A 44573-nucleotide genomic window follows, 5' to 3' on the forward strand; every position below is an offset into this window, starting at 1 on the left:
GCCCGTTCCGCGACGTCGAAGTACTCGCTGCACTCCACCCGGGTGGTGATCTCCCACCGGGGTCGTTCGCGGTCCTTCAGCCGCTCCATCCACTCCTCGAAGGGGTTCTCCAACCCCCGCTCGGCCAAGAGCGCGGCGAGCGCCTCGAACCGCTCGGGCGGGAAGGAGACGAAGTAGTACAGCTTGAGCGGCTGCCAGGGGTCTCCGGCGTCGGGATAGGCGTCAGGGTCCCCGGCCGTGTCGAAGGCGTGCATCGACACCTTGTGGGTCATGATGTGGTCGGGGTGGGGATAACCGCCGTTCTCGTCGTAGGTGAGGATCACATGGGGCCGGAACCGGCGGATCGACTCCACCAGGGGGGCGGCCGCCTCCTCCACCGGGGTGAGGGCGAAGCAGCCCTCCGGCAGCGGCGGCAGCGGGTCGCCCTCGGGCAGCCCGGAGTCCACGAAACCGGCGAACTCCTGCCGGACCCCGAGGATCTCGCGGGCCCGTTCCATTTCCCGGCGGCGGACCGCGGCGATGTCCTCCCGGACGTCGGGGCGCTCCATCGCGGGGTTGAGGATGTCACCGCGTTCGCCACCGGTCATGGTGACGACCAGCACGTCCGCTCCTTCGGCGACATAACGCGCCATGGTGGCGGCGCCCTTGCTGGACTCGTCATCGGGGTGGGCATGTACGGCCATGAGCCGCAGGCGCTCGGACAACGAAGGGTTCTCCTTGAGTCGGTCGACGGACACAGGGGCGTGTCCATCCGACGCCCCTGATCACGGCACATCCGCGACTTGCGAGCAGGCCGCGTGGGAGGGTTGTCAGGTCGGGGATATCTTAGACAACACCGTTCCCTTGTACGGAGATTCCCGATGCCCAGCACCCCGGAGGAAGACGCCGTGAAGAGCGCCGACGAGCCGGCCGCCGCCGCGGCCGTCCCCGACGAGGAGATCGCGCCCGCCCTGCGGCGACACCACGGCAACGGCCCGGTGTTCTTCGTCATCGGAGCGATCTTCGCCGTCCTGTGCGCGATCGGGTGGGGCTACTCCGTCATGAGCTACACCGGTCTGGGCGGTGGCGTGTACCACCAGGTGATCACCTCGTCGGTGAAGTCGCCCGGCGAGGTCGCCGTCAGCTACGAGGTGAACAGCCGGGACGGGGCGGTGTGCCTGATCCGCGCACTGGACGAACGCTTCGTGGAGGTCGGGCAGCGCAGTGTGACGACCGAGCCGGGGAACCACATGGTCTCCACGACCGTTGAGACGGTTCGTCAGGCTTCGACGGTAGAAGTGGCCTCGTGCAGGGAACAAGGTTCGCAGGACTGACCGACGAACCCCTTACTCTGCCGGTCCGGGCTACGGAGCCGGATCTTCGGGAACCGTGCGCCATGACACACGGTGATATTCTCGTAAGTTCAGCTCTGGCCGCCTGGTGGCCTTTGCTACTAGTACACAAGGAGTTCCCGTGACCCAGACCCGCGATGACAACGTCACCTGGCTCACCCAGGAGGCGTACGACCGGCTCAAGGCCGAGCTGGACCACCTGACCGGGAGCGGGCGCATCGAGATCGCGGAGAAGATCGAGGCGGCCCGCGAGGAGGGTGACCTCAAGGAGAACGGCGGCTACCACGCCGCCAAGGAGGAACAGGGCAAGATGGAGGCCCGCATCCTCCAGCTCACCGAGATCCTGCGCACCGCACGGGTCGGAGAGGCCCCGCGAACGGAGGGCGTGGTCGGTCCCGGAATGACCGTCACCGTCAAGTTCGAGGGCGACGACGAGGAGGTCACCTTCCTCCTCGCCTCCCGCGAAGAGAGCGGCTCCCCGATCGACGTGTACTCCCCGAAGTCGCCACTCGGCTCGGCGATCAACGGCAAGGCCGTCGGCGAGGAGGTCTCCTACCAGCTTCCCAGCGGCAAGAGCCTCGGAGTGGAGATCATCGAGGCGGTTCCCTACAGCGGCATGTAGGTCGATCCCCGCAAGGGGGCGAAAGCGGTGAGGGGCGGCAGCGGCCGCCCCTCACCGCTTGTCGCGGGAGACGACGGATGTGACGCATCCCCGGAGGGGCTGCGCGCGTCGTAGTCTCTGAGGGCGCCGGCCGGCGCCCCCGACCCCACGGACAAGGAAGAGCATCCGTCGATGTCCTCCCCTTACTGGAACCCGAACGATCCCGCGTACGGCGCCCGCCCTCCCCAGAGCGGGTGGGGTCCGGTGGGACCGCCTCCGATGGGGCCTCCCCCGGTGCCCGTCGGCGCCTGGGGGCCGACGCCCCCGGCCCGACCCGTTCCGTCGGGTCCGGAGCGGGCCTCGTTCGGCCGGCGCCTGTCGGCCCGCCTCATCGATTACGTCCTGGTGGTGTTCGCGGCCACGGCGTTCTTCGTCTTCATGGCCCTCGTCATCCTCCTGATCACCGGGGACGACGAGAGCTCCGACGCCCAGGGCGAGGTGTGGGCCTGGCTGTTCCTGTTCGGCTGGGGCGTGCTGCTGTTCTTCTACGACTGGCTGTACCTGGTCACCTGGGGTCGCACCCTCGGCAAGATGATGCTCGGGATCAAGGTCGTCCGGATGGACGGCGGACGGCTCACCCAGGGACAGGCCATGGGGCGCGCGGCCGTGTTCGGCCTGCCCCAGTGCCTGCCCTGCGTCGGCCACGTCTTCAGCGGTATCGAGAGCATGGCGGCCCTGGGCGAGGACCGTCGGGCGCTGCACGACCGCATGTCCGGGACCCTCGTCGTCCGCACCTGACCCGGCCGCCTCAGAAGCCCTCCGGCTCGGCCGGCTCAGCCGGTTCGGTGGGCTCGGCGGGCTCGACCGGTTCGGTGGGCTCGGTGGGCTCGGCACAGACGGGGGCGTCGCCGCCGCCGTCGGCGAACACGGCCGGGACGTAGTGGTCCTCGCCGATCCGGTACCAGGTGTCGTCGGTGCCCTGTGGGCCGGTCGCCGACGCCCCGGTCACCGTGCAGATCACGTCGACGTTGGCCTTGTGCGCGGCCAGACCGACCGTGGAGTGCTCCGGGCCTGGCCCGGAGCGCAGCACGACCGGGTCGCGCCGGGTGGCCGTGCCGATCTCGGTGCGGTGGCGGTACTCGCCCGTCCACAGGTAGTCGACCTGGACCCAGCCGTTGGTGGGCAGTTGGAGCCCCGCGTTGAAGGCGCCGTCGGCCAGGTCGATCCCGGCGGGGTTGCGCACCCGGCGGCCGAAGCCGTCCAGCCCGCCGTTGTGGCCCTGGGCGTAGGCCGCCTGGGCCTGGGGACGCCCCCGGTCGAGGTCGCGCCAGGACTGGCGATCGGCGTTCCAGTGATCGTCGGTGGTGTTCCAGGGGCCCACGTCCCACACCGGAAGGTAGGCGCAGCGGGGTGTGTGCCCCTCGGTGTCGCCCTTGCCCTCCGGCCCGAGCTCGCCGGTGCCGCACACCCGCACGGTGTACTCGCCGCCGCCCCGCGTGGCCAGGCCGCGCCGGGAGGGAAGGGCGACGAAATGGTCGTCGGGGCGGATGACGTGCCCGTTGGCGGTGGTGCCCCCCACCAGGCCGATGCGGGTGGCGAACAGACGGGCCGAGAAGGGCCGTTCGGGGATGTCGTCGCCCTGGCCGGCCCCACCCTCGGGCGGATCGCCGTCGTCGTCCTCGCCGGACCCTTCGCCACCCCCGCCCCCCTCGCCGTCGGGCCGGGGTCCGTTCTGGGGCGCGAGGTCGTCGGGAAGGCCGGCGGACGGCATGTCGCCGGTGCCCTCCGGGAGGCGCACGCCCAGCTCGGTGACGGCGGTGTCGGCCCCGTCGATGCCCACGCGCAGCTGCACCCGGGTCACGTCGTCGGACAGGGTGACGCGGCCTCCGCGTTCCGGGGCGGGATGCCATTCGGTCCACATCCCGTCGACGCGGACACCGCGCACCTCGGCCAGGACGTCCTCGGGGTCACCCGCGGAACCGACCCGCACGTCGATGGTGTCGGTGGCCCGGTCCAGGCGGTGCTCGGGGAAGGTCGCCAGGCCGACCGCCCGCGCGCCCTGTTCCTTGCGCAGCGAAGCGCCGTTGTCGGTGCCGGCCTCGCCCACGCGCAGCGATCCGGCGTCCAGCACCAGGCCGATCCGGTCGGCGGAGGTCAGCTCCTGGGAGATCCACCCGGTTTCCGCCAGGGCCGGTCGGGGGCCGACCGGGAGCAGGAGGATCAGCGCCCCCACCACCGCCCACCGTCCCCCGCGGATCGACGTGTGCGCACACCGTCTTTCGGGCATGACCGACCTTCCCGCTCATCACACTGAGTAAGCAAACAATTCACTCTCAGTAAGCGCCCTGGTATGCGCACACTCAAGACGACTCGCGCCGAGTGTTGGTGATGCGACGGCAAAGGTCCGGTTTCCCGGGGTTTCGTCAGGAGAAGGCCAGCAGGCAGGCCGTGAACGCGTGGAGGTGGTTGACCCCGCCGACCGGACCGATCTCCCCCGCCGCGAAGAAACCCGCGACCGCTTCGGCGCCCAGCACCCGGCGCACCGCCAGCACGTCGTGGTCGGCGTGGGGGAACAGGGCCGCGCCCCGCCCGTTGCAGGAGAACAACAGCCCGCCCCCCACCGGATGCCGGTCCCCGAAGTCGGTGAGCCGCCGGTCCAGGTCCTCGTCGGCGGTGCCCGCGTCCCGGAGCTGGAAGCGGACCGTCTGACCGACCTCGATCGCGTCGTCGGCGCTGAGCGTGCCCGCCTCGGGATCGGCGGAGGTCAACGACCGGATGAGGAAGTCGCCCTGTTCGTGGTGTTCCACGTACTCGTTCATGGCGATGCCGATGTGCAGACCGTGTACCGCCAGTTCCCGGTCGTCGTCGGGAAGTTCCTCCAGCAGCTCTTCCAGGCGGGTGTAGGCGGGGACCCCGGCCAGTTCCTCCACCACGTTGTCCCGCGCCCCGGTGACGGTCATCGCCGGGCCGATCGGCCGGCACCCCTGGCTCACCAGGGTGCCCAGCACGCCCTCGCCGCCGATGAGCACGCCCACGGCGCCGTTCTCGGCCACCGAACCGTCACAGAACAACCGGACCGAACCCTCACCGAGCATCCCGTCGGCCATGCCGCCGACCAGGGGCAGCCCGCCGAACGCCCGGGTGGACTCCCGCACGAACTCGCGTGCGGGGAACTCGTAGGGATTGACCAGCAGGATCGCGGCACGGTCGCGCGGACCGGGTTCGCGCATCCCCACCACGGTGAGCCGCTCTCCCTCGACCACGGTGTCCAGCCGGAACGGGGTGATCTCCACCCCGGTCAGTCGAGCGCACCAGACGCTGACCGACCCCTGGCCCTCGACCGAACGGCCACCGCCGATGACCCCGTTGGCGCTGCACCCCAGGGTGGCCGCACCGCCCGCCAGCTCCATCACCCGGGCCCCGGCCAGGGAGACCTCCTCGGTGTCCGCGCCGCAGATGAAGAAGCACACCAGGTCGGCCGGGCCGTCGAGACGGGACAGAGCCGTGAGGGCGGCCCGCTCGGCCGCGTTCACCAGATCGGCACCGGTCGTCAGTGCATCGCCGAACCGCGCCACCGGCTGGACTCCTCCTCGTCACCGGACCCGCCGGACGCGGGTGCCACCCTCCGTCATTGTCCCACCCCACAGCGGCCGAGGAGCCCGTTCCCGACCGGCTTCGGCCACCATCGGCCCCTTGTCGGGGATAGGTTCTGGAGGGTGACACCACCGCCTCCCACCGCCCTGCCCCGGACCCTGGACGCCCTGCGCGGGTCCGGGCACGCGCACCGCCCCGTCGCGGTCGAGATCCGGGAGAACCTCCTGGCCCGCATGACGGCGGGTCTGCCCCGCTTCCCCGGGATGCACGGATTCGACGACACCGTGCTGCCCACGCTGGAACGGGCGCTGTTGGCCGGGCACGACGTCGTGCTGCTCGGCGAGCGCGGTCAGGGCAAGACCCGGCTGATCCGCGCCGTCGCCACCCTTTTGGACGAGTGGTCCCCGGCCGTCGCCGGATGTTCCGTGAACGATCACCCCTACGCGCCGGTGTGTCCGACCTGCCTGCGCCGGGCCGCCGAGGAGGGCGGGAGCCTGCCGGTGACGTGGCGTCACCGGGACGAACGCTACGGGGAGAAGCTCGCCACCCCCGATACCGGGACGGCCGAGCTCATCGGCGACATCGACCCGGCCCGTCTCGCCGAGGGGCGTTCCCTGGGCGACCCCGAGACCGTCCACTACGGGTTGGTGCCGCGTGCCAACCGGGGCGTGTTCTGCGTCAACGAGCTGCCCGACCTCCCGGCCCGCGCCCAGGTGGCGCTGTTCAACGTGCTGGAGGAGCGCGATCTCCAGATCCGCGGGTACGCGCTGCGGCTGCCGCTGGACCTGGTGCTGTTGGCCAGCGCCAACCCCGACGACTACACCGACCGGGGACGCATCGTGACCCCGCTCAAGGACCGCTTCGGCGCCCAGGTGCGCACCCACTACCCGCCGACGCTCGGCGACGAGCGGGACGTGCTGCGGCAGGAGGCGGCGATCCCGGAGGGGACCGTCGTCCCCGGCCACCTGTGGGAGACCGTCGCCCGTTTCGCCCGACTGGTCCGCGACTCGAAAAAGGTCGATGCCCGTTCGGGCGTGTCGGTGCGCTTCTCTGTGTCGGCGCTGGAGACGGTGGCCGCCTCCGCGCTGCGCCGAGCGGCGTTGACGGGCGAGGAGGCGCCGGTGGCGCGGGTGTGCGACCTGGACGCCGTCGTGGAACCGCTGCTGGGCAAGGTCGAGTTCGCGATGGGGCACGAGGACGACGGTGAGTCGACCCTGCGGGGACTGCTGCGCCGGGCCGTGGCGGAGACGTTCCGGGCCCGGCTGGGCGAGGCCGACCTGGCCCCGCTCGCCGACCGGTTCTCCGCGGGCGGGACCGTCGAGAGCGGCGACCTGGTGGGCGCCGCCGAACTGCTGAACCGGATCGGCGCGGTACCCGGGCTGGCGGCGATGATCGCGGCCGCCGCGCCCGAGGAGGAGGACGGACCGGTCTCCCCCGGGCTGGCCGCCGCCGTGGTGGAGTTCGCTTTGGAGGGCCTCTACCTGGAACGACGTCTGTCGAAGGACATCGTTGCCGACGGAGGGGTCTACCGGTTCTGAAAGCCGGGAACATAACGGTTCGTCGTGCTTCCTGGTGAGAGGTAGTCCCTGTGAGGTTCCGGTACCGGGCGTACATGGGCGGACCCGACCCCCTGGCCGAGCCCGATCCCCCACCGGAGGAGGCCGTGGCGATCGCCCGCGAACTCCTCGAACCGTTGGCCGAGGCCGAGGGTGCCGACGACGCGATCACCGCGGTGGAGAAGGCGGTGGCCCGGTACGCGGAGGGCGACCGGGCCGCGTTGGAGTCCGTGGACTCCGCGACCGGCGGCCTGCTCGGCCGCGCCCTGGGCGCCGGGGCCCGGGAACTGTGGGACCGGTTGGACCGCGCCGATCACGGGCTGAGCCCGCGCGAGCTGCGGCGCCTGGGCGAGGTGGCCCTGCGCGACGCCCGGGACGCGCCACGTCCGGGCCGGCGCCCCGGAGGTCGGGAGGGCGGCCCCGGCGGCGAACCGACCGGGCACGACGTCCCCTACCGGTCGGATCGACCGCTGGACGCCGTCGCCACGTTGCGCCGGGCCATGGTGCGCCGGGCGTCCGACCCGATCGACACGGCGTTGCGCGCCGACGATCTGCGGTCGGCGGAGACCGAGCCCACCGGCGGGCTGGCGGTGTCGTTGCTCGTGGACCTGTCCCACTCCATGACCACGCGGTCGCTGCACGAGGCCGCCACGCGCACCGCGCTGGCCTTGGACGCGCTGGTGCGGCGGCACCCCGAGGACCGGGTGCGGTGGGTGGGGTTCGGCGACGTCGCCCACGAGATCGATCCGGCGGCGCTGGTCGCCCACGACTGGGGCCGGGTACCCGGGACCAACCTGCACCACGCGCTCCGGCTGGCGCGCGGGCACCGGCGCAGGCACCCGGGCCTGGCACACCGGATCCTCGTCGTCACCGACGGGGAACCCACCGCCCATCTGGGGGAGGACGGCGACGCCCGGTTCTCGTGGCCGGCGAGTCCGCGCACGGTGGAGGTCACGGTGGCCGAGCTGGACGCGGCCCTGCGGGAGGGATCGCGCGTGTCGTTCTTCCTGCTGTCCGACGACCCGAGGCTGCGCGCCTTCCGCGACCTGGTGGTGCGGCGGCGTGGGGTGGAGGCGGTGACCGCCGACGCGGCGGCGCTGGCCCCGATGTTGCTGGAGACCTACCTGGGAGGCCGTTCGTGGCCGCGCGCATGAGCCGAACGCCCGTGCGCGCGCACGGGCGGGTTCAGCGTTCGAAGATGTTGACGTCGGAGGCCATCAACAGGAGTTCCTCGGGGGCGTCACCGCCGGAGTACAGGAGCTGGTGGCGGTTGGCGGGCATGATCGTCTCGGTGAAGCGCAAGGGTCGGTCGCCGTCGTAGACCACCCTTTCGTGGACGAGCAGGGGGATGCCCGGGCCCAGGTTGAAGGAGTCCGCCTCGTCCTGGGAGGGCATGCGGGCACCGACGATGTCCCAGTTCCACTCCTCCCGGTGGCCGAGCTCCTGGAGCACCGACGCGACGCCCTGTTCGATGTGCTGGGGGGACATGAGCAAGGTGTTGCTGGCGATCGTGAAGGGGAAATAGGTGACCTGGGACTGCCACAGGCCGCCCTCCACGAAACGGTCGCAGGAGCGGATGACGACCAGCCCTCCGTTGGGCCCCTGCTCCTCGCCGCCCCACCTCAGCCTTTTGGTCACCTTGGGCCGCATGGTGTCGAGGCTGACCTTGATCCGCTGCTCGACCTGGTCGTATCCGGCCTCGCGCAGGTGCGGCTGGTAGCCGTCCTCGAAGCGTTCGGAGTCGGTACCGCCCGACACCGGAGTGGCCAGGTGGATGATGGGCCGGTGGTCGGCGACGTAGGCGCCGCGCCCGGCCTGGATGGCGATGATCCCCTCGTCCTGGAGGATCCGCATACCGAGTCGGGCGGTGGCCCGGGACACGCCGAACTGCTCGGCGAGCTCTTCCTCCCCCGGTAGCCGCTCGCCCGGCCGGTACTCACCGCGCGACAGGGCCTCGCGCAGATGGTCGGCGACCACGGTCTTCTTCGACGTGCTCATGCGTGTACTCGGTCCCGTTCGTCCGGTCGTCGTTGGCCGTCGGGGCACGTGCGCCCGGTCCCGCGCTCCGCGCACGATCCCCGTTCCCTCGCACCCTCAACGGACGGTACCCGCCCGGGGTTCTCCGTTGCGGGGAGTACCGCCCACCGGAGGGACGCCCGCCCCTCGGGGACGCACGGGCCGGAGCGCCGCTCGAAGGCCGCCCGTCGAGGGCGGTGATGGCCGAGGGGCGAGCACCGCTCGTAGGCCGTCCGCACGGGCGAAGGGCCACCCCCGGAGAACGGCCGGGCGAGGGGAGAGTCAGTCGCGGTGGTAGGCACTGATGTCACCGTGCTCGTACTGGTAGCGGATGCTGTGCCCGGCGTACACCGTCTCCACCACGCGGATCGGGCGTTCCTCGGACAGGTCGGTGCGGTGCATCCACAGGATCGGGACCCCCGGGGGCAGCTCCAGCTGGGAGGCCTCGGTGGGGTTGGGCATGCGGGTCTCCAGCTCGTCGACGAACCCGACCTGGCGGTGCCCGTGCTCGGCCAGGACCGACAGGGCGCTCTCCACGTCCTCGGGCAGCATGAGCGGGGTGCCCTGGACGAGGTCCATGGGGTAGTAGGCGGAGCTGATGGAACCGGAGATCTCGCCGGAGAAGCGGTACATCCTCCGGACCACCGTCATCTCCCCTTCGGGGACCCGCAACCGGCTGGCGAGGTCGGCGTTGGCGCTGAGGAGTTGGAGCTCTTCGAGGGTCTGTCCGGCCATGTTGGACTCGTTGAACCGGTCGGCGCCCTTGGGCCGGTTGGCGTGGAAGGTCTCGGGGACGACGTCCTGGACGAAGTGCCCGCGACCGGGACGACTGACGATCAGGCCCTGGTTGCGGAGCATGCCGAGGGCCAGTCTGACGGTGTTGCGAGAAGCGTCGAAGCGCTCCTCCAGCTGCTTCTCCGAGGGCAGCTGCCCACCGAGGGGCAGACTCCCCTCCTGGATCTCCCGCCGCAACGCCCGGGCGATCTGTCGATATCTGCTTTCTGCCCGCATGAATCAGCCCTCAAGGGGGTAGCACTAGACCAACAACCTAACTTGTACCAACAAGGTGATCGGTACACCAGCTAAACAGGTTCGTCCAGTTCGAATGAACCCATCTTATGTGAAGGCCACCCTCAGTACACGGCGGCGATCCCAGATGGCCACGGAGAAAGGGGACGACCTCAGAACCGGAACCGATCACCCCTCGCACGCAGACGGATCCGCACTCGCGGTACCGGGCCCCACCGACCGGTGGCGGCACCCCGAATGGACAAGGAACCCGCGCTCCGGAGAGACCAGGTCATGATCCCCATCCTCATCGCCCTCGTCGGCGTCGTCCTGCTGGCCGTGGCGGCCGGCTTCCTCCTCGCCATCTCGATCGGCATCCGCCGTCAGGACAACCGGGGGAGCTACCGCTCCCTCCGAGAGGAGGACGACAACAGCGCCCTGTCCCGCACCGGCAGCCTCGTGGTCGGCCTGCGCTTCGCCAACACCGCTCCCCGCCGACGCGTCACCGCTCCCCCGCCCGCCACCGGACGAGACCGTACGCCCACCACGGTCTGACCGGAGGCCGCTCCAGGAGCGTCGCCCCCGCGGCACGACGAGGTGTCGCCCCTCAGCAGAGCAGGAGCGCCGCGTCGGGCCCGGCAACGTCGCCGCAGAGCCCGCGCGGCATGACCGCGGCGCGGTCCCCCCTGGATCGACACGCGGGCCCCCAGGACAGGACCCGCGGGACCACGGTCCTCAGTCCTCCAGCGCCTGCGACAGATCGGCCACCAGGTCGTCGGCCGACTCGATGCCCACGGAGATCCGGACCAGGTCCGCCGGAACTTCGAGCGGGGAACCGGCGGTGGACGCGTGCGTCATCCGCCCCGGGTGCTCGATCAGGGATTCCACCCCGCCCAGGGACTCGCCCAGGGTGAAGACCCGCGTCCGTTCGCACACCTTCAGAGCGGCCTTCTCCCCGTCGCGCAGAGCGAAGGAGACCATCCCACCGAAGGACCGCATCTGCCGTTCGGCGATCTTGTGTCCCGGATGGGCGTCCAGCCCCGGGTAGTAGACCCGCCGCACCGCCGGGTGGCCCTCCAACGCGGCCACGACCCGCTCGGCGTTGGCACTGTGCCGGTCCATCCGCACGCCCAGGGTCTTCACCCCGCGCAGGGTCAACCAGGAGTCGAAGGGTCCCGGAATGGCCCCCATGGTGTTCTGGTGGAAGGCCAGCCGCTCGCCCAGCTCGGCGTCGGACACCACGAGCGCGCCGCCGACGACGTCGGAGTGCCCACCCAGGTACTTGGTGGTGGAGTGGACGACCACGTCCGCGCCCAGGGTCAGCGGCCGCTGTAGGTAGGGCGAGGCGAACGTGTTGTCCACGACATGGATCGCGCCCGCGTCGTGCGCGATCCGCGCGACCGTCTCGATGTCGGTGATGTTGAGCAGCGGATTGGTCGGCGTCTCGGTCCAGATCACCTTGGTCTGCGGCCGGACCGCCGCCCGCACCGCCTCGATGTCGCTCTGGTCGACCGCGTCCCAGGTGACGCCCCAGCGCTCCACCACCTTGGAGACCAGGCGGAAGGTGCCCCCGTAGGCGTCGCCGGGGATGACGATGTGGTCGCCCGGGGACAGCACCGTGCGCAGCAGGGTGTCCTCGGCGGCCATGCCGGAGGCGAACGCCAGGCCGCGCGCGCCGTCCTCCAGCGCGGCCAGGCACTCCTCCAGCGCGGTTCGCGTGGGGTTGCCGGTGCGCGAGTACTCGTAGCCCTCGCGCAGCCCGCCCACACCGTCCTGGGCGTAGGTGCTGGTCTGGTAGATCGGCACCACCACGGCCCCGGTACCGGCGTCCGGTTCCTGGCCCGCGTGGATGGCCAGCGTCTCGAATCCATCGAACTTCATGGGATCACGATAGTGCCCACGGGCGTCTTCCGACCCGTTTTCCACAAGGGCCTCCTCCTGCGTCGACGCGCCGATCCGGCCCCCCGGGCCCGGGGTCCGCCGGCTTCCCGTCAGGGCGTCCACCGGGTCGCGGAGTCCGGCGTGGAAAAGGCCTCGGGGCGCGGCCGTGGGCGAGCGGCGGGGCCGACGCGGAGCGGAGGTTCGAAGCGGAGCGGATCAGGCGGGCGGGAACCGGGTCGGCGAACCGGGCCGCGGGGGATCGGCCGGGGCGCTCGGGAGCGGCCCGGCGGCGGGGGTGGGCACCCGGGTGGGCGTGCCCATGTCGCGCAGCGGCGGCTGCCAGCCGAGTTCGGGGTCGTGGGTGCGCACGACCTTGCCCGGGATGCCCGCGAGGACGGCGTGGTCGGGGTAGGTGCCCGGACGGACCACGGTGCCGGCCGCCACGACGGAGTTGCGGCCCAGGTGGACGCCGGGCAGGATCACCGCGTTCGCGCCGATCCAGGTGCCGGCGCCGATGCTGACGGGATCGTCGACGGGCCACTGGAGGCCGACCGGGATCTCCGTGCTGGCGTAGGAGTGGTTCTGGTCGGTGATGTACACGTAGGGGCCGGTGTACACGTGGTCACCGATGTCGATGGACTTGTGGGCGACGATGTGGGAGCCGCGCCCGATGGCGCATCCCGAGCCGATCCGCACGACCGTGCCGGGGCCCAGGTCGTAGTCGGGGCCCATGCCGGCGGCGAGGGTCATGTCCCCGCCCAGGACGGTGAAGGCCCCGATCTCGATCCAGGGCTCGCCGTAGAGGGTGGCCGTGGGGAAGGCGATGGCCGAGCCGTCACCGAACCCCGCGAACCTGCGGGCGGCCCTGGAGCCGGAACGGATCTCCGCGTGACCGCGCGCGTACGACCAGAGGGAACGGATGATCCAGGACAACAGCCGCGACACGCGAGCCCCCATGTATTACCTACCAGTAGCTTCGCCGCGAACATTAACAGTGTTCGAGTATGCGCATCCATGCCCGATACGTTCGCACCGGGGCCCGAACAACGCTCGGTTCCGAGCGCCGTCCGGGCCCCGCGCGGCGATGCCGTGTCAGTTCGACAGGTGGGCCAGCAGGTCCTGACGTGTGAGGATGCCCACGGGCTTGCCGTCGCGCAGCACGACCAGCGCACCCGAGTCGCGCAGCAGGCGCACGCAGTCGCCCACCGGAGTACCGGTGCCGACCGTGGCCAGCGGGCGGCCCATGTGGTCCTCCACCTGGTCGGCCAGCTGGGCCCGGCCGTCGAACAGGGCGTCCAGGAGGTCGCGCTCGGCGATCGAACCGACCACCTCGGCCGCCATCACGGGCGGCTCCTCCTTCATGACCGGGAGCTGGGAGACGCCGTACTCGCGCATGATCGCCACGGCCGTGCCCACGGTCTCGTCCGGGTGGGCGTGCACGAAGTCCGGCAGCTCCCCGCCCTTGGCGGCGAGCACCTCGCCCGCGGTGGCCTCCTCGGTCTCCGCGGACAGGAAGCCGTAGTCGGCCATCCACTCGTCGTTGAAGATCTTGCCCAGGTAACCGCGTCCGCCGTCGGGCAGCAGCACCACGATCACGTCGTCGGGGCCGGCGTTCCGCGCCGCCCGCAGCGCGGCCTGCACGGCCAACCCGCACGAGCCGCCCACCAGCAGGGCCTCCTCACGGGCCAGGCGGCGGGTCATCAGGAACGAGTCCTTGTCGCTGACCGCGATGATCTCGTCGCAGATCCCCGTGTCGTAGGTGCCCGGCCAGATGTCCTCGCCGACGCCCTCCACCAGGTAGGGACGGCCGGAGCCGCCCGAGTAGACCGAACCCTCGGGGTCGGCGCCCACGATCTTCACCGCGCCGCCGGAGATCTCCTTGAGGTAGCGACCGGTGCCGCTGATGGTGCCGCCGGTGCCGATGCCCGCCACGAAGTGGGTGATGCGGCCCTCGGTCTGCTCCCAGATCTCCGGACCCGTGGAGTGGTAGTGCGACTCGGGGTTGTTGGTGTTCTCGTACTGGTTCGGCTTCCAGGCTCCGGGGATCTCCCCGGCCAACCGGTCCGAGACCGAGTAGTAGGACTCGGGGTGCTCGGGGGCGACCGTGGTGGGGCACACCACGACCTCCGCCCCGTAGGCGCGCAGCACGGAGAGCTTGTCCGGGCCGACCTTGTCCGGGCAGACGAAGACGCAGCGGTAGCCCTTCTCCTGGGCGACGATGGCCAGGCCGATGCCGGTGTTGCCGGAGGTCGGCTCGACGATGGTGCCGCCCGGTTTGAGCTCACCGCTCTTCTCCGCGGCCTCGACCATGCGCAGCGCGATGCGGTCCTTCACCGAACCGCCGGGGTTGAAGTACTCGACCTTGGCCAGCACCGTGGGCGCGTTCGGCCCCAGGCCCTCGGTCACCTTCCTCAACCGGACGAGCGGGGTGTTCCCCACCAGATCGATCAGTGAGTCGTATACCCGCACTTCATGCTCCCTTGCATCGTGGCGACCGGGTCGTCGGCCCGCCGTTCTCCTCAACGCCCCGGAAGGCGTGGCCCCGGGGCCGTGGGGCCGGTCCGGCCCGTCTCAACCCGACTCTAACGTCCCCGATCAGCGGGTTCGCCGACCACGGGAGGAGGTGGTCCGGTGGAGTGGAAGGAGGTGTCCCCGAGGTGAGGGCGGGCCTCCCCCGGAGTTCGAACCCCGTTCCGCCGTGGTACGTGACCGCGCCGTTCACCGCCGGTAACCTCAGGGGTCCGACCGGCTCGCCGCACAGGGTCGCGGGGCGGGGGTCAGAGGCCGTGGAGGTCGTCCCATGCTGCGTGCCGCACGCGCACGGCGGATAGCCGCGGCCACCGCGTTCGGCGGTGGCGGACTCACACTGGTGGGCGGTGGCACGCTCGCCCTGCTCTACCTCCAGGCCCGGCTGGCCCGCCGGGCGGTGGGTGTCACCGAGTGGGCGCGGCCCCCCGTCGACGGGATCCACGGCCATGGCTCCGGGCCACCGATCCGCATGCTCATGATGGGCGACTCCACGGCCGCGGGCTTCGCGGTGGAGACCGCCGCCCGAACGCCCGGCGTCATGCTGGCGACGGGGCTGGCCAACGCGGCCGACCGGCCGGTGCGGCTGCGCTGCACGGCGTTCCCCGGGGCGACCTCGGCCACTCTGGCCGGGCAGATCGAACGGTCCGGCGCCCTGGCGGAGGCCACCCGCTACGACGTGGCCGTGATCTTCATCGGCGCCAACGACGTCATCCGCCGGGTGCGGCCCAGCGACGCCGTGTCCCATCTGCGCGAGGCCTGCCGGTCGTTGGTGGACCACGGCACGGCCGTGGTGGTGGCGACCTGCCCCGACCTGGGCACGGTGCGCCCCATCGGGTGGCCGCTGCGCTCGGTGGCACGCCGCGCCTCGCGCCAACTGGCCGCCGCGCAGACGATCGCGGTCACCGAGGTGGGCGGTCGCACGGTGTCCCTGAGCGACCTGCTCGTCGACGTCTTCCGAGACGACCCCTCCCTCATGTTCGGCCCCGACCGGTTCCACCCGTCGGCGCACGGATACGCCCAGGCGGCCTCCGCCCTGCTGCCGTCGGTGTGCGCGGCGCTGGGCCTGCTCCCCGAGTTCGATACGCTCCCGGCCGGCGGCATCCTGCCGGTGGACCGGGCCGCCGTGGTCGCCGCGGAGAACCCGGGCACGGAGGTGTCACGTGCCGGCGACCCGACGCGGGGCCGTCGCGGCCGGTGGGCCGCGCTGGTCCGCCGACCGCTGTGGCCCCCGCGGGAGCCGTCCGGCGACCGGCAGGAGCCGGTGTCGGCGGACACGGGCGGCTCCGACGAGGGGGCGTCCACCGAATTCCGGGATCGGTGAGATCACGGACAACCCCGACCCCGGGTGGCGCGGGAGGGCGACCTCCGGGTTTACTGACTGGTAACAAGACATGCCGTGACCGGCATCACCGCCCGCCCGGGCACCGAGCGGTCACGCCCGTAGCACCACTCCGATAGGGACGCAGCCATGCCCGAAGCCGTCATCGTCGCCACCGCCCGGTCCCCGATCGGGCGCGCCTTCAAGGGTTCGCTCAAGGACATCCGCCCCGACGACCTCGCCGCGCAGGTCATCGGCGCGGCCCTGGCCAAGGTCCCCCAGCTGGACCCGACCACCATCGACGACATCATGCTCGGCTGCGGCCTGCCCGGCGGTGAGCAGGGCTTCAACATGGCCCGCGTGGTCGCCGTGCAGCTCGGTCTGGACACCGTGCCGGGCACCACCATCACCCGTTACTGCTCCTCCTCCCTCCAGACGACCCGGATGGCCCTGCACGCCATCAAGGCGGGCGAGGGTGACGTGTTCGTCTCCGCCGGGGTGGAGACCGTGAGCCGCTTCGCCCACGGCAACAGCGACGACCCGCAGAACGAGAACCCGCTCTTCGCCGACGCCAAGGCGCGCACCGCCAAGCGCGCGGAGGCCGGCGCCCCGGCCTGGACCGACCCGCGCGAGGACGGCGCCCTGCCCGACGCCTACATCTCGATGGGCCAGACCGCCGAGAACGTCGCCCAGATCACCGGCGTCTCCCGCGAGCGCCAGGACGAGTTCGCCGTCCGGTCCCAGAACCTCGCCGAGAAGTCCCTGGACAACGGCTTCTGGGAGCGCGAGATCACCCCGATCACCCTGCCGGACGGCACCGTGGTCACCACCGACGACGGCATCCGCCGCGGCACCACCTACGAGAAGGTCTCCCAGCTCCAGCCGGTCTTCCGTCCCGACGGCACCGTCACCGCCGGCAACGCCTGCCCGCTCAACGACGGCGCCTCCGCGGTGGTCATCATGAGCGACACCAAGGCCGCGCAGCTGGGTCTGACCCCGCTGGCCCGGATCGTGTCCACCGGTGTGACCGGCCTGAACCCGGAGATCATGGGGCTGGGTCCGGTCGAGGCCTCCAAGCAGGCCCTGGCCCGCGCGAACATGGCCATCGGCGACATCGACCTGGTCGAGATCAACGAGGCGTTCGCCGCGCAGGTCCTGCCCTCCGCGGACCGACTGGGCGTGGACATCGACTCCCGGCTCAACGTCAACGGCGGCGCCATCGCGATCGGCCACCCGTTCGGCAGCACCGGTGCGCGCATCACCGGCACCCTGATCAACGGTCTCCGGTTCCACGACAAGACCTTCGGTCTGGAGACCATGTGCGTCGGCGGCGGCCAGGGCATGGCGGCCGTCTTCGAGCGCCTGAGCTGACCGTTCCCCTCACACGGGCCCGGGGCGTACGCCCCGGGCCCTTTTCTCCTTTTCGGACACCATCGCGGTTTCGAGGTGTTCGCCCCTTCCGCTTCGAGGACTCCGGAACACGTGCGCGCGCCCGACAGTCCCACCGGGATCGGTCGCTTAGTGCATCTCGGCAAACGTTCCCGCACACACAAGGTAAAAGCCGGCGTCCAGCACTTGTCCATATCGTGATCCTGATGCAGTGTCGCTGGTAAGCGTCCTACTCCACACGCACTGCCGGAGGTGCCCATGCCGGTGACCCACTCGCCGGAGATCCACGCCAAGCTCATCGAACGCATCCCGGCCGTCACCGGCCGCGAGATCCACGAGTGGTTCGACGCCCTCGACCAGGGTCCGGGTCTGCTCCGCTGCTCCGACCGGGCCAACTGGCTCGCCGACGAGTACGAGCTGCCCCCGTGGTACGCCCAGGCCCTCGTCACCGAATACGACCGCCGTCGCCGGAACCGCTCCATCCCCGCGCCGCGCCGCGAACGCGAGTCGAGCCCGCGAACGGCCTGACCGGAGCGACCGTCACCCCCGTTCGGGGGGCACCGGGGAACGACGAAGGGGCCGTCCCGGCATCGCCGGGACGGCCCCTCGTGGATCGACTCCGGGGAGTGCTACTCGCCGAACATCGTCTTGAGCATCCAGAGCAGGCGCAGGATCTCGATGTAGAGCCAGACCAGCGAGGCGGTCAGGCCGAAGGCGAACAGCCAGGCGGTCTTGTCGGGGACACCGGCGTTGATGCCCTCCTCGATGCCCCGGAAGTCCAGGGCCAGGGTGCAGGCCGCGATGACGATGAACACCAGGCTGACGATCAGACCCAGCGGGCTGGGCTCACGGATGCCGATGCCACCGGAGATGAAGAAGCTCGCGACGAAGTTGACCAGGATCAGGGCGAGGGCGCCCATGGAGGCGTAGGCGACGACCTTGACGAAACCGTCGGTCACCTTGATGATGCGGAACTTGTACAGCGCCAGCATGACGCCGAACACCAGGAAGGTGCCGAGCACGGCCTGGGTGACGAGCACACCGCCCGAGCCGGCGCCCTGCGTGGCGTCGAGGGTGCCGGCCAGGATGGCGGTGAGGCCACCGACGAGCAGGCCTTCGAGGGCCGCGTAGACCAGGGTGGCGACGGGGTTGGCGATGCCCTTGAAGCCGACGACCAGGCCCAGGACCAGTCCGCCGAGGCCGCCCACGATCGCGAGGAGCATGGCCAGGCCCGGAGAGGACTGGAAGAGGAAGTAGTTGATGACGGCCGTGACGACGACGAGACCGAGCGACATCCCGGTGCGCACGACGACGTCATCGATGGTCATCCGTGATTCGCCGAAGCCCTGGGCGGGACCGCCCGGGTACGACTGCTGCGGGTGACCCTGCTGGGGATAGGGCTGGCCGTAGCCCTGCTGGGGGTAACCCTGCTGCGGGTAGCCCTGCTGCGGGTACGGCTGTCCGTAACCCTGCTGACCGTAGCCCTGCTGGCCGTACCCTGCCGGGCCGGCCTGCTGGAGCGCCCGCTTGAGAACGGGGTTGGAGCTGCGCATCCGCATGTCCAGTCAAGACCTTTCGAAATACCGTGGATTACTGCCCACAAGGTAACGTACGGGCTTTCGCCGACGTTCCACGGCTCTGGTCACCGTTGGGAAACGGAGTTCCCCGGACGGAGAGGAAGGGCCGAGGTGGGAACCCCGGCCCGTGCCCCCGTCGACCACGCGGTGCCGTGGTCTAGTCGCGCGTGATGAGCGAGCGCGCCAGGAACAGCACGTTCGCGGGACGCTCCGCCAAACGGCGCATGTAGTAGCCGTACCACTCGGTGCCGTAGGGAACGTAGACGCGCATGCGCTTCCCCTCGGCGGCCAGGCGCTTCTGCTCCTCGTCCCGGATGCCGTAGAGCATCTGGTACTCGTAGTCGTCCGCGGTACGGCCGTTGGCCGCGGCCAGCCCACCGGCGATGGCGATCATCCGCGGGTCGTGCGAGGCCACCATCGGGTAGCCGTCGCCCTCCATGAGGACGCGCAGGGCGCGCACGTACGCCTTGTCGACCTCGTGCTTGTCGCGGAAGGCCACGGACTCGGGCTCGTCGTAGGCGCCCTTGCACAGGCGCACGCGGGAACCGGCGCCGCTCAGGTCGCGGCAGTCCGCCTCGGTGCGGCGCAGGTAGGCCTGGAGCACCGCGCCCACGAACGGGAAGTCCTCGCGCAGCTCGCGCAGGATGCCCAGGGTGGAGTCGGTGGTGGTGTGGTCCTCCATGTCGAGGGTGACCGTGGTGCCGATGGCCTCGGCTGCCTCGGCGATGCGACGCGCGTTCTCCAGCGCGATCTTCTCGCCGTCGCGGTCCAGGAACTGACCGACCGCGGAGAGCTTGACCGAGACCTCGGCGCGGTCGCCCAGTCCCGCCTCGCCCAGCGCGGCCAGCAGGTCCTCGTAGGCCAGGACGGTGGCCTCGGCCTGGGTCCGGTCCTCGGTGTCCTCACCGAGGAAGTCCAGCGTGACCAGGCGGTCGAGGCCGAGGGCCTCGACGACGGGCAGGGCGGTGACCTGGTCCTCACCGGCGACGAACCGGTGGACCATGGCACGGGTGACGGGAGTGCGCTCGACGATCCGGCGGCAGGTGGTGGACCTGGCGGCGAGAAGCAGAGGCTTGCGGAGCATGGTGACCTCGAAGAAGACAAGCGCGGACGGACGCGCCGCGACGGGTGGGGCGCGGCCGGGGATCGGCCCGGCCGCGCCAGTGGTTCCTCGGGGGGCGGGAGGTCCGCACCCCTCAGGACGGGAGGGGTGCGGAACCGGTGATCACCCCTGTAGGGGTGGGCGGATCACCCCTGGTGGGGGTAGGAGGAGGTCGTCGGGGCGACGAACGTCTCCTTGATGGAACGCGGGCTGGACCAGCGCGACAGGTTCTGCGCGGATCCGGCCTTGTCGTTGGTGCCCGAGGCGCGACCGCCGCCGAAGGGCTGCTGGCCCACGACGGAGCCGGTCGGCCGGTCGTTGATGTAGAAGTTGCCGGCGGTGAAGCGCAGCGCCGCCTCGGCCTCGGCGACGGCGGTGCGGTCGTTGGCGAGGACCGCGCCGGTCAGGGCGTAGGCCGAGCCCTCGTCGACGACCTTGAGGATCTCGCTGTAGCGGTCGTCCTCGTAGACGTGGACGGCCACGACCGGACCGAAGTACTCGGTGCGGAACACGTCGTTGGACGGGTCGGTGCCGACGATGATGGTCGGTCGCACGAAGTAGCCCACCGAGTCGTCGGCGGTGCCGCCGGCGACGATCTCCAGGGTCGGGTCGGACTTGGCGTCCTCCAGCACCCCGGCCAGCTTGTCGAAGGAGCGGCGGTCGATGACGGCCCCCATGAAGTTCGACAGGTCGGTGACGTCGCCCATGGTCAGGGCCTCGGTCTCGGCGATGAGGGCGTCGCCCATCTTCTCCCAGACCGAACGGGCCACGAACACGCGCGAGGCCGCGGAGCACTTCTGGCCCTGGTACTCGAAGGCGCCGCGCACGATGGCGGTGCGCAGGATCTCCGGGTCGGCGGTGTGATGGGCGACGATGAAGTCCTTGCCGCCGGTCTCGCCGACGATCCGCGGGTAGCTCCGGTAGGCGGAGATGTTCTCGCCGACCGTCTTCCAGAGGTGCTGGAAGGTGCGGGTGGAACCGGTGAAGTGCACACCGGCCAGGTCCGGGTCGTTGAGGGCGACGTCGGAGACGGCCAGACCGTCACCGGTGACCATGTTGATGACGCCCGGGGGCATCCCGGCCTCCTCCAGGAGGCGCATGGTCAGCTCGGCGGAGAACTGCTGCGTCGGGGACGGCTTCCACACGACCACGTTGCCCATGAGGGCCGGGGCGGTGGGCAGGTTGCCCGCGATGGCGGTGAAGTTGAAGGGGGTGATCGCGTAGACGAACCCCTCCAGCGGACGCTGCTCCATGCGGTTCCACACGCCCTTGACGCTCAGCGGCTGCTGGGCGATCAGGTCACGGGCGTAGGCGACGTTGAAGCGCCAGAAGTCGATCAGCTCGCAGGCCGCGTCGATCTCCGCCTGCTGCACCGTCTTGGACTGGCCGAGCATGGTGGCGGCGTTGATGGTGGCGCGCCAGGGACCGGAGAGCAGTTCGGCGGCGCGCAGCAGGATGGCGGCGCGGTCGTCGAAGGACATCGCGCGCCACGCGGGGGCGGCGGCCTTGGCGGCGGCGATGGCGTCGCGGGCGTCCTGGTGGGTGGCGTTGCGCATGGTGCCCAGCACGGCCGCGTGGTCGTGCGGCTGCACCGTGTCGATGGGCTCGCCACCGCCCATGCGGCTCTCGCCGCCGATGCGCATCGGCAGGTCGATGCGCTCCTTGCCGAGTTCCTCCAGCGTGGCGACGAGCTCCGCGCGCTCGGCACTGCCGGGCGCGTAGGACAGAACGGGCTCGTTCTGCGGCATCGGGACGTTGGTCACGGCGTCCATGGGCACCTCCCTGAAAGTCGTATCCCTGAATCACGCAGGGGCTGTCTCATCCAACGTTCGCAGAGCGAGCCCGTGCGAACCTTGTGGGACGGGCCACTCTTTGCCCGAGCTGTTTGTCCCTTGGGACAAAATGAAACCCGAAGGTCCAGCGACGTCCCAACGACACCGCACGCGCACCAACGTTCGACGACCGCCAACGGAGCCCTCTGTGACATCCTCCATCACCGCTGGTCAAGACAGAGATTCGGACGCCCCGCGCCCGGGGGTGCCCCTGCGCGGTCTCCTGTTGGCCCTGGGCGACCCGATCGTGGACGTGGCCGCCGCCCCGGCAGGCCTGGATGTCCAGGTGGACAACGTCCTCATCATGGACCCCGAGGACCGGACCGAGGTGCGCGCCGGAGACCTGGTGCTGCTCATCGGAGCCCGGGGCGGCTCGGCCCGCCGACTGGTGCGGTCGATCGCCGAGCGGGGCGCCACCGCCGTCGCCGTCAAGGGCGGGCTCCCTCACGATCGGGAGGAGGCGCCCGCCCGGGGACGTCCTCGGATCGGCGGGGACGATCTGGCGCCACTGCGGGCCGAGGCCCAGGAGGCGGGCATCACGTTGCTGGTGGTGCGCCCGGAGGTGCGCTGGGACCGGTTCCAGGCGGTGTGCCAGGGCATCGTGGACGACGCCCGGCTGCTCGACGGCGGTGACGTGGGCGAGGCCGACGGCGACCTGTTCTCGATGGCGCAGACGATCGCACAGCTCACCGGCGGGCTGGTGAGCATCGAGGACTCCGCGAGCCGGGTGCTGGCCTACTCCAGTGGCGCGGAGGTGGACGAGCTGCGACGGCTGTCGGTACTGGGCCGTCGGGGGCCGGAGTCGTACCTGGCGTTGCTGCGCGAGTGGGGGGTGTTCGCCACCCTGCGCGCGGGCGAGGAGGTGGTGCGCATCGACGAACACCCCGACCTCGGCATCCGGCGGCGCCTGGCCGTGGGCATCCACGCCGGTGACCGGCCGCTCGGCGCGATCTGGGTGCAGGAGGGGTCCCGGCCCCTGGCCGAGCACGCCGAGGAGGCCCTGTTGGGCGCGGCGCGCACCACGGCCCTCCAGATGATCCGCCAGCGTACGCGGGCCAGCGCCGGGCTGCGGTTGCGCGAGGACCTGCTCTCCAGCCTGTTGGAGGGGCGGATCGACGCCGCCGCGCTGGCCGACACCGTGGAGGTGCGCAGTGATCGGGCCGCGCTGGTGGTGGCGTTCGCCCTCGACGGGGAGGAGGGGGGCGAGCGGGCCGATCGTCCGGAACGGGAGTTGCGCCGTCGCCGGTTCATCGACCTGGTGTCGGTGCACACGGCCGCCTACCGGCGCAGTTCGCTGGTGACGGAGTTGAACGGGCGGGTGTACGTCCTGCTGCCCGACCTGGTCCACGACCAGGGGGGTCCGGAGCGGTCGGTGGTGACGTTGAGCGGCAAGATCGTGGAGGCGGCCCGGGGTGCGTTGGGGTCGCGGGTACGGGCCGCGATCGGATCACCGGTGGGCCGGTTGGCGGACGTGCCGGAGTCACGGCAGGAGGCCGACCGGGTGTTGGAGGCGATGCGGGGGGACGCCGACCGGGAGGTCGCGACCATCGACGACGTGCGTTCGCGGGTGCTCATCCGGGAGACGCTGGCGCGCCTGCGCGAGGACCCGTCGCTGCGCGATCCCCGGGTCGACCGGCTGGTGGAGTACGACCGGGGAGGCGGGTCGGAGCTGGTGCGGTCGCTGTCGGCGTACCTGGAGGAGTTCGGGGACGCCAGGGCGGCGGCGGATCGGCTGCACATCCATCCGAACACCCTGCGCTACCGGGTGCGGCGCGCCGCGGAGATCAGCGGTATCGACCTGTCCGCCCCGGGGGAACGGCTGTTCACCCAGCTCCAGCTGATGATGGAACGGGATCGTCCCGCGAAGTGAGCGCGGGCACCCGGAAGGGCGTACGAGTACCCCCGGTCGGACTCGAACCGACACTTGTGACCCTTTTAGGGGGCCTGCCTCTACCATTGGGCTACGAGGGCGAGCCCATCATACCGGCCGGACCGGCCGCGCATTCGGCTCTCGTTGGCCGGAACGGGACACGCGAAGCGGCCGTTCCCCCGCGGGGGAACGGCCGCTCTCGTCGTTCGCCGGTCAGCTCACGCGACGCAGGTTGCCGCCTTCGACGGCCTGCGGGTTGCTGGCCTCGGCGAAGGCCTGGCGGGGCTCGACCATCTCCGGCAGCGCGGCGAAGTCGCGGCGCAGGAAGAACCCGAGCGTCCAGTCCGACAGCACCCGCAGCTTGCGGTTGAAGGTCGGGACCGCGAGCAGGTGGTAGGAGCGGTGCGCGTACCAGGCGAGCCGGCCGTTGAGCTTGATCTTGCCGAACAGCTGGGCGGCGCCCTTGTGCATGCCCAGACCGGCGACCGCGCCGAGGTTCTTGTGGCGGTAGGCGGTGAGCTTCGTGCCGCGCAGGGTGGCGATCACGTTGTCGGCCAGCACCGGGGCCTGGCGGACCGCGTTCTGGGCGTTGGGCGGGTAGTAGCCGCCGTTGCCGTCGGGCACCTGGGCGTTGTCGCCACCGGCGAAGGCGTTCTCCACACCGTTGACGGTGAGGTTCTCACCGGTGTCGATGTGGCCCTTGGGGCCGAGCGGCAGGTCGCTGGCGGCGACGACCGGGCTGGGCTTGACGCCGGCGGTCCACACCAGGGTGCCCGCGTCGAACTCGGTGCCGTCGCTGAGCTTGATGCGCTGGTCGGCGGCCGACTCCAGGAACGTCTTGAGGCGGACGTCGATGCCGCGGCGACGGAGCTGGTTGAGGGCCTTGGTGCCGACCTCGGGGCCGACCTCGGGCAGGATCTTGTCGGCGGCCTCGATGAGGAAGAAGCGCACGTCCGACTGGTCGATCGAGGGGTGGATGCGGACCGCGTCGCGGACCATGTCCTCCAGCTCGGCGATGGCCTCGGCACCGGCGAAGCCGCCGCCGACGAACACGAAGGTCAGCGCCTTGCGGCGGACGTCCTCGTCGTCGGTGGAGTCGGCGATCGTCAGCTGGTCGAGGACGTGGTTGCGCAGGTAGGCGGCCTCTTCGACCGTCTTGATGCCGATGCCCCACTCGGCCAGGCCGGGGATGGGCAGGGTGCGCGAGACGGCGCCGGCCGCCATGACCAGGTGGTCGTAGGCGATGGTCTCGGGCTCGCCCACGTTGGGCTCGAAGCGGACCGTGCGGTCGGCGTGGTCGATGCGCACGACGCGGCCGCCGAGGACGCGCGTCCGCTTGAAGACCTTGCGCAGCGGAACGACGACGTGGCGGGGGGAGATGCTCCCGGCCGCCGCCTCGGGCAGGAACGGCTGGTAGGTCATGTAGGAGTTGGGGTCGATGACGGTGATCCGCGCCTCGCCGGCCCCGAGCTTCTTCTCCAGCCGCTTCGCGGTGTACATCCCGAGGTAACCGCCACCGACGATGAGGATGTGCGGGATCTCCGCCTCGTCCCCTCCGCCGTGCACCAGCCGGTAGTTCCTGCTCTCGGTCATCGCATATCCGCCCTAACGGTTTCTTTCTCGCCCCCTGCTCGTGCGGGGGGTGGGGGTCGCCACTCGGTGTTGCGCGTCGTGGCTGTTACGGGACCCCGACCTTTTTGTCGCTGCTTGTGCATTCTTTCACAAGCATCTACCCACAGAGAAGGTTCACACAAGCCCACCTTCCCACCACTTTCCGACCTGACGGAAATGTGTCTTCCCAGGTCAGAGCGGTTGTGAAAGCATTCACAAGGGTCTGTGGGGGTGACACGTCTCACCCGAAGGGCCCTTGTCCGGACCCTGAAAGACCCTGGTGAAAGCCGTACCTAGACCACCAGGCTCCAGGCCACGCCGTCCAGGATGTCGTGCTCACTCGTCGTGAACGCGTCGGCACCCGTCCGGGCGAGCACGCGGGACAGCACCAGCGCGCCGGCCCCGATCACGTCGACCCGACCCGGGTGCATGACGCCGATCTCCGAACGCTCCATGGCCGTGGACCCGAGCAGCCGTTCGGTGATCCGGTCCAGTTCGGCCACGGGCACACGCGAGTGGTGGATCCGCTCCGAGTCGTACTCCGGCAGGTCCAGGAAGATCCCCGCGACCGTGGTCGCGGTCCCCGCGACGCACACCACCGACCCGGCCTCACGCAACGGCACGACCCGCTCGACCTCGTCCAACGCCGCGTCGATGTCGGCGGTCGCCGCCGCGATCTCCTCGGCCGTGGGCGGGTCGCCGCGCAGGTGTCGCTCGGTCATCCGGACACAGCCGATGTTGACCGACAACGCCGCCCGCACCAGCTCCTCGTCCGATCCGGGCTCGGCGCCCAGGACGAACTCGGTGGACCCGCCGCCGATGTCCACCACCAGGAACGGAGGCGCGAAGTCGGTGGGGCCGCCCTCGGCCGCCTCGGCCGCGAACTCCGCGGTGGCGCCCACGAAGGACAGCTCGGCCTCGTCGAGGCCGGTGACCACCTCCGGCTCCACCTTGAGGATCTCGCGCACGCCGTCGATGAACACCTGACGGTTGCTCGCGTCCCGGGTGGCGCTGGTGGCGACCATCCGCACCGCGTCCGGCCCCAGTTCGATACCGTGCGCCTCGATGGCCTCGGCGTAGGTGCGCAGCGCGTCGAAGGTGCGCTCCAGGGCCTGGGGGGCGAACGCCCCGGTCTCGTCGACGCCCTCGCCCAGACGCACGATCTCCATGCGCCGGTCGACATCGACGACCTGGACCTCATCGCCGTCGATGTGCACGACGTCGGCGATCAGCAACCTGATCGAGTTGGTCCCACAGTCGATCGCCGCGACACCGCTCATGAACCGTTCCCTTCAGAGCCCTCACGGGCGTTCTCGTCGACGCACGCACACGGTCCCTTGTCCCACCAGTGCGGCAGTTCCTCCAGCGCCTCGGCGCCGAAGGGGTTGACGCCCGGTTCGGCCAACTCGTGGGCGACCAGCGCGTGCAGGCACTTCACCCGGGCGGGCATGCCCCCGGTGCTCTGCATCCCCTCCGGCAACGGCTCGACGCCGTCGCGGCGCGCCTGCTCGGCCCGCTCGGCGACGTAGGACTCGTGCGCCTTGGTGTAGGAGGCCCGCAGGTCCGGGTCCTCGGCCAGGCGGTCCTGCATCTCGCGCATGCGGCCGGAGTTCTCCATCCGGCCGATGGCGGAGGCGGCGCGCGGGCACGTCAGGTAGTACAACGTCGGGAAGGGCGTGCCGTCTTCCAGCCGCGGAGCCGTGCGGACCACGTCCGGCAGGCCGCAGGGGCAGCGGTGGGCGACACCGCGCACGCCGCGCGGGACACGGCCCAGTTGGAGTTCGATGGCGGCGAGGTCGCGCTCGGCGACGGCGTCCCCGGTACGCCCGGGTGCGGGCTGATCTGCGGAAGTCATGACCGATCCAGGATAGGGCCACCGGCGCGCCGGCGTTCCCGCCCGGGGCCGGGTCAGGGCGCGGCGCCGGCGGAGGGGTCGTCGGCCGCCCGCACCGAACGCCACAGCGCGGTGAACCAGGGCTCGCCCGGGCCGGCCTCGACGCCGTCGTCGGCCTCGTCCTCGGGTCGGATGACGATGTAGGCGATCTCGCCCGGGTACTGGTAGTGCAGGCGCAGCCGGGCCTCGCGTTCGACGTACTCGTCGGAGCCCAGGGCCTCCTCGCGCTCGCGCAGGTCGCGCACGCTCTCCTCCATGCGCGACCGCTCCTCCTGGAGCTGGGCGATCTGGGCGCGCTGGGCCACGTACTCGCGCAGCGGGTAGGCCAGGCTGAGCGCGATCACGCACACGACCAGGGCCAGGATCGCCGCCCGGCTGGTGAGCATGGGACGCACCCGGACACGGGGCGGGGAGGGCGCCGGGCCCGGCGCCCTCCCCTTCCGTTCCGGGGTCCCCGTGTCCCGCCGCGCACGGCCGGCACGACCGCGCGGCCTGTCGGCTTTGCTCGCCTTACGGGCCTTTGCGGGCGGCTGCTGCGATTCGCGGGACACTGGGGCAGACTAGCCGCGTCGGGCGAAGCGCGGGAAGGCCGACACGCCCGCGTACACGGCGGCGTCCTCCAGCAGTTCCTCGATCCGCAACAGCTGGTTGTACTTGGCGACCCGCTCGCTGCGCGCCGGGGCACCGGTCTTGATCTGTCCGGCGTTGGTGGCCACCGCGATGTCGGCGATGGTGGTGTCCTCGGTCTCGCCGGAGCGGTGGCTGATCATCGCCGTGTAACCGCTGCGCTGGGCCAGCGCGACGGCGTCCAGGGTCTCGGTGAGGGTGCCGATCTGGTTGACCTTGACCAGCAGCGAGTTGGCGGTGCCCTCCCCGATGCCGCGGGCCAGCCGCTCGGGGTTGGTCACGAACAGGTCGTCGCCGACCAGCTGGACCTTGTCGCCGATGTCGTCGGTGAGCTTCTTCCAGCCGTCCCAGTCCTCCTCGTCGAGGGGGTCCTCGATGGAGACCAGCGGGTAGTCCGCGACCAGCTCGGCGTAGTAGGCGGACATCTCCGCGGAGGTGCGCGGCTTGCCCTCGAACGTGTAGACACCGTCGGCGTACAGCTCGGAGGCGGCGACGTCCAGGGCCAGCGCGATGTCGGTGCCCGGCGTGTAACCGGCCTTCTCGATCGCCTCGACGATGAGGTCGAGGGCGGCGCGGTTGCTCTCCAGGTTCGGCGCGAAGCCGCCCTCGTCGCCGACGCCGGTGGCCAGGCCGTGCGCCTTGAGGACCGACTTCAGGGAGTGGTAGACCTCGGTGCCCCAGCGCAGCGCCTCCGAGAAGGTGCTCGCCCCGATGGGGGCGACCATGAACTCCTGGATGTCGACGTTGCTGTCGGCGTGCGCGCCACCGTTGAGGATGTTCATCATCGGCACGGGCAGCACGTGCGCGTTCGGACCGCCGATGTAACGGAACAGGGGGAGTTCGGCCTCGTCGGCGGCCGCACGGGCCACGGCCAGGGAGGCGCCCAGGATCGCGTTGGCGCCGAGCCGGGACTTGTCGGGGGTGCCGTCGAGCTCGATGAGCGCGCGGTCGACGAGGCGCTGGTCGTCGGGGGCGAAGCCGTGCAGCTCGTTGGCGATCTCGTCGTTGACGGCCGCGACGGCCTTGGTCACGCCCTTGCCGCCGTAGCGGTCGCCGCCGTCACGGAGCTCGACGGCCTCGAACCGGCCGGTGGAGGCACCGCTGGGCACACCGGCGCGCCCGATGATGCCGTCGTCGAGCATGACCTCGACCTCGACGGTCGGGTTTCCGCGGGAGTCGAGGATCTCTCGCGCCTGTACTGCCTCGATGGACGCCAAGGTCTGTCTCCGTCTCTTCGGTGTTCTTCGGTTTCTCGGAACCGCTGTTCCAGGACCCGACAACGAGACTAGCGACCCGCTTCGGGTGTGAGCGCGCCCACCCTGCGAAATTGGTCTAGTCCATACCGGGCGTTCTCCCGCCCGTCCCCTCCAACAGCGCGGCCGTGGCGATCGCGACGGCCCGTCGACGGTGCTCCGGGGCCTCCGCGGACGGGATCAGGACGGCGACGTCCCGAATGCCGCCCAGGGCCATGACGACGCCCATCCTGGCGGGCATCCCCGCGTTCTCACCCACCAGCACGGCCTCAAGCCGGCGCCGCCAACCGGCGACCTCGTCGACCAGTCCGATCCGGGTCAGGGACGCCAGGTCGTTGATCAGGGCCGTCATGAGGACGCCGTGGCGCACACAGAGGTCGAAGTAGACGCCCAGGACCTCGTCGGGCGCGTTGGGGGCGGTCGCGTCCAGTCCGCCGAGGAAGTCCTCCATGTCCCGCTCCAGGGGGTCGACCAGGGCCCGGAGCAGGTCCTCCTTGGAGCGGAAGTGGTAGTAGAGCGCGGCCTTGGTGATGTTCAGCCGCTCGGCGATCTCGCGCAGGCTCGTCTTCTCGTAGCCCTGCCTGCGGAAGAGGTCCAAGGCCGCTCCTCGGATCTCGGCCTTGGTGTCCCCGTGCGTTCTGGGCACCGATGTCCCTCCTCGTTCTCCCGCCACCCGGTGCGACGGGCCCCTCCCCGACCTTCCGGCCGGTAGGTCGCCTGACGGCCGGTCCTCCACCGTGGAGGGCGCGGCGCCTTCCGCCGCACCCCCGTGGAGGACCTCCACGACCGCCGTGCGCGACGTCCCGATCTCCGGCGCGGACGTCGCCGGACCCGCCCTCGCCCACCGGCCGCACCACCACGGCGACCTGGTCGCACGCCCCCGCACCGGCCGCCTACGGGGCCCGGACGCGGCCCTCGGGTCCCGCGCCCCGGGACACGTGGACGCTCACCCGCCGACGGGCACGGCACCGGGCCCCACGGCCCGACGCCCCCTCATGCGGTGGCCGCCCAGTAGGACCGCCACTCCCCCTCCGACAGACCACGGGGATCGCGACCGTCGGCCCGTGCCGCCGCCTCGGCCGCCCGCACGTGCGCGTCGAAGCGCCTGGCCGCCGCCCGTAGGTCGGTCTCGGCGTCACGGTCGCGATCGCGTTCGGCGGCCACCGCCGCGAACAGCCCCCCGCCCTCACCGCCGTCGTCCCCCACCAGATCCGCGGGGAAACCGTTGCGCACCGCACGTCCCTGCACCTCGGCCGCCAACATCACGGCCGGTTGGGCGAAGGGCACCCCGTCCAGGACGGAGACCTCCTCGGCGCCACCCCTCGCCTCGGCCTTGGCGGCCCGCTCGGCGGCCTTGATGGCCTCCCAGTTGGACCACACCTCATCGGTGCCCGACACCTCCACCCCACCGAACACGTGCGGATGGCGACGGGTCATCTTGTCGATGATGGCGTCGGCGACGTCGTCGACCGTGAACCGCTCCGGGTCCCCCTCGGGGCGTTCGGCCGCGATCGCCGCGTGGAACACGACCTGCAACAGCACGTCGCCGAGCTCCTCGCGCAACAGCGCGACGTCGCCCTCCTCGATGGTCTCCAGGGTCTCGTAGGCCTCCTGGATGAGGTACTTCGCCAGACTCTCGTGGGTCTGGCTCCGGTCCCAGGGGCACGTGCGGCGCAGGGTGTCCATCACCTCGACCAGGCGCAGCAGACGGTGCCCGACGGGCTGGGGTTCGATCATGCGTCGTGTCCTCGTGTCCTCGTGTCCGTGTCTCGGGGGTTACGGGGGGCGCCGAATCCGGGAAGGGGGCTCAGTGGTCCTGCTCGGGCAGCCAGCCGCCCGCGCGCAGCGCCGACAGCACCACCGCCACCGAATCGGCCGGGTCGGTGTCCACGGTGTCCACCACCAGGTCGGCGTCGACGGGCTCCTCATAGGGATCGGAGATCCCGGTGAACTCGGGGATCTCCCCCGCCCGCGCCTTGGCGTACAGGCCCTTGCGGTCGCGAGCCTCGCACACCTCCAGCGGGGTCGCCACGTGCACCAGGAAGAAGTCGCCGCCCGCCTCCTCCGCCAGCGCCCGCACCTCGGCCCGCCCACGGGCGTACGGGGCGATCGGCGCGCACACCGTCACCCCGCCGTGCCGACCGATCTCGGCGGCCACGTACCCGATACGGCGGATGTTCAGCTCCCGGTCCTGACGGGAGAACGTCAACCCGTGCGACAGCATGCGCCGCACCACGTCACCGTCGAGCAGCGTCACCGACCGCCCCGACCGCCGGATCCCCTCGCGCACACCGCGCGCGATCGTCGACTTGCCCGACCCCGACAGACCGGTGAAGAACACGGTCAGACCCCGCCGGGTACGCGCCGGCCGCAACCGGGCCAGCTCCGCGCCCACCCGGGCCGGGGTGAACCACACCGGCAGCTCACGCCCGTGCGCCAGCTCCTCCTCCACCTCGTCGTCGGTCAGGTCGCGGCGGGCACGCGCCGGATCCACCCGGGTCAACGACTCCCACAGCCCCTCGTCGGCGTCGTACCGCCACGGTTCGGGGTCCAACACCGTCACCGGCGGGCGTCGGGCCATGACCCGTTCCACGTCCGGTCCCCGCTCCCCGGCCTCCACCATCAGGTGGGTGGCCCCGTGGGCGGCGGCCACGTGCGCCGCCAGCAGGACCGTCCGGTCGTTCCACGGGCCTCCGAACGGCCCGCTCACGCGGTCCGCCGCGCGCGGCAACGTGCACACCACGAAGGAGGTGCGCGGCGGCAGCAGGGGCCGGGCCGCGAGCACCGCCGCCGTCATCCCCTCCTCCTCCAGGCCGGTGTCGATGAGGACGAGCACCTCGGCCCGGTCCGCCTCCACTCCCGGGGCCCGACCGAGCGCCTCGGCCTCCGCCCGGATCTGGTGCAGGGCCCGGTGATGCAGGGGCCGGTCGGTGACCACGGCCAGCAGCGGGCCGGACGACCCCCGTTCCAGCTCGCGACGGGCGCGCACCTCCGCCGGGGTCGCCCGCAACTCGCGCAGCACACCGTAGGTGGGCGGCCGCAGCAGCGACACGTCGCCCGCCAGGTGAAACCGCCCCCGGTCGTCCTCCCAACGCTCGGCGACCACCAGCTCGGCCAGCGGGGCGCCCTCGGGGTCGGTGAGGACCACAGTGTCGGTGTCGGCGGTGAAGTCGGCCGGGACGGGGAGGGTGACCGGAACCGGCCAGGGCCGCCAGTCGGGCAGCCGACCGCTCCGCTCCACCGACACGGCCTGCTCACGTGTCATGAAACCCGGCAGCGGGTAGGCCCCGCTGAGGATCAGTTCCAGGTGGGCGAGCGCGTCCGGACCTGGGGTGAAGACCGGTGCGTCCGGCCGACCCACGGCCCCGTCCGACGCACTCCCACGCCTCTCGGCACTCACCACGCGCTTCCTCTCCCACGGTCCCATCGGAGTTCACCGAAATCGCCACTAGCGTATGCCCGACCCGTTCCAGGAGACCGCGCCGAACCGCTCCGAACGGAATACCGGCAGGTCATGAGAGGTTCCCATGAAGGCACCGCCCGGTCCGCCCGGAGACGGTCCGCACCCGCCACGGAGCCGGAACCCACCACCGTCCGTCCACACCCCGCCCGCGCGCGAGCCCCGGACTCGATAGTCTGAACATGTCTGAACAGACCTGGGCGGCGCCTCCTGTCCGTGCCGCCGCCCCCTCACCGTGCAGGCCGCGAACATCCGCCTGAACCGGACCTTCTTCTTCCTTTCTTTGGTGCTATGAGCCTCATTGGACTTCTCGCCGACGTCTCCCGGGACCCGGCACTGCACAGCGCGATCGAGACCGCCCGCGGCGGCCACGATCCCCACCTCGACCTCGTCGCCCCGGCGGCCCTGCGCCCCTTCATGGTGGGCGCGCTGGCCGCCGACGGCCCCGTGGGCGCGGGACGACCGGTGCTCGCCATCACCGCCACCGAGCGGGAGGCCATCGACCTCGCCGACGCCCTGGGGTCACTGCTGCCCGAGAACTCCGTGGCGTCGTTCCCGGCGTGGGAGACCCTGCCGCACGAACGACTGTCCCCACGCTCGGACACCGTCGGCCAACGCCTCGCGGTCCTGCGCAGACTGGCCCACCCCGACCCCTCCGACCCGCTGACCATGCCGCTGCGGGTCATCGTCGCGCCCGTGCGCGGCGTGCTCCAGCCGTTGGTGGCCGGGCTGGGCGACCTGGAGCCGGTGCGGGTCCGCCCCGGCGACGAGATCGCCCTGCAAGACGTGGTCCGGGCCTTGGCCGACACCGGTTACTCCCGGGTGGACCTGGTGGAGAAACGCGGCGACATGGCCGTGCGCGGCGGCATCCTCGACGTGTTCCCGCCCACCGAGGAACACCCGCTGCGCCTGGAGTTCTGGGGCGACAACGTCGAGGACATCCGCTACTTCCAGGTCGCCGACCAACGGTCCATCACCGCCGGAGAGGGCGCCGGTGACCACGGCGACGCCGCATCCGGGCTGTTCGCGCCGCCCTGCCGGGAACTGCTGCTCACCGACACGGTGCGCGAGCGCGCCCGGGCCCTGGCCGCGGCACACCCGTCGCTGGCGGAGACCCTCACCAAGATGGCCGACGGCGTGGCGGTGGAGGGCATGGAGGCGTTCGCCCCCGTGCTCGCCGAGCGAATGGAACCGCTGCTGGAACTACTGCCCGAGGGCGCGATGGTGGTCGGCTGCGACCCCGAGCGCATCCGCACCCGTGCCGTGGAACTGGAGGCCACCAGCGCCGAGTTCCTCGACGCCTCCTGGATCAACGCCGCGTCCGGCGGCGAGGCCCCCATCGACCTGGGCGCCTCCGCGTACATGTCCATCGCCGACCTGCGCTCCATCGCCGCCGAACAGGACCTTCCCTGGTGGGGCCTGACCCCGTTCAGCGCGGGCGAGGGCGCGAGCACCGAAGAGGACGACGCGGTGGTGGTGGGCGCGGTGCCCGCCGAGTCCTACCGAGGCGACACCGAGCGCGCTCTGGCCGACATCAAGGGCTGGCTGCACGACAACTGGAGTGTCGTCCTGGTCACCCAGGGACACGGGCCCGCCGAGCGGTTCGTGGCGATGCTGCGCGACGCGGGGCTGGGCGCCCACCTGGTCGAGGACCTGACCGAACCGCCCGCGCCGGCCGTCGCCACCGTGACGACCGGACTGGTGGACCACGGTTTCCTCCTGCGCACCGTGCACACCGTGGTGCTCACCGAGACCGACCTGGCCGGACAGAAGTCCTCCACCCGCGACATGCGGCGCATGCCCAGCCGACGCAAGGGCACGGTCGACCCGCTCCAGCTCAAGCCCGGCGACTACGTGGTGCACGAACAGCACGGTGTGGGCCGCTACCTGGAGATGGTCAGCCGCCAGATCCAGGGCGCCACACGCGAGTACCTGCTCATCGAGTACGCGCCCTCCAAACGCGGCCAACCCGGTGACCGCCTGTTCGTGCCCACCGACCAGCTGAGCGAGGTCACCCGGTACGTCGGCGGCGACGCGCCCACGCTGTCCAAGATGGGCGGCGCCGAGTGGAGCAAGGCCAAGAGCCGCGCCCGCAAGGTGGTCCGCGAGATCGCCGGCGACCTCATCCGGCTGTACTCGGCGCGCCAGGCCTCGCCCGGGCACGCCTTCGGCCCCGACACCCCGTGGCAGCGGGAACTGGAGGACGCCTTCCCCTACGTGGAGACGCCCGACCAGCTCGCCGCCATCGAGGAGGTCAAGAAGGACATGGCCCGGTCGGTCCCCATGGACCGGTTGATCTGCGGCGACGTCGGCTACGGCAAGACGGAGGTCGCGGTGCGCGCCGCCTTCAAGGCGGTGCAGGACGGCAAGCAGGTGGCACTGCTGGTGCCCACGACCCTGCTGGTGCAGCAGCACCTGTCCACGTTCACCGAGCGGTACGCGTCGTTCCCGGTGACGGTCAAGCCGATGTCGCGGTTCCAGACGGACACGGAGGTGGAACTGACGAGGGAGGGGCTGCGCAACGGCGAGGTCGACGTGGTCATCGGAACCCACCGACTGCTGTCGTCCGAGACCCGCTTCAAGGACCTGGGCCTGGTCATCATCGACGAGGAGCAGAGGTTCGGCGTCGAGCACAAGGAGTCGCTGAAGCGGCTGCGCACCCAGGTGGACGTGCTCGCGATGTCGGCGACCCCGATCCCGCGCACCCTGGAGATGGGGTTGACGGGCATCCGGGAGATGACCACCATCCTCACCCCGCCGGAGGAGCGCCACCCGGTGCTGACGTTCGTGGGGCCGTACGAGGACAAGCAGATCACCGCGGCGATCCGCCGGGAGCTGATGCGCGAGGGCCAGGTGTTCTTCGTGCACAACCGGGTGGCGTCCATCGACAAGGTCGCCGCCGACATCCAGCGGCTGGTCCCCGAGGCGCGGGTCGCCTACGCCCACGGCCAGATGAACGAGCAGCAGCTCGAAAAGGTCATGGTGGACTTCTGGGAGAAGAACTTCGACGTACTGGTCTCCACGACCATCGTCGAGTCCGGGCTGGACGTGCCCAACGCCAACACCCTGATCGTGGACCGCGCCGACAATTACGGATTGTCACAGCTGCACCAGCTGCGGGGACGCGTGGGGCGGGGGCGCGAGCGCGCCTACGCGTACTTCCTGTACTCGCAGGACAAGCCGCTCACCGAGATGGCCTACGAGCGGTTGGCGACGGTCGCCCAGCACACGGAGACGGGTGCGGGCATGTACGTGGCGATGAAGGACCTGGAGATCCGGGGCGCGGGCAACATCCTGGGCGCGGAGCAGTCGGGAACGATCGCCGGGGTCGGCTTCGACCTGTACGTGCGCATGGTGGGCGAGGCCGTCGCCGAGCTCAAGGGCGACGGCGGCCAGGGCGCGGTCGAGGAGACCGAGACCCGGGTGGAACTGCCGGTCAACGCGCACATCCCGCACGACTACGTGCCGGGGGAGCGACTGCGGTTGCAGGCCTACAAGCGGATCGCGGGCGTCACGTGCGAGGAGGACGTGCTGGCCGCCTACGAGGAGTTGACGGACCGGTACGGCGCCCCGCCGCAACCGGTGGACAACCTCATGGCGGTGGCCCGCTTCCGGGTGCTGGCACGATCGGCCGGGTTGCAGGACGTGGTGTTGCAGGGCAACCAGATCCGGTTCACGCCGGTGGACCTGAGGGAGTCGCAGGAGCTGCGGCTGCGGCGCATGTACCCGAAGTCGCTGCTCAAGGAGATCACGCGCACGTTGTTGGTGCCGGTGCCCAAGGCGGGCGGCATGGGCGGCAAGCCGCTGCGCGACCTGGAGCTGTTGGCGTGGTGCTCGGAACTGGTCACGGCGATCTTCGAACCGGGTAAGCGCAAGCCGCCGATCCCGAACGACTGAGAGGCCCGTTCGCGGGGCCGTCCCCCACGGGGGGGCGGCCCCGCGTCGCATGTCGGGGGTCGTCGACGATGACGGCGGGCGGCAACGGACGTTCCGCGTCGAGGGGAGGCCCCGCGCGTCGCGGACGGCGATCCGGGCATCGGGCCGGGGCTCAGTTCCGGGGGGTCTCGACCTCCTCGGGGTCGGCCTCGTAGGTGATGCCGTACAGGTCCTCGGAGTCCTCCTCGGCGGGTCCGCGACGCCACCACCGGGGGCGTTCGGCCCGCTCCCGGCGCCGCCGCTCGCGCTCGGCCGCCTTGGCGGCCTTGCGGGCCGCCTTGGCCTCGTCGCGCTCGCGGCGCTCCCGCTCTCGACTCTCGCGCTCCTCCTCCACGGAGGGCGCCGCCTCCTCGGGGACCGGGGTGTCCCGTGCGGCCTCCTCCGGCGGGTCCTCCCGAGGGCGCAGCGGCGTGACGGTGGCCAACCCCTTGCCGACGGGGACGTCGACGGGCAACTCCACCGCCGGGCGGGGTTCCGCGGGTGCCTCGGTCTCGGGCCTCTCCGCCGCGGGCTTCTCGGCCGTCCCGGCCTCCGCCGTGGCGAGCCCGGCCCGGGTGTACCACCAGTTCGCGACCCAGGCCGCGATCGCCGCCGCCAGTCCGACCTCCAGGGCGGCCACCAGACCCACCTGCCAGGCCGACGGTCCGACGTCGGACAACCGCTGCCCGCCCAGGGATCCCCCGGCGAGCGCGCCCAGGGCCGCGCACAGCAGACCCGTGGTCACCCCGCACACGAACCCCCACAGCGGAGCGGCCTCGCTCACCAGGTCCGGGGCACTGCGCTGGGTGAGCGCACCGCCCACCGCGCCGGCGACGAACGGCACCAGCAGCGCCGACAACGACACCACCGGTGCCGCCCCGTTCTCCGGCAGGGCCGCCAGCATCGGCAGCATCGGCAACGGGCCCACCGACACCCCGGTCGGCGCCACCACCGTCATCTCCCCCACCGCGAACCCCGGGCCCAGGGCGTAGCAGACCGCGAACACCACGGCGTTGGGCAGGTAGGCGAGCTGGATGAGGATCAGCAACACCCCGCCCACCCAGCCCGGACCCAACAGGCGGGTGGTCTCCACCGCCTCGGGCAGGCTCACCGCCAACGCGATCGTGAACAGCAGGAGCCCACCGAGCAGAAGGGTCCCGGTCGAGGCCAGCATCCCCACGAGGAGCGAGCGCGAACGGGCCGGCATCAATCCCAACAGGTCCCGGGCCACCACGCCCTTGTCACGCATCAGCTGGCGCAGGACGCCCAGCCCGCCGGCCAGGAACGCGATGACGAACCCCATGAGCAGCGCGCGCGGCATGCTCGGCTCCACCGCGTCGGTGCGGGCCAGCAGCGCGAGCGTTCCGGCGATCGCCGCGTAGGGCCCGGCGATCGCGGTCGCCGCCCGGTGCACGTGCCGCAGCCGGGCGATCTCGCAGTTGCGGGCCACCCACCGGCCCGACCGGTACAGCAGCAGCCCCGGCAGCAGCACGAAGCCGAGGGGGAGCAGGCTGATCTCCCCGTCGGGCACGGAGAACGACACGTGGTGGCCGACGAGCCAGGCCAGCACCGCCCCTTGCAACAGGTCGACGATCTCCTCGCCGAACGTGTCGTGGGGCGCGGCCACCCAACCGATCATCGTGAGGGTGACGATGATCGCCAATCCGATACCGGCGGCGGTCGCGGCGGCCACACCACCGGTGGAGTAGATCGGCCGTGGCGCTTCGGGGGGAGATCCTGGCGTGCTCACCCGACTTATGCTGCCAGGGACGGGAATGCTCCGCGCCATCCCCACCCGGGCGTGTCGTACTTCCCCGTCCCGGTGGAACCGCCTGGCCGGAATGCCCGTCGTACCATGAGAGACCGGATCGTTCCCCCGCTCGAATGGACGCCCATGGCAGGCCCAGAACCCGCTTCCTACCGCCTCTCCGACGGCGAACGCGACGAGGCGCTGGAGTCACTGCGCACCGCGGTCCAAGAAGGCCGGCTCACCCTCGACGAACACGAGGAGCGCTCCGCGACGGCCCTGCGCGCCGTCACCAACCTGGACCTGGTCCCCCTGTTCGAGGATCTGCCCGACCACCTGCGCCCGCGCCCGGCCGCCCTGGCCGTACCCGCCTCCGAGTCCGGGCCCGTCGACCTGGCCGCGACCGCGGCGAAGGTCGCGAGAAAGAAGAAGAAGGACGGCGACAACCTCGCCGGCGTGCTGGGATGGGGCGGTTTCCTGCTGTTCGTGTGGGGCGTCCCCACGTTCGTCTCCGGGAACATCACCGCCATCAGCGTCTTCCTCGGCTTCTTCTGCCTGATGGTGGTCCCCGGTCTCATCACCGCCGTCGCCCGCCGCCACCGTCGGCAGAACCCCGGCCCCGGCGAGGTCACCCGGGGATGATCCCGGGAACGGCGACGGCCCCGCCCACCCGGAGGTGGAACGGGGCCGTGACGACCGTCGGGACTAGAACAGCTCGCGCACCAGCTTGGCGGTCTCGCTGGGGGTCTTGCCGACCTTGACGCCGGCGGCCTCCAGGGCCTCCTGCTTGGCGGCGGCCGTACCGGAGGAACCGGAGACGATGGCACCGGCGTGGCCCATGGTCTTGCCCTCCGGGGCGGTGAAGCCCGCGACGTAGCCGACGACCGGCTTGGTCACGTTCTCCTTGATGAACGCGGCCGCGCGCTCCTCGGCGTCGCCGCCGATCTCACCGATCATCACGATCACGTCGGTGTCCGGGTCGGCCTCGAAGGCCGCCAGGGCGTCGATGTGGGTGGTACCGATGATGGGGTCGCCACCGATGCCGACGGCGGAGGAGAAGCCGATGTCGCTCAGCTCGTACATCATCTGGTAGGTCAGCGTGCCCGACTTCGACACCAGACCGATGCGACCCGGCTTGGTGATCGTGGCCGGGATGATGCCGGCGTTGGACTGACCCGGGGTGATGAGACCGGGGCAGTTCGGGCCGATGATGCGGGTCTTGTTCCCCTTGGACTGGGCGTAGGCCCAGAACTCGGCGGTGTCGTGCACCGGGATGCCCTCGGTGATGACGACGGCCAGACCGATCTCGGCGTCGATGGCCTCGACGACGGCGTCCTTGGTGAACTTCGGCGGAACGAAGATCACGGTGACGTCGGCGCCGGTCGCCTCGATGCCCTCGGCGACGGAGCCGAACACCGGCACCTCGGCGCCGTCGAAGTCGACCTTCTGGCCGGCCTTGCGCGGGTTCACGCCACCGACGATGTTGGTGCCGGACGCGAGCATGCGGCGGGTGTGCTTGGTGCCCTCAGAGCCTGTCATGCCCTGAACGAGGACCTTGCTGTCCTTGGTGAGGAAGATGGCCATGGTGTGTCGGTCCCCCTACTTAGCCGCGAGCTCGGCGGCCTGCGCGGCGGCGCCGTCCATCGTGTCGACCTGTCGCACCGCCGGGTGGGCGCGATCGGTGAGGATCTGGCGGCCCAGTTCGGCGTTGTTGCCGTCCAGTCGGACGACCAGCGGCTTGGTGACGTCCTCGCCACGTTCTTCGAGCAGTTCCAGGGCCTGGACGATGCCGTTGGCGACGGCGTCGCAGGCGGTGATGCCACCGAAGACGTTCACGAAGACGCTCTTGACGGCCGGGTCACCGAGGATGATCTCAAGACCGTTGGCCATGACCTCGGCGGAGGCGCCGCCACCGATGTCGAGGAAGTTGGCGGGCTTGACGCCGCCGAAGTCCTCACCGGCGTAGGCGACCACGTCGAGGGTCGACATGACCAGACCGGCACCGTTACCGATGATGCCGACCTCGCCGTCGAGCTTGACGTAGTTGAGGCCCTTCTCCTTGGCGGCGACCTCCAGGGGGTCACCCTCCTCGGGAACGGCGAGGCTCTCCAGGTCCTGGCGGAACTCGGCGTTCTCGTCCAGGGTGACCTTGCCGTCCAGGGCGACGACGCGGCCGTCCTTGGTGAGGATGAGCGGGTTGACCTCGACGAGCGTCGCGTCCTTGCCGACGAAGGCCTTCCACAGCTTGGTGACGACCTCGGTCGCGCCGGCGACGGCGGCCTCGGGGAGGCGACCGGCCTTGACGATCTCCGCCGCGACGGCCTCGGGGGCCCCGGTCAGCGGATCGATCGCGATCTTGGCGACGGCGTCGGGGTCGGTCTCGGCGACCTCCTCGATCTCCACGCCGCCTTCGGCGGAGCAGATCGAGAGGAAGTTCCGGTTGGCCCGGTCCAGCAGGAAGGAGAAGTAGTACTCCTCCGCGATGTCGGAGGCCTCTTCGACCAGGACACGATGGACCGTGTGGCCCTTGATGTCCATGCCGAGGATCTGCTCGGCCTTGGCCTGAGCGTCCTCGGGGCCCTCGGCGACCTTCACGCCACCGGCCTTACCGCGACCGCCGGTCTTGACCTGCGCCTTGACGACGACGCGGGGCTTGCCGGCAGCGGCGAACTCATCGGCGATCGCACGTGCCTCGGCGGCCGTGCTCGCCACCTTCCCCTGGGGTACGGGAACCCCGTACTCTGCGAAGAGTTGCTTCGCCTGGTATTCGAACAGGTCCACGAGGGTCCGTCCTTGTAACTCGCTGGCTCAGGATGTCTACCGGGGTGGCCTCGTCCGGATCCGGCTGTGACCACTGATGCGTGTCACACGACGCGGGCGCCCCGGTGGGGCGAGCCGTCTACAGAGATCGAGATCGCCGCGGCGTCTTAGCCACCCGCGACATGCACAAAGCCTAGTCGCCCGAGATCCGACCGCCGGACACCGGGGGCGCTTTCCCCGAGCGTCCCACCCCGCCGAACGCCGCACACGCGGCCCTGGAGGGATCCCCCATGGGAAAATCTGTGACCAGCGCCACGCTCTATAACACCCCGAAGGCGACCATTGGTCCCGGAATGGCACGGAACGGGCGTGCGATGAACATCACGCCGCCCCTCAGGCGGCGTGCGCGGGACGTACGTTCTCCTTCACCCACGCGGCGATCTCCGCCGTCGGGGCGCCGGGTGTGAAGATCTTCGCGACCCCCAGCCGCTCCAGCTCCTGGATGTCCTCGTCCGGGATGATCCCGCCACCGAACACCCGGATGTCCTGCGCGTCGTTCTCCCGCAGCAGTTCCAGCACCCGGGAGAACATGGTCATGTGCGCCCCCGACAGCACCGACAGGCCGATCGCGTCGGCGTCCTCCTGGAGGGCGGCCGCCACGATCATCTCCGGCGTCTGCCGCAACCCCGTGTAGATGACCTCGACACCGGCGTCGCGCAGCACTCGGGCGACGATCTTCACTCCACGGTCGTGTCCGTCCAGCCCCGGTTTGGCGACGACGACCCGTGCTGCACCAGCCATGGTCCAACCCCTCACGGCCCCTTGTGAGGACCCTTGTGCGAGAACATTCCGATGGTGTGAAGAGTAACCCAGGTCACTGCCGATGACCGGGCGCGGGGACGGGTATCGTCCGGAACATGACACAGCAACAGGACCTCGATCGGCTCGACACCGATGAGCTGCGCGAGCGCGCCGTCGAACTGGCACGTCAACAGTGGGACCTGCGCTTCTTCTGGAAGCTGCTCGGACTCATCCCCGCCGCCCAGGCCATCGCCGGCAACCAGGAGGCGAGCGACGCCAGCGTCGCCCAGCTCTCCGGATTCGTGTACGAGGCGCTGTCCGCGGAGAACGACCCCGAGGTCCAAGAGGCACTGCGCCCCGTCTACATCGACTACCTGCGCGAGCGGGAGTGACGCCCGGCGGGGCATGAGAACGGCACTCACACCGGCCTGACCGCGATGTCCGAAAACCGCCGGTCCGGACGCCCGGGATCGGCGACCATGGAGTCGTGATGGACGACGACCAGCGCTACCGCGCCGTACACGGCAGGGACTCCCGTTTCGACGGGATGTTCTACATCGCCGTGCGAACGACCGGGATCTACTGCCGACCGAGTTGCCCCGCGCGCACCCCGAAGCGGGAGAACGTCGTGTTCCACCCGACCGCCGCGGCCGCCCAGGAGGCGGGATTCCGGGCCTGCAAGCGCTGCCGCCCCGAAACGACCCCCGGCTCACCCGAGTGGAACATCCGCGCCGACGTCGTGGGCCGCGCGATGCGGCTCATCCAGGACGGAGCCGTGGACCGCGGCGGCGTCGGCGCCCTGGCCGACGCGATCGGCTACAGCGAACGCCAGCTCAACCGGCTGCTCACCGGCGAACTCGGCGCCGGCCCGCTGGCCCTGGCCCGCACCGAACGGGCCCGGACGGCGCGCACGCTCGTGGAGACCACCGACATGCCGATGACCGACATCGCGTTCGCGTCCGGGTTCTCCAGCGTGCGTCAGTTCAACGAGACCATGCGGGCCGTGTTCGACCGGGCTCCCGGCGAGATGCGCGGCTGCCGGACCGCCCGCGGCGACTCCGGGACGATCACGCTCCGTCTCGCCTACCGGGAGCCCATCGACCTGGAGCGGGCCCTGAGGTTCCTGGGCACCCGCGCCGTCCCGGGCATCGAGGAGTACCGCGACGGCGTGTACCGGCGCACCCTTCCGCTGCCGCACGGCCCCGGCACGGTGGAACTGTCGGCCGGCCCGGGGCACGCGGTGTGCCGACTGCGCCTGGCCGACACCCGCGACCTGACCGGGGCGGTGCGCCGCTGCCGCCGCCTGCTCGACCTGGACGCCGATCCGCAGGCGGTCGCCGAGGTGTTCGCCGCCGACGCCCTGCTCGGTCCGCTCGCCGCCCGGTTCCCGGGGCTGCGCTCCCCGGGCCACACCGACCCGGCCGAACTGGCCGTGCGCGCGGTGCTGGGCCAGCAGATCTCCGTGGCCGCGGCGCGCACGCTCGCCGGCCGCCTCGTCGAGGGGTACGGGACACCGCTCGCACCGGCCCTGCGCACCGGCGGCCTCACCCACCTGTTCCCGGCCCCGGACGTCCTGGCCACCCTCGACCCGGAGGGCCTGCCCATGCCCCGACGCCGCGCCGCGACCCTGGTCGGCCTGAACGACGCCATCGCCTCCGGCCGCGTCGACCTGGGCCCGGGCTGCGACCGCGACGCCACCGAGCACCGCCTGTTGGAACTCCCCGGCATCGGACCGTGGACCGCCGCCTACGTGCGCATGCGCGGCCTGGGCGATCCGGACGTGTTCCTGGGCACCGACCTCGGGGTGAAGAAGGCCCTCACCGGCACCCCCGACGACAAGACCTGGAGCCCGTGGCGATCGTACGCCACCCACCTCCTGTGGGCCTCACTGTGAAGGACACGGAGACCGACGACGTGGAGATGAACACGGATATGGACATGCTGCCCTTCGACATCGAGATGCCCGCACCCGCGCGCGGCACCCCCGTGGTGCTCATGCGACCCACCCCCGGCCCGACCCGGTACACCACCATGGACTCCCCGCTCGGGGAGCTGACCCTGTACGGCGACGGGAAGGCCCTGGGCGGCGTGCTCACCCCGGCCAAGGACGGAAGGGAACGGCACGTTCCCACCGACTGGATCCGGGAGGACGGCGACACGGGCGTGCTCGCCGACGCGATCACCCAACTGCGCGCCTATTTCACGGGGGAACTGAGGGATTTCGACCTTCCGCTGGCACCGGCGGGCACCGATTGGCAGCGGCAGGTGTGGTCCGCGCTCACCACCATCCCTTACGGCGAGACCGCCGGTTACGGTGAACTCGCCCGCGAGATCGGGCGTCCCACCGCCTCCCGGGCGGTCGGCATGGCCAACGGGCGCAACCCCATCAGCATCATCGTCCCCTGCCACCGCGTCATCGGCGCCGACGGCACCCTCACGGGGTACGCGGGCGGACTGGAACGCAAGAGGTTCCTGCTGGCATTGGAGTCCCGGGGTGCGTGAGCACAGGTGAACTCCTCGACCATCGACGTTCCGGGCCACGGTCGTAAGACGTCCGCTCCCGCACGACCCCGGGGAAGTTGCTGCTTCCCTTCGACCCCGGTGGTCGGCCCCGGACCTAAAGCGCGAACCCCCGCCCGACCACCACGACCCAGCCGAGCACGAAAAAAGCACCCCCCACCCCCCACCCCACACACAAAAAAAGAAGAGGGCGGCCCCCAGCCACCCCCACCCCACACCACCCCACACACAAAAAAAAGAGGGGGGCCGCCCACGGCGACCCCCCCCACACACCAACCCCACACACAGGGAAAGCCCCCCACCCCCAAAAAAAAGAGGACGGAAGGCTCTCAACCCGAAAAAAAACCGTGGCGGCAACCTACTCTCCCACCCCACCACAGG

Annotated in this window: 38 protein-coding genes and 1 tRNA gene (1 of these 39 cut by a window edge); 15 read left to right on the top strand and 24 right to left on the bottom strand. The window is 71.1% G+C overall.

The genetic code is table 11. The features are described 5' to 3' along the window. A protein-coding gene (gene mca / locus PWG71_RS10120) for a mycothiol conjugate amidase Mca (protein WP_274809328.1) crosses the window boundary here: on the bottom strand, positions 1 to 704 show its 5' portion. Its footprint begins 175 nt before the window's first position; the window shows 704 of its 879 coding nt (coding positions 1-704); its start codon is at positions 702 to 704; its stop codon lies off the left edge, out of view. A gap of 156 nt (positions 705 to 860) precedes the next feature. Here mca and PWG71_RS10125 point away from each other — a divergent pair, with 156 nt between their 5' ends. From PWG71_RS10125 to PWG71_RS10135, 3 genes are all read left to right on the top strand, one after another. Further along, positions 861 to 1313: a DUF4307 domain-containing protein gene (locus tag PWG71_RS10125; protein ID WP_274809330.1), complete on the top strand. Its 453-nt coding sequence runs from the start codon at positions 861 to 863 to the stop codon at positions 1311 to 1313. 139 nt (positions 1314 to 1452) lie between these two features. Continuing rightward, a complete protein-coding gene (gene greA / locus PWG71_RS10130) occupies positions 1453 to 1953 on the top strand; it encodes a transcription elongation factor GreA (RefSeq protein WP_274809332.1) in 501 nt (166 codons plus the stop codon). A 258-nt stretch (positions 1954 to 2211) separates the two neighbouring features. Then, positions 2212 to 2730 carry an RDD family protein gene (locus tag PWG71_RS10135; RefSeq protein ID WP_274809333.1) on the top strand — a complete coding sequence of 173 codons (519 nt, stop codon included), beginning with the start codon at positions 2212 to 2214 and terminating at the stop codon, positions 2728 to 2730. 10 nt (positions 2731 to 2740) lie between these two features. Here the strand turns inward: PWG71_RS10135 and PWG71_RS10140 are convergent, their stop codons facing one another. Then, the gene (locus tag PWG71_RS10140) at positions 2741 to 4219 is read right to left on the bottom strand and encodes a hypothetical protein (protein ID WP_274809335.1); all 1479 of its coding nucleotides are present in this window, start codon (positions 4217 to 4219) and stop codon (positions 2741 to 2743) included. A gap of 136 nt (positions 4220 to 4355) precedes the next feature. Next, a complete protein-coding gene (locus tag PWG71_RS10145) occupies positions 4356 to 5507 on the bottom strand; it encodes an FIST signal transduction protein (RefSeq protein WP_274809337.1) in 1152 nt (383 codons plus the stop codon). 141 nt (positions 5508 to 5648) lie between these two features. Here PWG71_RS10145 and PWG71_RS10150 point away from each other — a divergent pair, with 141 nt between their 5' ends. Both PWG71_RS10150 and PWG71_RS10155 read left to right on the top strand, forming a co-directional pair. Next, a complete protein-coding gene (locus PWG71_RS10150) occupies positions 5649 to 7064 on the top strand; it encodes a sigma 54-interacting transcriptional regulator (RefSeq protein ID WP_274809338.1) in 1416 nt (471 codons plus the stop codon). Between the two features lie 50 nt (positions 7065 to 7114). Further along, positions 7115 to 8236 (top strand): hypothetical protein, encoded by a 1122-nt coding sequence (locus tag PWG71_RS10155; RefSeq protein WP_274809339.1) that lies wholly within the window; start codon positions 7115 to 7117, stop codon positions 8234 to 8236. A 31-nt stretch (positions 8237 to 8267) separates the two neighbouring features. On the opposite strand, the gene PWG71_RS10160 is transcribed toward PWG71_RS10155, so the two are convergent. Further along, positions 8268 to 9080, bottom strand: a complete 813-nt coding sequence (locus tag PWG71_RS10160) for a GntR family transcriptional regulator (RefSeq protein WP_274809340.1) — start codon at positions 9078 to 9080, stop codon at positions 8268 to 8270. Between the two features lie 300 nt (positions 9081 to 9380). Then, positions 9381 to 10109, bottom strand: a complete 729-nt coding sequence (locus tag PWG71_RS10165; RefSeq protein ID WP_274809341.1) for a GntR family transcriptional regulator — start codon at positions 10107 to 10109, stop codon at positions 9381 to 9383. A 291-nt stretch (positions 10110 to 10400) separates the two neighbouring features. Here PWG71_RS10165 and PWG71_RS10170 point away from each other — a divergent pair, with 291 nt between their 5' ends. Then, complete coding sequence (locus PWG71_RS10170) at positions 10401 to 10661, top strand: hypothetical protein (RefSeq protein WP_274809342.1); 261 nt, start codon at positions 10401 to 10403, stop codon at positions 10659 to 10661. A gap of 180 nt (positions 10662 to 10841) precedes the next feature. Here the strand turns inward: PWG71_RS10170 and PWG71_RS10175 are convergent, their stop codons facing one another. The 3 genes from PWG71_RS10175 to PWG71_RS10185 form a co-directional block, all read right to left on the bottom strand. Continuing rightward, a complete protein-coding gene (locus tag PWG71_RS10175) occupies positions 10842 to 11987 on the bottom strand; it encodes a cystathionine gamma-synthase (protein WP_274809343.1) in 1146 nt (381 codons plus the stop codon). A gap of 216 nt (positions 11988 to 12203) precedes the next feature. Next, positions 12204 to 12944, bottom strand: a complete 741-nt coding sequence (locus tag PWG71_RS10180) for an acyltransferase (RefSeq protein ID WP_274809344.1) — start codon at positions 12942 to 12944, stop codon at positions 12204 to 12206. A 135-nt stretch (positions 12945 to 13079) separates the two neighbouring features. After that, on the bottom strand, positions 13080 to 14456 hold the full coding sequence (locus tag PWG71_RS10185; RefSeq protein ID WP_274809345.1) for a cystathionine beta-synthase: 1377 nt from the start codon (positions 14454 to 14456) through the stop codon (positions 13080 to 13082). A 331-nt stretch (positions 14457 to 14787) separates the two neighbouring features. Between PWG71_RS10185 and PWG71_RS10190 the strand changes: the two genes are divergently transcribed. The 3 genes from PWG71_RS10190 to PWG71_RS10200 all read left to right on the top strand — a co-directional run bounded on the left by PWG71_RS10190 (position 14788) and on the right by PWG71_RS10200 (position 17751). After that, positions 14788 to 15837 carry an SGNH/GDSL hydrolase family protein gene (locus tag PWG71_RS10190; RefSeq protein WP_274809346.1) on the top strand — a complete coding sequence of 350 codons (1050 nt, stop codon included), beginning with the start codon at positions 14788 to 14790 and terminating at the stop codon, positions 15835 to 15837. Between the two features lie 147 nt (positions 15838 to 15984). Further along, positions 15985 to 17205, top strand: a complete 1221-nt coding sequence (locus PWG71_RS10195; RefSeq protein ID WP_274809347.1) for an acetyl-CoA C-acetyltransferase — start codon at positions 15985 to 15987, stop codon at positions 17203 to 17205. Positions 17206 to 17481: 276 nt separating this feature from the next. After that, complete coding sequence (locus PWG71_RS10200) at positions 17482 to 17751, top strand: DUF4287 domain-containing protein (protein ID WP_274809348.1); 270 nt, start codon at positions 17482 to 17484, stop codon at positions 17749 to 17751. Between the two features lie 101 nt (positions 17752 to 17852). On the opposite strand, the gene PWG71_RS10205 is transcribed toward PWG71_RS10200, so the two are convergent. The 3 genes from PWG71_RS10205 to pruA form a co-directional block, all read right to left on the bottom strand. Beyond that, positions 17853 to 18782, bottom strand: coding sequence for a Bax inhibitor-1/YccA family protein (locus PWG71_RS10205; protein ID WP_274809349.1), 930 nt, complete (start codon positions 18780 to 18782; stop codon positions 17853 to 17855). Between the two features lie 175 nt (positions 18783 to 18957). Continuing rightward, positions 18958 to 19884, bottom strand: coding sequence for a proline dehydrogenase family protein (locus PWG71_RS10210; RefSeq protein ID WP_274809350.1), 927 nt, complete (start codon positions 19882 to 19884; stop codon positions 18958 to 18960). 164 nt (positions 19885 to 20048) lie between these two features. Next, complete coding sequence (pruA, locus tag PWG71_RS10215) at positions 20049 to 21674, bottom strand: L-glutamate gamma-semialdehyde dehydrogenase (protein WP_274809351.1); 1626 nt, start codon at positions 21672 to 21674, stop codon at positions 20049 to 20051. 130 nt (positions 21675 to 21804) lie between these two features. Here pruA and PWG71_RS10220 point away from each other — a divergent pair, with 130 nt between their 5' ends. Then, complete coding sequence (locus PWG71_RS10220; RefSeq protein ID WP_446724996.1) at positions 21805 to 23604, top strand: helix-turn-helix domain-containing protein; 1800 nt, start codon at positions 21805 to 21807, stop codon at positions 23602 to 23604. Between the two features lie 27 nt (positions 23605 to 23631). Here PWG71_RS10220 and PWG71_RS10225 read toward each other — a convergent pair. The 9 genes from PWG71_RS10225 to cysC all read right to left on the bottom strand — a co-directional run bounded on the left by PWG71_RS10225 (position 23632) and on the right by cysC (position 32392). Continuing rightward, positions 23632 to 23705: transfer RNA gene (locus PWG71_RS10225), tRNA-Leu, on the bottom strand. A 112-nt stretch (positions 23706 to 23817) separates the two neighbouring features. Beyond that, positions 23818 to 25197, bottom strand: coding sequence for an NAD(P)/FAD-dependent oxidoreductase (locus tag PWG71_RS10230; RefSeq protein ID WP_274809353.1), 1380 nt, complete (start codon positions 25195 to 25197; stop codon positions 23818 to 23820). 311 nt (positions 25198 to 25508) lie between these two features. Beyond that, the gene (locus tag PWG71_RS10235) at positions 25509 to 26495 is read right to left on the bottom strand and encodes a Ppx/GppA phosphatase family protein (protein ID WP_274809354.1); all 987 of its coding nucleotides are present in this window, start codon (positions 26493 to 26495) and stop codon (positions 25509 to 25511) included. Further along, the gene (locus PWG71_RS10240) at positions 26492 to 27070 is read right to left on the bottom strand and encodes a DUF501 domain-containing protein (RefSeq protein WP_274809355.1); all 579 of its coding nucleotides are present in this window, start codon (positions 27068 to 27070) and stop codon (positions 26492 to 26494) included. The genes PWG71_RS10235 and PWG71_RS10240 overlap by 4 nt, the downstream gene beginning before the upstream one ends. A gap of 53 nt (positions 27071 to 27123) precedes the next feature. Continuing rightward, positions 27124 to 27495 carry an FtsB family cell division protein gene (locus PWG71_RS10245; protein ID WP_274809356.1) on the bottom strand — a complete coding sequence of 124 codons (372 nt, stop codon included), beginning with the start codon at positions 27493 to 27495 and terminating at the stop codon, positions 27124 to 27126. A gap of 174 nt (positions 27496 to 27669) precedes the next feature. After that, on the bottom strand, positions 27670 to 28953 hold the full coding sequence (gene eno, locus PWG71_RS10250) for a phosphopyruvate hydratase (RefSeq protein ID WP_274809357.1): 1284 nt from the start codon (positions 28951 to 28953) through the stop codon (positions 27670 to 27672). 115 nt (positions 28954 to 29068) lie between these two features. Beyond that, a complete protein-coding gene (locus tag PWG71_RS10255; protein ID WP_274809358.1) occupies positions 29069 to 29635 on the bottom strand; it encodes a TetR/AcrR family transcriptional regulator in 567 nt (188 codons plus the stop codon). 347 nt (positions 29636 to 29982) lie between these two features. Further along, on the bottom strand, positions 29983 to 30726 hold the full coding sequence (locus tag PWG71_RS10260; RefSeq protein WP_274809359.1) for a MazG family protein: 744 nt from the start codon (positions 30724 to 30726) through the stop codon (positions 29983 to 29985). 70 nt (positions 30727 to 30796) lie between these two features. After that, a complete protein-coding gene (gene cysC, locus PWG71_RS10265) occupies positions 30797 to 32392 on the bottom strand; it encodes an adenylyl-sulfate kinase (RefSeq protein WP_274809360.1) in 1596 nt (531 codons plus the stop codon). 348 nt (positions 32393 to 32740) lie between these two features. On the opposite strand from cysC, the gene mfd reads away from it, so the two are divergent. Further along, positions 32741 to 36346, top strand: a complete 3606-nt coding sequence (mfd, locus tag PWG71_RS10270; RefSeq protein ID WP_274809361.1) for a transcription-repair coupling factor — start codon at positions 32741 to 32743, stop codon at positions 36344 to 36346. Between the two features lie 151 nt (positions 36347 to 36497). On the opposite strand, the gene PWG71_RS10275 is transcribed toward mfd, so the two are convergent. Further along, a complete protein-coding gene (locus PWG71_RS10275; protein ID WP_446724997.1) occupies positions 36498 to 38114 on the bottom strand; it encodes a cell division protein PerM in 1617 nt (538 codons plus the stop codon). Between the two features lie 144 nt (positions 38115 to 38258). Here PWG71_RS10275 and PWG71_RS10280 point away from each other — a divergent pair, with 144 nt between their 5' ends. Next, on the top strand, positions 38259 to 38753 hold the full coding sequence (locus PWG71_RS10280; protein WP_274809362.1) for a DUF1707 SHOCT-like domain-containing protein: 495 nt from the start codon (positions 38259 to 38261) through the stop codon (positions 38751 to 38753). 63 nt (positions 38754 to 38816) lie between these two features. On the opposite strand, the gene sucD is transcribed toward PWG71_RS10280, so the two are convergent. The 3 genes from sucD to PWG71_RS10295 all read right to left on the bottom strand — a co-directional run bounded on the left by sucD (position 38817) and on the right by PWG71_RS10295 (position 41672). Continuing rightward, positions 38817 to 39695 (bottom strand): succinate--CoA ligase subunit alpha, encoded by an 879-nt coding sequence (gene sucD, locus PWG71_RS10285; protein ID WP_274809363.1) that lies wholly within the window; start codon positions 39693 to 39695, stop codon positions 38817 to 38819. Positions 39696 to 39710: 15 nt separating this feature from the next. After that, positions 39711 to 40892 carry an ADP-forming succinate--CoA ligase subunit beta gene (sucC, locus tag PWG71_RS10290; protein WP_274809364.1) on the bottom strand — a complete coding sequence of 394 codons (1182 nt, stop codon included), beginning with the start codon at positions 40890 to 40892 and terminating at the stop codon, positions 39711 to 39713. A 372-nt stretch (positions 40893 to 41264) separates the two neighbouring features. Continuing rightward, the gene (locus PWG71_RS10295) at positions 41265 to 41672 is read right to left on the bottom strand and encodes a cobalamin B12-binding domain-containing protein (protein WP_274809365.1); all 408 of its coding nucleotides are present in this window, start codon (positions 41670 to 41672) and stop codon (positions 41265 to 41267) included. A gap of 116 nt (positions 41673 to 41788) precedes the next feature. On the opposite strand from PWG71_RS10295, the gene PWG71_RS10300 reads away from it, so the two are divergent. The 3 genes from PWG71_RS10300 (at position 41789) to PWG71_RS10310 (ending at position 44174) form a co-directional block, all read left to right on the top strand. Beyond that, on the top strand, positions 41789 to 42064 hold the full coding sequence (locus tag PWG71_RS10300) for a hypothetical protein (protein WP_274809366.1): 276 nt from the start codon (positions 41789 to 41791) through the stop codon (positions 42062 to 42064). Between the two features lie 98 nt (positions 42065 to 42162). Continuing rightward, positions 42163 to 43566, top strand: a complete 1404-nt coding sequence (locus tag PWG71_RS10305; RefSeq protein ID WP_274809367.1) for an AlkA N-terminal domain-containing protein — start codon at positions 42163 to 42165, stop codon at positions 43564 to 43566. A 26-nt stretch (positions 43567 to 43592) separates the two neighbouring features. After that, on the top strand, positions 43593 to 44174 hold the full coding sequence (locus PWG71_RS10310) for a methylated-DNA--[protein]-cysteine S-methyltransferase (RefSeq protein ID WP_446725002.1): 582 nt from the start codon (positions 43593 to 43595) through the stop codon (positions 44172 to 44174). Positions 44175 to 44573 lie beyond the last annotated feature (399 nt).

This window comes from Nocardiopsis sp. N85, from assembly GCF_028882275.1.
Taxonomy (GTDB): Bacteria; Actinomycetota; Actinomycetes; order Streptosporangiales; family Streptosporangiaceae; genus Nocardiopsis; species Nocardiopsis lambiniae.

Excerpts from the sequence above, each read along its gene's own strand:
- PWG71_RS10125 (WP_274809330.1), top strand. The coding sequence starts at position 861 with ATGCCCAGCACCCCGGAGGAAGACGCCGTGAAGAGCGCCGACGAGCCG.
- PWG71_RS10135 (WP_274809333.1), top strand. The coding sequence starts at position 2,212 with ATGGGGCCTCCCCCGGTGCCCGTCGGCGCCTGGGGGCCGACGCCCCCG.
- PWG71_RS10140 (WP_274809335.1), bottom strand. The coding sequence starts at position 4,219 with ATGCCCGAAAGACGGTGTGCGCACACGTCGATCCGCGGGGGACGGTGG.
- PWG71_RS10160 (WP_274809340.1), bottom strand. The coding sequence starts at position 9,080 with ATGAGCACGTCGAAGAAGACCGTGGTCGCCGACCATCTGCGCGAGGCC.
- PWG71_RS10165 (WP_274809341.1), bottom strand. The coding sequence starts at position 10,109 with ATGCGGGCAGAAAGCAGATATCGACAGATCGCCCGGGCGTTGCGGCGG.
- PWG71_RS10170 (WP_274809342.1), top strand. The coding sequence starts at position 10,401 with ATGATCCCCATCCTCATCGCCCTCGTCGGCGTCGTCCTGCTGGCCGTG.
- PWG71_RS10175 (WP_274809343.1), bottom strand. The coding sequence starts at position 11,987 with ATGAAGTTCGATGGATTCGAGACGCTGGCCATCCACGCGGGCCAGGAA.
- PWG71_RS10180 (WP_274809344.1), bottom strand. The coding sequence starts at position 12,944 with ATGGGGGCTCGCGTGTCGCGGCTGTTGTCCTGGATCATCCGTTCCCTC.
- PWG71_RS10190 (WP_274809346.1), top strand. The coding sequence starts at position 14,788 with ATGCTGCGTGCCGCACGCGCACGGCGGATAGCCGCGGCCACCGCGTTC.
- PWG71_RS10195 (WP_274809347.1), top strand. The coding sequence starts at position 15,985 with ATGCCCGAAGCCGTCATCGTCGCCACCGCCCGGTCCCCGATCGGGCGC.
- PWG71_RS10200 (WP_274809348.1), top strand. The coding sequence starts at position 17,482 with ATGCCGGTGACCCACTCGCCGGAGATCCACGCCAAGCTCATCGAACGC.
- PWG71_RS10205 (WP_274809349.1), bottom strand. The coding sequence starts at position 18,782 with ATGCGGATGCGCAGCTCCAACCCCGTTCTCAAGCGGGCGCTCCAGCAG.
- PWG71_RS10210 (WP_274809350.1), bottom strand. The coding sequence starts at position 19,884 with ATGCTCCGCAAGCCTCTGCTTCTCGCCGCCAGGTCCACCACCTGCCGC.
- pruA (WP_274809351.1), bottom strand. The coding sequence starts at position 21,674 with ATGGACGCCGTGACCAACGTCCCGATGCCGCAGAACGAGCCCGTTCTG.
- PWG71_RS10220 (WP_446724996.1), top strand. The coding sequence starts at position 21,805 with ATGAAACCCGAAGGTCCAGCGACGTCCCAACGACACCGCACGCGCACC.
- PWG71_RS10230 (WP_274809353.1), bottom strand. The coding sequence starts at position 25,197 with ATGACCGAGAGCAGGAACTACCGGCTGGTGCACGGCGGAGGGGACGAG.
- PWG71_RS10235 (WP_274809354.1), bottom strand. The coding sequence starts at position 26,495 with ATGAGCGGTGTCGCGGCGATCGACTGTGGGACCAACTCGATCAGGTTG.
- PWG71_RS10240 (WP_274809355.1), bottom strand. The coding sequence starts at position 27,070 with ATGACTTCCGCAGATCAGCCCGCACCCGGGCGTACCGGGGACGCCGTC.
- PWG71_RS10245 (WP_274809356.1), bottom strand. The coding sequence starts at position 27,495 with ATGCTCACCAGCCGGGCGGCGATCCTGGCCCTGGTCGTGTGCGTGATC.
- PWG71_RS10260 (WP_274809359.1), bottom strand. The coding sequence starts at position 30,726 with ATGATCGAACCCCAGCCCGTCGGGCACCGTCTGCTGCGCCTGGTCGAG.
- mfd (WP_274809361.1), top strand. The coding sequence starts at position 32,741 with ATGAGCCTCATTGGACTTCTCGCCGACGTCTCCCGGGACCCGGCACTG.
- PWG71_RS10280 (WP_274809362.1), top strand. The coding sequence starts at position 38,259 with ATGGCAGGCCCAGAACCCGCTTCCTACCGCCTCTCCGACGGCGAACGC.
- sucD (WP_274809363.1), bottom strand. The coding sequence starts at position 39,695 with ATGGCCATCTTCCTCACCAAGGACAGCAAGGTCCTCGTTCAGGGCATG.
- PWG71_RS10295 (WP_274809365.1), bottom strand. The coding sequence starts at position 41,672 with ATGGCTGGTGCAGCACGGGTCGTCGTCGCCAAACCGGGGCTGGACGGA.
- PWG71_RS10300 (WP_274809366.1), top strand. The coding sequence starts at position 41,789 with ATGACACAGCAACAGGACCTCGATCGGCTCGACACCGATGAGCTGCGC.
- PWG71_RS10305 (WP_274809367.1), top strand. The coding sequence starts at position 42,163 with ATGGACGACGACCAGCGCTACCGCGCCGTACACGGCAGGGACTCCCGT.
- PWG71_RS10310 (WP_446725002.1), top strand. The coding sequence starts at position 43,593 with ATGAACACGGATATGGACATGCTGCCCTTCGACATCGAGATGCCCGCA.